This is a genomic window from Streptomyces bungoensis, assembly GCF_001514215.1.
GTDB classification, from domain to species: Bacteria; Actinomycetota; Actinomycetes; order Streptomycetales; family Streptomycetaceae; genus Streptomyces; species Streptomyces bungoensis.
On record NZ_KQ948870.1, the window covers coordinates 1 to 56,192 of the forward strand.

Genomic DNA, 56,192 nt, shown 5'->3' on the forward strand with positions numbered 1-56,192 from the left:
CGTATCCGTCGACCCCGCTGTGCGGGGTGTCGAGCCGGGGGCCGTAGTCGCTCGCCATGGCTCCGATGAACACGCCTGTCCTGCTGCCGCGCAGCGAACCGGGATCGATCCCGGCGTCCTCCAACGTCTGCCACCCGATCTCCAGCAGCAACCGCTGCTGCGGATCCATCGCCAGTGCCTCACGCGGCGACACCCCGAAGAACCCCGCGTCGAAGTCGGCGATGTCATCGAGGAAACCGCCGTGCCGCACGTATGTCCGGCCGGATGTCGAGGGGTCCGGGTCGAACAGGTTGTCCAGGTCCCAGCCACGATCGCGGGGCAGCCCGGAGACGGCATCCCGGCCCGACCGCACCAGCTCCCACAGCTCGTCCGGCGACGACGCGCCACCGGGAAACCGGCAGCCCATCCCGACGATGACGATGGGATCGTCGGCGCCGCCGTCGCCGGTTGGCCGGATACTCACCGTGTCACCCGTGTCACCCGCGTCGCCGTACCCGGTGAGTTCGGCGTGCAGGTACGCCGCGAGCCGGTCCGGGGTGGGGTGGTCGAACACCAGGGACGCGGGCAGGACCAGACCCAGCTCGCCCGACAGCCCGGCGCACAGCTCGACCGCGGTGAGTGAGGTCAGCCCGAGGTCCTTGAACGACGCCGACGACGTCATGTCGGCCGCGTCGTAGCCCAGGACGGCCGCGAGGTGCGTGCGCACCGTGTCGAGCACGCCCTCGCGGTCGCGGACGGGTGCCGGCTCCGCGGCGGGCGCGGTCTCGCGCGTTTCACCGATCCAGTGCCGGCTGCGCTGGAAGGCGTAGGTAGGCAGCGCGGTCCTGCGGCCGCCGTTCAACAGCGGCGTCCAGTCCACTGCCGCCCCCGTGGCATGCAGGGTGCCGAGCGCCTTCAGCAGCGTATGGACTTCCGGCTGTTCGTCGCGCAGCGTGGACACCGCCGCGGGTGCCTGCTCGGCGAGCGTTTCGCGGGCCATGCCGGCGAGTACGGGGTCGGGACCGAGTTCAAGGTATCGGGACACGCCCGCGTCGTGCAGGGTACGGATGCCGTCGGCGAAGCGGACGGTGCCACGGATCTGGCGTGCCCAGTAGTCCGGGTCGCTCAGCTCGTCCGTGGTGGCGGTGCGCCCGGTGAGATTGGAGACAACGGGGATCCGAGGGGCGTGGAAGGCCAGCCCGCGGATGGCGTCGGCGAACTCATCGAGGATTCCGTCGAGGTGGTGGGAGTGGAACGCGTGACTGACGTTCAGGTGCTTGGTCTTCACTCCCCTGGCGCGGAAGGATTCCGCCATCGCGAGCACGGGGTCGCGGTCACCGGAGATGACAACCGAAGCGGGCCCGTTGACGGCGGCGACACCCACTCCGGAGCCGGGCAGCAGCGACCGTACGTCGCGCTCGTCGGCGTTGACGGCCACCATCGCCCCATCGGACGGGGCCGCCTGCATCAACCGTCCGCGTGCCGCGACGAGCGTGCAGGCGTCGGACAGCGACAGCACCCCCGCGACGTGCGCGGCGGTGACCTCACCGATCGAATGCCCGATGACATGGTCCGGACGTACTCCGAACGACTCCACCAGCCGGTACAACGCGGTTTCCAGTGCGAACAGCGCTGCCTGCGTGTACCGGGTCCGGCCGAGCAGGTCCGCGTCGGCCCACACGGTCTCTCGAAGGCCTCGGCCCAGGTGCGGATCCAGTTCCGCGCACACGGCGTCGAAGGACTCGGCGAACACCGGGAACTTCGTGTACAACTCCCGACCCATGGCGACGCGTTGCGCGCCCTGCCCGGTGAACAGGAAGGCAGTGCCGCCCTCGCAGACCGAACCGGACACGACGTTCGGCGCCGGCTGGTTCGCTGCCAGCGCGGCCAGCCCCTCGCCCAGCTCGGTCGCGTCGGCGCCGATCACCACGGCGCGGTGGGTGAGCGCGGCACGGGTGGTCGCCAGCGAGAACCCGATGTCGAGGGGGTCCGGGCCGCCCTGTGCGGCGACATGCCCGGCCAGCGACTCGGCCTGGGCACGCAGGGCCCGCGCGGTGCCGCCGGACACCAGCCACGCAAGGGTGCCCACGCCCGCGGCACGGTTCTCCTCGCCCGGGGACGGATCAGGAGCCTGCGCGACCACGAGATGGCAGTTCGTCCCGCCCATCCCGAACGACGACACGCCGGCCACGCGCGGCCCGTCGCCGGGCCACTCACGCAGCCCGGCAGCGACTTCGATGCCCATCTCGGTGAGCGGGACGTCGTCCGCCGGCGCGGCGAAGTTCAGACTCGCCGGGACCTGACCACGCTGGACGGACAGCGCCGCTTTGATGAAACCGACGACCCCCGCCGCTCCTTCCGCATGCCCTACGTTGGTCTTCGCCGACCCCACCACCAGCGGCCGGTCTCGGTCGGCGAAGACCGCGGTCAGCGCCGCCGACTCCACGCGGTCCCCCACCGGTGTGCCGGTTCCGTGCAGCTCCACGTATCCGACCTCGGTGGGGTCCGTTCCCGCCGCGGCGAGGGCGGCCCGCAGCACGTCCTCCTGCCCCGCCCGGCTCGGCGTGGTGAGCTGCTCGCCGCCACCGTCGTTGTTCACCGCGCCGCCGCGGATCACGCACACCACGTCGTGGCCGTGCGCGAGAGCGTCAGCCAGTGGCATGAGCACCACCAGGCCGGCGCCCTCGGCGCGCACGTAGCCGTTGGCGCGGGCGTCGAACGTGTAGCAACGGCCGTCCGGCGACAACGCGCCGAACTCACTCGCGGTCGCCGTCGAGTCCGGCGAGAGGATCAGGTTGACCCCACCCGCCAGCGCCCACGCGGACTCGCCTCGCCGCACGCTCTCGTACGCCTGGTGCACGGCGACCAGGGCGGAGGACTGCGCCGAGTCCACGACCACACTCGGGCCGGACAGTCCCAGGAAGAAGGAGATCCGATTCGCGAGGACACCACGCTGGAGCGAGGACAGGGTGAAGCTGTCGATCGCGCCCACACCCCGGTCGCGCACCAGACCGGCGTAATCGTCACCCATCGCCCCGAGGAAGACTCCCGCCCGGTTGCCCCGCACTGCCAACGGGTCGACTCCCGCGTGTTCGAGCGCTTCCCAGGCCAGTTCCAGCATCAGTCGCTGCCGGGGGTCCATCGCTGCGGCTTCGCGTGGTGACACTCCGAAGAAGCCGGCGTCGAAGTCCGCGACGCCGTCGATCAGCCCGGCTCGGGCCACCCGTGCGCCGACGTGTACGGTGCGGTCGGCAGGAACCTCACCGACGGCCTCCCGGCCGGCCGCGAGCAGGTCCCAGTACGCCTCGGGGGAACTCGCGCCCGGAAGACGGCACGACAGACCGACCACCGCGACGACGTCCTGACCACTCGCTTTCACGAAATTCTCTGTCATGACAGCGGAATCTCACTCTGCTCTCGGAGGGTGGGCTCAACCGGTGCCGCCGCTCGCAAACCTCTCGTCCAGGGCAATGCGACGAAGGTTGCAGGGGACACGATCCGACACGGTCACCGGGGTGGGACCTTCGCCCCGCAGCATTGCCTGCCGGGCCAAGCGATCGGCAGAGTCTGGTTCGAGGCCCAACCCGACGATCACCGTGTGGAGGCAGTTCATCCGTGTTGCGATTCCAGGTACTCGGCCGCCTGACCGTCACCAACGATCTGGGCGACTGCACGCCGACAGCGCCGATGGCACGGCGGGTGCTGGCGCAGCTGCTCCTGCGCGCGAACAACATCGTCATGCTCGACGCGATCATCGATGATCTGTGGGGTGACAAGCCACCGAAGAGTGCCGTCCCCACGGCGCAGACGTACATCTACCAACTGCGGCGTCAATTCGCACCGTGGGTGCCGGAGGGTACGGTCGAGCAAGTGCTCGCCACCTGTGGCACCGGCTACATGCTCCGGGTGAACCCGGAGCAGCTCGACCTGGAAGCGTTTCTCCGGCTGGCTAAGCAGGGACGCACCGCGCTCGCCGCCGGCGATCCGGCCGCGGCGGCGCGGTTGCTGCGGCAGGCGCTCGACCTGTGGTCAGGACCGGCGCTCGCCGATGTGACGGCCGGCCCGTCGATCGAGGCGCACGTCGTCCACCTCACGGAGCAGCGGGCGCACACCGTCGAACTACGCATCCAGGCGGACGCGATGCTGGGACGGCACCGGGAACTTGTCGGAGAGCTGAAGGCGATGCTGGTGGCCGATCCGCTCAACGAGTGGTATCACGCGCAGCTGATCAAGGCGTTGGCCTCCAGCGGCAGGCGGAACGAATCGCTGATCGCCTACCAGCACCTGCGCAGAACGCTGTCCGCCGATCTGGGCCTCGAACCCTCTGTGATGCTGCAGGAACTGCATCGGGAGGTGCTGGCCGGGCGTGACTCCTGGTCGGATTGGGGGCTCTCGGAGGAGCCCCGCGCGGAGCGGGTCACTCGGTAGTCACCGCTCCGCGGAAGGGTCACCGTGACGGCTCGAGGATCGCTGCGAGGCCATCCTCGGTCGCACCGGTGCAGTGTCACCTGTTGTGGAGGAGCCTGCCGCCGTCGACGACGATGGTGTGCCCGGTGATCCAGGATGCCTCGTCGGACAGCAGGAAGGCCACGGCCGCACCCACATCGGCGGGTTCGCCGAGTCGCCTCAGCGGGATGGAGCCGATCACCTGGTCCTCCCTGCCCTCGACGTTCGCCCTGGTGAAGTCGGTCAGTACCGTGCCGGAGGCGACGCCGTTCACCCGGACCGTGGGCGCGAGCTCGTTCGCCATCTGCCGGGTGAAGTGGTTCAGTGCCGCCTTCGCCGTGCCGTAGGACGTACCGTCGGGGACGGCGAGTTCGCCGGCGATCGAGGAGATGTTGACGATGGCGCCACCGTGCTTGCCGAGCCAGCCGTGCCAGGCCGCCTGGACCCAGGTCAGCGCGGACATCAAGTTGATCTCGACCGTGCGCCGGTACGCCGCCAGGTCGACGTCGACCAACCGACGGGCGGTCCGCTCCGTACCGCCGACATTGTTGACCAGCAGATCGAGCGATCCGAACCGGTCGACGGCGGTCGCCACCGCGTTCCGCTGGTGCTCGAGGTCGGTGGCCTCACCGGCGACCGCGACGGCCCGTTCCTCGCCGAGTTCGGCGGCCGCCTTGCGCAGCTTGTCCTCGTCGCGTGAAGTGATCACGACGTTCGCACCCCGCTCGACCAGAGCGGTGGCGATGCCGAAGCCGATACCGGTCCGACCGCCGGTCACCAGCGCGGTCTTGCCGTTCAAGGTTGCCACAGTCTGCCTGCCTTCCCTTCGGGGTGATCTGCACGTGCGGTTCTTGCACCTTGTCGGCCAGCGGGCATTTCCCTGGAAATTTTCACCCACCGCGGGCGATGAGCCCGATGGAAACGGCCTTGTTGACCGCTTCCAGCCGGGAACGAGCGTCCAACTTCGTGAAGATGGTGCCCAAATGGCGCTTCACTGTGCCTTCGGCGATCGTCAACCGCCGCGAGATCTGCCGATTACTCATCGCCTTGCTCACTAGCGTCAGGATTTCCAGCTCGCGCCTGGTGAGCGTCTCCGGGCAGTTCGCCGTCGAAGCGATGTGCGTCAGCGCCTCGACGGATACATGGAGCACGATGCGGATGTCGTCTGCGCACACCGCGCGAATACTGGACACCAGATCGGTCCGGTTTGCCGACTTGTTCAGATAACCCCGGACACCGCAGTCGAGCAATTGGCGTACCAGCGCCGGGTCGTCACGCATACTGACCACCAGGATCCTGACGTTCGGCGATATGGAGCGGATGGCCTGCACTGTTTCGGTCACCGACTCTTCAGGAATGTTGCCGTCGAGCAACACGACGTCGGGATTTTCGGTCTTGCAGCGCAGGATGCCGGCCGCGCCGTTGGAGGCGTCGCCGACCACGACCATGTCCGGTTCCAAGTCGAGCGCCTCGCACACTACCTCGCGCACCAGCGCATGGTCGTCGATCAGCACTATCCGCAACTGGCCGGCACGGTCAGGCCGCATACCGCGCCCCCGAGTGGGGCGACGATTTCCAAAAGGGTGCAGGAATCCCTTGGGAGCGATGCACGGAAAACCTTGCAGGCTTCATCGCGGGGTCCACGTCGATGAGCCATGCCGTTTGCCATTCCAATGCCCGCTTTACACTATTGATCGCCAAATCGGTAATTTGTTTTTCCGCTAAGGCCTTTGCCGCAGCAGCTACCATAACTCCCCCAATATGTTCGCTGGCGCACGACATACCGTAGCCTGGGCCTCCACTTCCTAACAACAATGTTTCGAGCTGTTTTAATGTTTCTTGGTGAAGGAGATCAGGGCGGCGAGCCCGGGAGTAGTCCTACGAGCTGTCCCGCAGCATCGGTTCGCGGCTGCCCGACAGGCGGGGCCACCGTGCGGCGCCCGAGGGGGGCGGTTCAGCGCGACGCTGGGGGCGCACAGGCAGCCTGTCCCGGTTTGACGTGCTGCGCCCGCGAGAGCCAGTACGTGCGCGGAGGAAGTCGGGACGCGGACAGCAGCAGCCGCGTCGCCGCGGCCGCTGCGACCGCCAGGGTCGGCCGACCCCGCCGGGGACTGTCAGGTGCCGGCCTTCGACGCCACCTACACCCTTTAGCTTTCCTTTACTTCGGGACCCGGACGACGGTCGTGTACGTGTGATTGGTCACCATCTCGAATTCCGAGTCCAGGAGTTTTTCCCGGATTACCGAGAGGTCGGCGACGGTCAGGTCGGTCTGGCTCAGGAGGAAGGGCTCCAGCATGCTGCTGTGCAGCCGGGCGAGCCGCGCGGTCGGCGCCCCGCCCTCCCCCGGCGCCCGGAAGTCGCGCACTGTGATGTCCCGATAGCCGGCGGCGGACAGTACATCCGGCGTGCGCAACGCCCATTCGAAATCCATACCGGTTTCTCCGGCGAGTTCATGCACGCCGTCGTGGTATTGCTGGAAGATGCGCGCCGTGTATTCGTCGACCGGGGATTTGATGATTCCCTCGCTTACACAACCGCAATACCAGTCGGTCAGCACCAGCGCACCGCCCGGCCGGAGGTGTGCCGCCAGCTTTGCCGCGACCGCCTCCTTATCGGCCACGTGCATCAACACCAGCCGGGCGTGAATGAGGTCGAATTCCGGTTCAGGCCAAGGGTCTTCGGTGAGGTCGTGGCGGAGCGCCTCGATACGCGGATGGCTGGGTATGTGCTGTGGTTTGAGGTCGCTGGCCACCACATGCCCGGATGTTCCCACTCTTGCGGCCAGCCAGCGGGCGACGGAGCCGTCTCCGGCGCCCACGTCCCAGCAACGCCAACCATGGCCGACGCCCACCTCCTGGCCCAGGGTGCGGAACGTCTCCCGGTTGAGGATCTCGGAGAGCAGGCCGAGCTGCTCGGGTGCCTCCGGCGCGCCGTTGTCGAAGCGTTGCTGGTGCTCTGTGCTGTACATGGTCATCTCCTTGGTGAGCCGTGCACGCCACCGCGCTCGCGGCTAGATCGAGGCGGGCAGCAGCTCGTTGACCAGTTCGACGAACTGCTTCGGCGTCGCGTCCTTGCCCGTCCTGTCGTCCTCGGGCAGATTGATGCCGAGCTCTCGCTCGACCAGGAGCGTCACCTCCACCATCGCGACGGAGTCGTAGCCCATATCGGCGAACGTCATGTCGGCGATATCTCCGTCCAGGTCGAGTCCTTCGTCCTCACCGGCTGCCTCGCGTATGCACCGCACCAGGTCCGCCTGGGTGAAAGTCGCCATGGTTGCCCCTTCGTCTCGTGACGTCGAAACCAACATTGCCGGGATCCTTCGACACCCAATCGAGTTCCGATCGACGGAGGCCGCCGGTATTCGGGCGCGGGTCTGTCGGTATGTGTTCCCTGCGGCAACGCCTCGCCTAGGTCTCGAACGAACCTCCGCCGGACATGACGACCATGACCGGATACGGGAAACCCGAGGCAATCCGATCCGTGGGAGGAAGACAATGAGCGACGGTCTCTACATAGCCGCCGCGAGTTCGTGGCTGCCCGAGCGCCTGACACTCGACGCGGCGGAACGAGCCGGGCTCGCCGATCGGGCGCGGGTCTGGAACACCGGCATCGAGTCGGTGTGCGTCTCGGCGGACAAGTCGGCGCCGGAGATGGCGGTGCTGGCGGCACGGGACGCGCTCGGGCGCGCCGAGGCCGGGCCGGAGGACCTGCATCTGCTGCTGCACGCCTGCGCGTACCACCAGGGTCACGACATGTGGCCGGCGGCGTCGTACGTCCAGCGCTTCTGCGGGGGTGGCTCCTGCCCGGCCGTCGAGGTGCGGCAGATGTCCAACGGTGGCATGGCTGCCCTGGAACTCGCGGCGGGCTACCTGCGGGCGCACGACCGGCCGACCGCCCTGGTCACCACGGCGGACCGGTTCTGCCTGCCCGGCTTCGACCGGTGGCACAGCGACCCGAGCACCATCTGCGGCGACGGCGGCACCGCCGTGGTGGTGTCCACCCGCACCGGATTCGCCGAGCTGCGCGGACTGGCCACGGTGTCCGATTCTGGGCTGGAGCACGGCAGCCGGAGCGAGCGGTTCAGCGGTGCTCCGATGGCCGCGGAAGCGCCGATCGACCTGAACAGCGACACCCTGGTGCGAGAGCTCGGAGTGGAGGCCCTGCTCAACCGCATCGAAGCGGGTCAACGGGAGGCGTTCGACCGGGCTTGCGCCCAGGCGGACGTCAAACTCAGCGGCATCGACTGGTATGTGCTGCCGAACCTGGGCCGGACCCGGATGCGGGCGCAGTACTTCGACCCGTTCGGCATCGATCCGCAGCGCTCGACCTGGTCCTGGGGCCGGCGGGTCGGACATCTCGGCGCGGGCGACCAGTTCGCCGGGCTGGCCCATCTGGTCTCCGAGGGCGCCCTGGAGCCGGGGCAGACGTGTCTGCTGGCCGGCGTCGGTGCCGGCTTCACCTGGACGGCCGGCGTCCTGGAGATCATCGCCAAGCCGTGAACCAGACGGTGCCGAGCCGAGGCGTCCGCGTCACCACCGGGCGCCTCGTCCGGGCCGACGCCGTACGTGGCGGCCGCCGCGCCGTGCGTGGCAGCCGTCTTGGACGGCTGCCACCGGCGTCCCGTCACGCCGCCGTCAACACCATCGCGGAGTTGATGCCGTCGCTTCGGGCCAGCACCAGCGCGGTGGACACAGCCGCTTCCCTCGGCCGGCCGAGTACCAGGTCGAGTTGGTCGGACCGGACGGGGTCGGTCACATTGATCGTGGGCGGTATGACGCCGTGCCGCATGCTCAGCGACGCCGTGGCCACGTCGAGCGCCGGGCCACCGGAGTACAGCCGGCCGGTCATCGTCTTGGGCGCGGTCACCGGAACAGCCCGTGGACCGAACACGCCGGTGACGGCGGCGGCTTCAGCGCGGTCGAGTTCGCCGACCCCGGCCGCGTCCGCGAACACGACGTCGACCTCGGCCGGCGTCACACCGGCGTCCGACAGCGCGGACTCGATCGCCCGGCGCAGTCCGGGCTCCCGTGCCGAACCGGGCCGCGGGTCGAAGGTGGTGGCGTACCCGGCGATTTCGCTGTACGGCTGAGCACCTCGCTCGCGCGCGTGTCCGGCCTCCTCGACGAGCATCATGGCGCCGCCTTCTCCCGGCACGTAGCCGGACGCGGCGGTGTCGAACGGCAGGTAGGCCTGTGTCCGGTCGGTCACCGTGCTCATCCGGCCGGTGGTCAGCTCGATCACCCACCCGAGCGGACACATCGCGCTTTCCACCGCACCGCACATCACCACCGGCATGCCCTCGCCCACGTACCGGCGGGCCTGAGCGATGGCGTCCAGGCCGCTGGTGTTCCCGGTCAGGACGCCGCCGGGGCCATGCCACCCGTGCCGGATGGAGATCTGCCCCGTGTTCACCGCGTAGAACCAGGAGAACGAGAGGTAGGCGCTCACATGATCGCTGCCGCGGCTCCAGAGCTTCTCCAGCTCGCGCTGGCTGTACTCGAGCCCGCCGGCGGAGAGACCGGTGACGATACCGACCTGATCGTCGGGGAGGGCGGTCAGGTCGAGGGCGGAGTCCCGGACCGCGGAGTCCGTCGCGATCAGTACCAGCCGGGTGGTCTGGTCGGTCTGCGGCACCAGACGGCCGGAGATGTACGCGCGCACGTCGTAGTCGGGGACCTCGCCCGCCAGTTCGGCCGGGTACTGCGCCGGATCGAACCGGGTGACCCGGTCTATGCCGCCACGCCCGTGGAGGACGGCATCCCAGTACTCGTCGGCGTCGAACCCGTTCGGCGCGACCACCCCGAGACCGGTGATCACCGCGCGAGGGGGCGCCGGCGTCCTGCCGCTGTCAGTCCCCGCGACTGTCCTACTCATCGGATCCCCCTTTGGTCAGCACCATGGCGCTCTGGAAACCACCGAACCCGCTGCCGACCTTGAGCACCGTCCGCAGATCCGCGGGCCGCGCCGTCAGCGGTACGTAATCGAGGCCGAGCTCCGGGTCGGGCTCGTGCAGGTTGGCCGTCGGCGGAATCAGTCCGGCTTCGATGGCCAGCGCGCATGCCGCGATCTCGATCGAACCGATCGCGCCCAGCGAGTGGCCGATCATGGACTTGATCGAACTGACCGGCGTCCGGTAGGCGTGGTCGCCGAGACTGCGCTTGAACGCGTCGGTCTCGTGTCTGTCGTTCTGCTTCGTACCGGAGCCGTGCGCGTTCACATAGTCGACCTGTTCGGGCACGCGCCCGGCCATCCGCAGCGCCACCTCGATGGCCGTGGCCAGTTCGGGGCCCTCGGCCCTGAGTCCGGTCATGTGGTACGCGTTGGCACGCACGCCCCATCCCCCGATCTCGGCGTAGATGTGCGCGCCACGTTCCCTGGCGTGGTTCAGCTCCTCCAGTACCAGCATCGCACTGCCTTCGGCGAGTACGAAGCCGTTCCGGGTGAGGTCGAAGGGACGGGACGCGGTGTCCGGTTCGTCGTTACGGGGCGTCGTCGCCTTGATCGCGTCGAAGCAAGCGACGCAGATCGGTGAGATGGACGCGTCCGAGCCACCGGCCAGCATCATGTCGGCGGCGCCCTCGCGAATCAGCTGCGCCGCGTGGGACACCGACTCGATGCCCGCGGTGCATCCCGTGGAGACCAGGGACACGGGGCCTTCCGCCCCGGCAGTCCAGGCCACGTCCGCGGCGATCGATGTCGGGACGAGATAGTTGTACATGTGCGGCACCGCGTACTCGTGGTCGAGAAGCCACTTGCGGCCGCCGTCGGACAGTACGTTGTACTCCCGGTCGAGGCTCATCGTGCCGCCGATGGCGCTTCCGACGCTGACTCCGCATCGATGCGGGTCGGCCTCGGCCAGGTCGAGGCCGGCGTCCGCGACCGCCTCCCTGGTCGCGGCGACGGCGAGCTGCGCGCTCCGGTCCATGCGCCGGATCTCCTGGGCGGAGAAGCCCTCCGCCACCGGGTCGAAGTCGCACTCGCCCGCGATCCGGGAGCGGAACCCGGACGCGTCGAACAGTGAGATGGTGCGTATGGCCGAGGTGCCGGACGAGATCAGTTTCCAAAATTCCTTGGCGTTTCCGCCGCCCGGGGCACGTACGCCGACCCCCGTGATGGCGATCCGGCGGTTCATCGTGCCCTCACCGTTCGCGCACTGACTGCAGCATTCGGCATATGAGCCTCTTTCCCGATAACGATCCATGGCGAGTGAACGGAATGTGCGATGCCGGGGTCAGGCATCAAAGGTGACGGGCAGCGCTTCGAGTCCGCGGATGGTGAGACTCCGCTGCCATCGCAACTGCCCCGGCGGTACGGCCAGCGCGAGGCCCGGCAGCCGGCGCAGCAGCCCGTCGAACGCGATCCGGCCCTCCAGCCGGGCCAGCGGGGCGCCGAGGCAGAAGTGCGCACCACGACCGAAGGCCACATGCGCGTTGTCCCCGCGGGCGACGTCGAAGTCGTCCGGTGCCGGAAACCTCGCCCCGTCCCGGTTGGCCGATGCCAGTGACAGCAGCACCGGGTGGCCCTTCTCGATGTGCGTACCCGCTATCTCGATGGGTTCGAGCGGGAACCGCCACGTCGCCGTCTCGAACGACCCGTCGTACCGCAGCATCTCCTCCAGCGCCGAGTCCAGCAGTTCCGGTCGATCGCGCAGCAGGGCGAGTTCGTCGGGGTGGCGGAGCAGGGCCAGGGTGCCGTTCCCGATCAGATTGACCGTTGTCTCGAAGCCTCCGACCAACAGCAGGGACAGCATGGACAGCAACTCGGTCTCGTTCAGCCGGTCGTCGTCGTCCCGGGCCGCGATCAACGCGTCGACCAGTCCGTCGGCCGGCTCGCGCCGGCGCTTCGCGACCAGATCGGTCAGGTACTCGAGGAGGTCGCGCAGTCCGATCGGCCGCGCGTCACCGCGGTCGGCCTGGGCCGAGTCGGTGTTCGTCCACCGCCGGAAGTCCTTCGTCCACTGGCGGAACACGTCCTGGTCCGCCTTGGGTACTCCCAGCAGCTCACAAATCACCGTGATCGCCAACGGGAACGCGAACTCGCTGATCAGGTCGGCCCTCCCCCGCGGCACGAGCGTGTCGAGAAGCCCGTCCGTGATGTCCCGCACCTGGTCGCGCAGACCCTCGACACGGCGGGCGGTGAAGGCGGTCGAGACCAGCCGGCGCAGCCGCGTGTGTTCAGGCGGGTCGGTGGTCAGCAGGTGCGTCCCGAGCCCGGTCCGGTCCTCCAGCGGCCGCCCCTTGCCCGCCTCCTGCCAGTCGGGCGGTGCGTTGCGCGGGTCCTTGCTCATCCTGGGATCCGTCAGCAACTTGCGCACGTCCTCGTACCGGGTCACCAGCAGTCCGTAGAGGCCCTTGCCTTCCACGACCTTCCGGACCGGTTCTTCCGCACGCATCCACGCGTACTCGGAATAGGGATCAGCGCCGAAATCCATCCTCCGCCTCCTCTGCCTCGGTGTTCGGTTCGTGACCGGCCTCGCGTCCCTCTCGGACCTGATCCGTTCCGGCCCGGCCTTCACCATCGCGCTGGGAACGTCCGCGAACAGGGCGCGGTGAGCGCGCGCTTGCTCGAGGTCGGTGGTCAAGGGATCACTCTGCGCCGATGCTCGCGGGAGCGGTTCGAGGCGAGTTCGTGTGTGCTTCGACCCAAAGGAGTGGGGCGTGCGGAGGCGGCCCGGTCATCGCCCCGCGCCAGAGCAGCATGCGGTCGACACCGACCGCGCCGGTGTCGACCGCATGCCACGGGTTTGATCCGGGTCACGCCCCCTGTCGGCACAGGATCTGGTCGAGCACGTCCCGCAGGTGCGGTGTGCTGGTCGCCACGTCGTGTTGCGTGGTGACCGTACGCCAGCCGACGAACCCGTCGGGGCGGACGAGCACAGCGCCGTCCTCCTTGATGCCGGCGGCACCGGCCCACCCGTCGACCGCGTGTGCCGTGATGCCCAGGCTCCGTGCCGCGTCCAGCCAGTGGTCGGCCGCGGTCCCGGTGATCAGCGTGAAGCCGTCGACGAGGTCGACCGTGGAGCGTCCGTCCGGGAGCCACCGGTGCGGCAGGCGGCTGCCCGGTGCGCCGTCCAGTACGAGGTTCTCCATGTCGGAGAGCGGTTCCGGGTCGATCACCGCACGGGAGTCGTACCGGTAACCGATCACGGGGATCATGATGCCGGCCATGCCGACGGCCGCCCGGTCGGCGGCCCGGCTCGGATCATTGTCCCAGTGCAGGTCACGGTTGTGGGCGCGGAGCACGGTCTGTTCCATGGTGAACAGCGCCACAGGCCGGCGCTCGTCCTCGTAGGTGTCGAGCAGTGCGTCACCGCCCGCAGCCAGCTTCCACGCCAGGTTGTGGCCGTCGGCGATACCGCCGTTGAGTCCGAGACCGCCGACCGGCGGCACCACATGTGCCGCGTCACCGACGAGGAAGACGTTGCCCTGCCTGAAGCGGTCGGCCACCCGCGCCGTCGACGACCAGGGCAACAGGCTGATGATCTCCGGCTCGACGTCGGTGACGCCGGTGGCGTCCCTGATGTGCTGCTGGATCCGCTCGGTGGGGGTGTCCGGGTCGCCGTTCGGGATGTGGAAGACCCAGCGGCCGGTGTCGTCGACCTTCAGAAGGATCCCGGACGCCCGCTCGTTGCGCAGGAACGTCATGGACAACGGCGGGGTCGGCAGTTCCGCGCGGAACAGCACGTTGAGCATGTGCGAGGTGCTCAGTGGTCCCGGGCCGGTCTGGCCGATGCCGAGCAGTTCCCGCATCCTGCTGCGGACTCCGTCGGCGGCGATCACATAGTCACCCGTGACGGTCCTGCCGTCCGCCGTGGTGACGCTGCCGTCCGCCACCGCGACCACCTCGCTGTCGAAGTCCACCTGGCCGCCGAGTTCCCGCAGCCGCGCCAGCGCGGCCCGGTCGACCCGGTCCTGCGGGCAGCTTCCCAGCTTCGCCGGGCCGATCTCCGGTGGTTCGAACTTGGCCGTGACAGTGGTCAGGTCAGCCAGGCTCGTTCCCGTCATCAGGCCCCTGGCGAGATGGGCCGTCTCGATGTGGATGCCGGCCTCCCGCAGGATCTCCGCCGACCGATCGGTGATCCCGAAGGCGCGCGGATGGTCGTTGACCTGTGCCCGGCGCTCCAGCACATGGACCGAAACACCCTGACGGGCGAGGAAGACTGCGGTGCACAACCCAACCGTGCCGCCTCCGACGATCACAACTCGCATGTTTGTCCCTCCGAAAATGAAAACAGCTGTTTCCTCACGGGTACGTCGCACCCATCGAGGTTCTGAAGGTGCTCCCGACTCTGAAGGTGTCCCCGCGCTCACCCGCGCGCCCTCGGACAGGAGACGGCGCGTACGGATCTACAGTCCGGCGCGGGCGAAGCGGCGCGCCGACAGCGGCACGAAGATCAACAACAGCAGGCCGGCCCACAGCAGACTCGCGGCCACAGGGTGGGTCAGCGGCCATCCGGCGTCCGGCCCGGGAGCACCGGGGTTGCCGAACAGCTTGCGCGTGGCCGTCGCCATGGAACTGAGCGGGTTCCACTCGCAGATCGTCCGCAGCCAGACCGGCATCCGGTCGGTGGGCACGAGGGCGTTGGACACCATGGTGAGGGGCAGTGTCAGCGGTGTCAGGCCGGCCGCGGTCCGTGCCGAACGCACCACCAGTCCCAGGTATGCGCCGACCCATGCAAGCGTGTAGCGGAACAGCAGGAGCAGGCCGATGCCGAAGAGTGTCGGCAGGACGCCGTTGTGCGGCCGCCAGCCGACGGCGAGACCGCACACCATGAGGACCGCCAGTCCATAGGCCCCGAGGATCCCCTCCGCGCCGCTCTGGCCGAGCGGCACGGACACCCGATGGGTCGGCAGCGAACGCAGGCGCTCCATCACCCCGCGCGCTTGGTCCGTCGCCACCTCCACCATGGTCGTGGTCAGGGCGGTCCCGGTCGTCATCGCGAACAGGCCGGGCATCATGAACGCGCGGTAGTCGGAGGTGCCCGGTACACGGATCGCGGTGCCGAAGACGAAGCCGAACAGCACCACGAACGCGCTCGGCATCATCAGCATGGTGAGCAGAGTGCCGGGCTTGTGGCGCAGCCGGAACAGCCTTCGCTGGGTCAGCGTCCAGCCGTCGGCCAGGAGGTTCACCACACCGCCCCCGGCGTCTCGACCGGTTCAGCCGGTTTGATGTTCCTGCCGGTCAGAGTCAGGAAAACGTCATCCAGGCCGGGCTCGCGGATCCCGACGTTGCGTATCACCGCGCCGGACGCGTCCAGTTCGCTCACGATCAGCGGCAGGGTGGGCATCCGCTCCACCGCGGAGACGACGATGCGCGAACCGTCCGTCTCCGGGCACCGGCCGGTGAGCCTCTCCAGTCTCGCCATGGCACTCGGCAGATGGTCCATCGACTCCACCACGACGTCGACATGACGGCCGAGCTGGGCCTTGAGCTGGGCCGGGCTGCCTTCGGCGATCAGCTGGCCTTGGTCGATCACACCGACCGCCGAGGCAAGCCGCTCAACCTCCTCCAGATACTGGGTGGCGAGCAGGACCGTGGTGCCGTCGTCCACAAGTTGGCGGACGCTTTCCCAGATCTCGACACGGCTGTGGGCGTCGAGCCCCGTGGTCGGCTCGTCGAGTAACAGCACGGCGGGAGCCCGCAACAGACCGGCGATCAGGTGGATGCGGCGGCGCATGCCATGGGAGTAGGTGCCGACCAGCCGATTACCGGCGTGGGCGATACCGAACCGTTCCAGCAGCTCGTCGGCGCGCCGGCGGGCGCCGCGCGCGCCGAGTCGCGAGAGGCGGCCGAAGATCAGCAGGTTTTCACGGCCGGTCAGTTCGTCGTCGAGCGAGGCGTCCTGGCCGGCCAGGCCGATCACCTGCCGCACGTCCGCCGGATCGCGGGCCACATCGAATCCGGCGACGACGGCCCGCCCGCTGCTGGGCCGGGTCAGGGTGGCCAGGATCCGCATGATGGTGCTCTTGCCCGCGCCCTTCGGGCCGAGCAGGCCATAGACGGTGTGTGACGGCACCACCAGGTCCAAGCCGTCCAGCGCGACGACGTCCCCGAACTGTTTCCTCACATCTTCGGTGTACATGATCGCGTCTTCCATGCATCAACCCCTGACCGAGTACGGCGTACGCGGTTTGAACATAACCAACCGAGTACGCTGTACGCAAGTATCTGGCGAACGCGTAGGATGGCTGCCGTGTCGGACTCGAAACCAATCATCTGGATGCGACCGGAGAAGCCGGCGCGAGGCCCCGCGCCGACGCACAGTCGTGGGCAGATCGCCGCGGTGGCGATCGACATCGCCGACTCGGAAGGCATCGCAGCCGCGTCGGTGCGCGCCATCGCCAAGAGGCTCGGCACCGGTGCGATGACCCTCTACCGCTACCTGCCGACCAAGGAAGACCTGTACACGGTGATGATCGACGAGGCGACCGGCTTCGAGCCGCAGGAGCCGACCGGCGATCTACGCGCGGACCTGACGACCTTGGCACACCGTCGTCGGCGGATCTTCCTGCGGCACCCCTGGCTCGCCCCGCTTCTCGCCACCCGCCCGATCATGGGCCCCAACTTCATGCGCGGCATGGAACGCGATCTCGCCGTTCTCACCGGCTGCGGTCTGGGCATGGACGACACGGTCGCCGTACTCAACCTGCTCCACTCCTGGATCAGCGGTGCCGTGCAGGCCGAGTTGACCGAGCGGGCGACCGCGGACCAGTCCGGCGTCGATCGCCACGCCTGGCGGCTGCGGATGGAGCCGTACCTCACGTCCCTGCTGGCGACGGGCGAGTTCCCGCATCTGAGCCGGATGGTCCAGACGTCCGAGATCGGGGAGGCCGACGAGCGGTTCGAGAACGGCCTGGCGATCATCCTGGACGGAATCGAAGCCCGGTTCTCGACGGTCACCGAGAAGAACGGATCGCGCCGGCCGATCAGCGGCACCGGCGGTGGTCCGCCTTCGACGCGGCGCGCGATCGTTCAGCGGGGCGCGCGCAGTTCGACGACGGAGTAACGACCGGCCGGTGTGACCGAGGTGACGTGAAGGCCGACGGCTCCAGCCAGTTCGCCCAGTTGCTCAAGGGTGTGCTGCCGGCCTCCGAAGTAGCCGAGCATGCGCAGGTCGCCCTCCGTCTGGACGGCCTGGTCGTTGAAGTAGTCCACGACGAGCACGCGTCCCGTCGTCTGCGCCGCGTCGGCGCAGCGGCGCATGATGCGGGCTGCCGCCGCGTCGTCCCAGTTGTGCAGGATGCTCGACAGCAGGTAGCCGTCCGCTCCGGCGGGAAGAGCGTCGAAGAAACTGCCCGTCACGGCGTCGGCCCGGTGGTCGAGACCGGCCGCCGCGATGGCTTTCTCGGCACGGCGCACGGGGCCGGGCAGGTCGATGACCGTCCCCCGCGGCTCGGGATGGGACTGCAGAATGGCGATCAGCATGCTGCCGTCGCCGCCGCCGACATCGACGACATGACGGAGTGTTCCCCACGGATACGCCTCGGCCACAGCGGGGGCGTGCGCCGCCAGCCTGGCGCCCATCAAGGCGTCGAAGGACTCGGCGCGCCCCTCGTCGGCCGACAGGTCGTCCCAGAACGTCACGCCATACTGCTGCGGGAACGCGGCCTCACCGGTACGGACCGTGTGCAACAGGTGGACGAGGCTCAACTCGGCATGGCCCAGGGCACCTTCGATATCGAGGATGGCCCGCATTCCCTCGGGTTCACCCTCGCACAGGTGGCGCCCCATGGCCGTCAGGTCGTAGCCGGCGGGGCCGGTGCTCGACAGCACGCCTGCGGTCACCAAGTGGTCCAGCAGCCGCCCCAGCACATCCTGGTTGGCGTCCACGGCCTTGGCCAACGCCTCGGTCGTCTGGGTGCCCGCGGCGATGTGGTCGGCCAACCGCAACGTCGCCGCCACCCGCACGGCCATCGGGGTCAGCAGATCAGCGGCTGCCCACACTCCGCCGCCTCTGGCGGTCGTCTCCTTGGCCATTGCCCCTCCTGACTCGTCGGTTCTCTGTTCGTCGGAACTGGCCCGGACGGTGGCGGTGCCGGTACGGCAGCTCACGGTCCGGCCGGGCGGTTCGTCGCCCCTCGCGCCGTGGCGAGGGCGCGCGGAGGCCGGTGTGTGCCCGGTTCAGAAACCGGCGCGCTCCTCCGCGTACGTCTTGGCGAGGCGGAGGTTGCTCATGCTGTTGCCGCTCAGCAGACGCCGCAGGTACCGGCGCGCCTCACCGACCGTCGTCGCGCCGCCCAGCTGAGATAGCGCCGAGCTCTTGATCGTGCTGGTGTGCCGGGCTTCGGCGATGACGCCCTCCGGCACTTCGGTGAACCGCCAGTGGCCGGTGTGCGCGTCCAGCATCGTCGGCAGCGAGATCTGCTTATACACGATCAGCTTGGGCGGGAGGCAGATCCGCACCGAACGGACGGTGTGCGTGCTGCCGTCCGGGCCCTTGGTGTCCATGTCGAAGAACTGGACGTTCGGCACGTCCTCGGTCATGGCGAGCCCCACCACGTGCGGAATGCGCTCGGGCCACAGGTCCGCCCGGTAGAGGTATTCGTAGGCGTCATCGACGGAACCGGCGATGAAAAGCGGGTCGGTGAAGGACACCACGAGTTCGTCCAGATCGGCGCGGCGCTCCGCCGTGTCGCGGAGCGTGGCGAGGCAGTCCTGGCTGTCCTGGTCGATGCCGTCCAGCAACGGGCCGAGATCGGCGCCGGCCGGCGCGCCGACGTGGTGAACCAGTTCGGCCCGGGTCCGGTTCGGCGCCAGTTCGGTGATGACCCACTCGCCGCGCAGGTCGGTGGCGGGCGCTTCGGGCTCCATGTGCGCGAAGGTGATGCGGCGTCCCGGCCGGTCCGTGCGGCGCACGGTCTGCCAGGTGCGGACGGCGGCGTCGCCGGCCAGCGCCCAGTGCCTGACCAGTTCCCCCTTCTCGTTGGAGTGGACCACTTCCGCGTGCACCGCGGACCGGTGGAACTGCGGCCAACTCGCGATGTCCGCGACCGTGTCGAACACCGTCTCCACGTCGGCGTCGACGGTGATGCCGTGGTCAACTCGCCGCTGTGTACTCGACACAACAAGACACCTCACAAGCGTCGTAGCGTCCGGATCCGTCACGCCCGACCATGTCCGTCCTCGATCGATCTCGCTTCGAGGACCCTTCGAGTTCATCGTGCGCGGCCGGCGCCGGCCGTTGATCAGGCGTCGATCCGGCGTCGAAGGCGCGGGCCCAAGCTGGGCGCGCTCGAAAGGCACCCCGCCCATCGTGAGGAGACGCTTATGCCGAGCATCATCACTGTCGGCACGTTCGACAGTGGTAACGTCGCCGACGTCACCAAGATCCTTCGGGAGTTCGATGGCGAGGTCGCTTCCGAACTGCCGCAGCTGCGCCGCAGACAGGTCTTCAGCTACAGCGACCTTTACGTGCACATGCAGGACTGGGACGTCGCCGACCCGGACGAGGCGTACCGGATCATCACCACCGACCCCCGGTGCATTCGGCTGAACGAACGCCTGTCGCCCTATTTCAGCGATTATTCCGCGACGGAGGACTGGGACGGCCCGGTCGACCGGCCGACAGCCGAGCGTTTCTACCTGTGGCCGGCTGAACAACTGGATGACCTGGAGCACACGTACAGCGCGGTCATCGTCAACGTCCAGCGGCAGGAACACATCCCCGAGGTGTCACGGCTGTTCGCGGAGTCGGATGCGACCGATATTCCGCAGAAGATGGGCACGCTGCGCCGCCAGATCTATCTGTGGCGCGGTATCTACCTGCACATCCAGGACTTCGCCGTATCCAACAGCATGGAGGCGATCAGCGAGGTGTGGACGGAGGGCGACCCGCGCTTCCTCCAGCTCGTCGATGACCTCACGGAGCTCATTCCGCCATACGACCCGCAAGGCAATTCGTTGGCCACCCGTTTCTACCACTGGGCTGCAGAGGTGTCAGCATGACCAAACTCCCGACCCACCCCGTTCGCCGGCAGCTCCCCGGCGTGCTGCCGGCCGAGTACGAAACGCTGCGGGAACGCGGCATCGGCCAGGTGGAACTGCCCACGGGCGCACTCGTGTGGATGATCGTGAGGCCCGAGTACGCCCGCATCGCGCTCTCCGACCCACGGTTCAGCTCGGACAAGACGGACGACCGCTTTCCGAAGCTGACCCCCAATTCGCTGATGAAGCTGAAGTACTGCGCGCCGTTCATGATCAACCTGGACGGCCCGGAACACTTGGAGAAGAAGAAGTCGATCATCCAGGAATTCTCCCCGGCAGGGCTCGCCCGGCTGCTGCCGCGTCTGCGCGTCGCCGTGGAGGAGAAGATCGACGAAATGCTGGGGCAGCAGACCAAACCGGTCGACCTGGTGGAGGAGCTGGCGTTCCCCATCGCCTGGCGGTTGCAGGAGATGTTCCTCGGTATCCCTGCGACCGAGCTGCGGATCATGCGGGAGAACGTCTGGAAGCTGCTGCTGGGCACCTCCACCGAGGCGGAGGAGAGGGAAGCGGCCGACCGCCTGAACGGGCACGCGATAGAGGTCCTGAAGGAGAAGGCCAACCACCTCGGCGACGACATGATGAGTCGCCTCATCCTGCAGGAACGCGAGAAGCACGGCGAGATCGACTGGTACGAGATGGCCCCCCTGATGTTGTCGAACGCCCAGGGCATTCACAACTCGGTGTCCACGATGATCTCGCTGGGCGTGCTTACCCTGCTCAACCACCCGGAGGAGCGGTCTACGCTGCTCGCCCAGCCGGAGCGGATGACGATCGCGGTGGACGAGATGCTCCGGTACTTCTCGGTCAACGACGGCACCCCCATGCGGCTGGCCACGGAGGACGTGCTCATCGGCGACACGCTGATCAAGGCCGGTGACGGTGTGGCGGTGCCGACGCTGCCCGTCAACCGCGACCCGTCGGTGTGCCCGTATCCCCATCGGCTCGACCTCATGCGGGAGGAGCCCGCCCGGCACATGGCGTTCGGTCACGGACCGCACAAGTGCCCGGCGGACCGCCTGGTGCCGGGCCTGCTCGAGATCGTGTACACGACGCTCTTCGAGCGGGTCCCGACGCTCGCGCTCGCCGTGCCCGAGGCGGAACTGACGTACAAGTACCACTCGATCCAGGCGTTCGGCCCGGCCGAGATGCCGGTCACCTGGTAGGAGTCACGCCCGCCATGTGCCCACCCGGGATCGGCCGACTGCGAGAAGCGACAACCTCGGGTTGACATCCTCTCCGTTGACAACTTAAGGTTGACACATGACGCAGATCACTCCGCCGGTCAGGCTCGATGAGCTGATCACGGCCATCACCGAAAACCACACCGACGCCCTCGACCAGCTCGCCGGCGCCGTCCTGCTGGCCGACCACATCGGCGAGGTCGCCGACCATCTCATCGGTCACTTCGTCGACCAGGCCCGTCGTTCCGGCGCCTCCTGGACCGACATCGGCCGCAGCATGGGCGTCACCCGGCAGGCAGCTCAGAAGCGGTTCGTCGGAAAGGCCGACACCAAGCCGTCGAACGCCTTCGAGAAGTTCTCCCAGCCCGCCCGTAGCGCCATCATCGCTGGCATGAACGAGGCCAAGGTGGCCGGCAATGCCGAGATCGTCCCCGTGCATGTCTTCCTCGGCCTGCTCGGCACCGAGGGCAGCGCGGTCGACGCCCTGCGGGCGCAGGGCATCGACCTCGACCACGCACGGGGCACGGCGGTGGCCGCCCTGCCGCCGCGCAGCGACGCCGATCCGCTGCTGATTCCGTACGACGCCCGCGCGAAGAAGGCGCTGGAACTGGCGTCGCGAGTAGCCCTGCGGCTCGCCGACGACACCGTCAGCACCGGCCACGTGCTGCTGGGGCTGCTGGAGGAGGAGGACGGCGCCGGGTTCCTGTCCTCGCTGGGCGTCGACGCGGCGGCGGCCGAGCGTTTCGTGGCGGAGGCCGCCGACGAATCGTCCGTCGCCTCGTAGCGCAACCGAACGGGTACGCAACGGGAGCTCCGGGCGAGGTGGAACCTGTCGAAGGTGACACCCCGCCCGGAGGCTCCCGCGCCCCACACCTCCCCATCGACCGGACTCGGCCCGTGGCGCCCAGCCCCCCTGTTCACCGCCTACCCGGGTGCGAGGGCGGCCGGGCCTCCCATGGAGGACCGGATCCCGTCCCCCTTCCCGACCCCGTACCTGCGGAGTGGTGAGATGGCTTTCGACCGGACACGGATCTTCGGCCCTCGGCGCCTGCGGAGGGCACATCAACCCGAGACCACGGTGGAAGGCCCCGCACCGCGGGCATCCCTCATTGCGCCGCGCCGGCCGGCCACCGCTCGTACGGGAGCGTTGGTCTGATGACGGCCCCAGGTACCGGCGGCCGCGTCGCTCTGATCACCGGCGCTTCGGGAGCGCTCGGCACCGCCGTGGCACGGGTCCTCGACCATCGTGGCTACCGGCTGGCCTTGCACTACACCACAGGTGAGGACCGGGCCCGCAAGGTAGCGGCCGAGCTCAGCGGGCCGAGCGCCCTCGTGCGGGCGGACGTCGCCGACTGGGCTGCTACCCGGGACATGGTCGACCGGGTACGCGCTGAGCTGGGAAGCATCAGCGTCCTCGTCAACGCGGGTGCGATCCGCCGGGACGGCCTCATGGCCACCCAGTCCGTCGACGACTGGACCCGGACCATCGCCGTCAACCTGATCGGCACCTTCCATACCTGCCGGGCGGCGCTCCCGGACATGCTGCGGGGCCGCTGGGGACGCATCATCAACGTCGTCTCACCCGCCGGTCTCCACGGCAGCCGTGGCCAGACGGCGTACTCGGCGGCCAAGGCCGGTGTGCTGGGAATGACCCGGAGCCTGTCCCTGGAGTGCGGGCGGTTCAACGTGACGGTCAACGCGCTGTCACCCGGACTCATGGCCACCGCGCTCACCGAGGAGCTGCCCGCCGAGGTCAGCGCCACGCTCGTGGCCCGGACCGCGTTCGGCCGCATGGGCACGCCCGACGAGGTGGCCCGCGGCATCGAACTGCTGCTGGACGCCGACTACATGACCGGTCAGGTGCTGTCCATCGACGGGGGCATGTCGATCTCGTGACCACCGTGCAGGACGGCCGCCCCACGCGCCCCGCTGGCGGAGTTCCCCGGAGCCTTCCGCGCGCGAAGTCAGGTCACCGGAACGGGACCTGATCAAAGGATCGGCACTCAGGCCGCCGAGCAGGTCCGCCGTCGGGTGTGAAGCCACGCTCCGCCAGAACCAGCGGCGAACGAACGTCGAGGCATTTCCCCAACCGTCCCTCCCGCAATCGAGGCAGAGCGTTCGCGACCCGCGCCCCGCTGCGAAAGCGCAGGTGAGACACGTGGCGGGAACCTGCAGCATGCTCCACGCGATGGACCTGCGGAAACATGTCGGCACGACGCACCCGCAACCTTGGGAAGCAGAAAATCAGCAGGTCAGAGACCCCTTGCTGCGGGCTCCAGAATCGCCACGCACTCCACGTGCGACGTCATCGGGAACAGGTCGAACGCCCGCAGCGTCCGCACCCGGTACCCGCCGTCCCGGAAGTAGCCCAGGTCTCGGGCCAGCGCGGCGGGGTCGCAGGCGACGTAGGCGATGCGGCGGGCGCCGAGGGTGGACAGGTGCTGGACCGTGGAGCGGCCGGCGCCGGAGCGCGGCGGGTCGAGGACGATCAGGTCGACCTCGGTGATGCCCGTGCGCGGGAGGACCGACTCGACCTTGCCCTGTTCGATGCGGACCCGCGGGAAGCCCTCCAGGTTGTGCCGCGCGTCCTCCACGGCCCGCTTGCCGGACTCGATGCCGAGGACCGCGCCCTGGTCGCCGAGGCGGTCGGCCAGGGCTCCGGCGAACAGGCCCGCACCGCAGTAGAGGTCCAGGGCCGTCTCGCCCTTGCGCGGGAGCAGGCCCTGCATGACCGCCGTCACCAGGGTGTCCGCCGCCTTCGGGTGGACCTGCCAGAAACCGCCGGCTCCGACGCGGTAGGTGCGGCCGTCGGCGCGCTCGCGGACGAAGGGGCGGCCGTGGACGCGGTGGACGCCGCCGGACTTCTCGTCGACCCGGAGGACCGAGACCGGCTTGTCCAGTTCGACCAGGGGCAGGCGGCCGCCGGGGCGCGGGGTGAGGATCACCTGGCGGTCCTGCGAGCCCGTCGCCGCGATCGCCTCGACCGACTCCATGCCGGTCCAGTCGCGCTTCTCGATGCCCAGCTCGCTGACGCCCTCAGCGGCGATCATGCAGTGGTCGATGCGCTCGATCTCGTGCGAGCGGTGCCGGCGCAGGCCCGCGTGGCCCTCGGCGTCGACGGCGTACTGGACGCGGGTGCGCCACTGCGGGACCTGGCCGGCGGGCAGCTTGTCGCCCTCGGCCGGCATCACCGTGCCGTCCCAGCCGGCCTCCTCGGGGGTGAGCCCGGCGAGCCGCTCGAGCTGCTCGGCGATCACCTCGCCCTTCAGCCGCCGCTGGGCGCCCGGCTTGGCGTGCTGCCAGTCGCAGCCGCCGCAGCGGCCGGGCCCGGCGAACGGGCAGGGCGCCTCGACCCGGTCCTTGGAGGCCTCCAGGATCCGTACCGCGTCCGCGCGCAGGAAGCGGGCGCCCTCCTCCCCCTCGGTCACCCGGGCCACCACCCGCTCGCCCGGCAGCGTGTGCCGGACGAACAGCACCTGCCCCTCGTGGGTGCGGGCGATGCAGTGGCCGCCGTGGGCGACGGGGCCGATCTCGACCTCGTACTCCTCGCCCACCAGAGACTTCGTCGGTTCTGCCTGCATGGTGGGGTGACTCCAGATCGGGGAGGGGAAAGGGAAGGGGCCGGCAGGGCCGGGGACCCGGGACGCGAAGGAGGCCGTGGTCCGGTGGGCCTGACAACAGCCCACCAGTCTACGGCCTCCCCGGCAGCCCGCGGTCCTCAGTCCTTGGCGGCCGACGGCTCCTTCGGCCGTTCCACCGCCGGGCCGCGCCGGACGGCGCCCGGCGCGCTCCACTCCTGGCGCCTGCGGGCCCGGTTGCGCGCCGCCTCGGAGGAGGCCAACTGGTAGGGGACGGAGGTCACCATCACGCCGGCCGTGAAGAGCAGGCGGCCCTTCAGGCGCAGGGCGCTCTGGTTGTGCAGCAGGTGCTCGTACCAGTGGCCGACCACGTACTCGGGGATGATCACCGAGACCGCGTCGCGCGGCGACTCCTTGCGCAGGCTCTTGACGTACTCGATGATCGGCCGGGTGATCTCGCGGTACGGCGAGTCCAGCACCTTCAGCGGTACGTCGATGCCGCGCCGCTCCCACTCTTCGCGCAGCGCCTTCGTCTCCGCCGGGTCGACGTTGACGGTGAGCGCCTCGAGGGTGTCCGAGCGCATCAGCTTGGCGTAGGCCAGGGCGCGCAGGGTGGGGCGGTGGATCTTGGAGATCAGGACCACCGAGTGCACCCGGGACGGCCGGACGCTGTCGTCGCTCGGGCCCTCGGGGGCCGCGATCTCCTCGGCGACGCGGTCGTAGTGCTTACGGATCGCGGTCATCGTCGCGTAGAAGATGCACATGCCCATGAGGGCGACCCAGGCGCCGTGCGTGAACTTGGTGACCAGGACGACGACCAGCACCAGGCCGGTCAGGCAGGCGCCGAACGCGTTGATCGCGCGGGAGCGGATCATGTGGCGGCGCTTGGCCTGGTCCTTCTCGACGGCCAGGTGCCGGTTCCAGTGCCGGACCATGCCCGTCTGGCTGAGCGTGAAGGACACGAACACGCCGACGATGTACAGCTGGATCAGGCGCGTGGAGTCGGCGCCGTAGATGACCACCAGCAGCGTCGCCGTGCCCGCGAGCAGCACGATGCCGTTGGAGAAGGCCAGGCGGTCGCCGCGGGTGTGCAGCTGGCGCGGCAGGTAGCGGTCCTGGGCGAGGATCGAGCCGAGCAGCGGGAAGCCGTTGTACGCGGTGTTCGCCGCCAGGAACAGCACCAGCGCGGTGGCCGCCGCCAGCAGGACGAACAGGAAGCTGCCCTTGCCGAACACCGCCTCGGCGACCTGCGAGATGACCGGGTTCTGGACGTATCCGGAGCCGATCGGATTGCCGTTCTTCAGCAGATCCGTGGCCGGGTTCTCGGCCATGCGGACGTTGGTCGTCGCGGCCAGGGCGATGATGCCGCAGAACATGGTCACGGCCAGCAGGCCCATCATCGAGAGCGTGGTCGCCGCGTTCTTCGACTTGGGCTTGCGGAAGGCCGGCACGCCGTTGGAGATCGCCTCCACGCCGGTGAGCGCGGCACAGCCGGAGGAGAAGGCGCGCAGCAGCAGGAAGATCAGGGCGAAGCCCGCGAGTCCCTGGTGCTCGGCCTTGATCTGGTAGTCGGCGGTGGGGGCCCGCATGGTGTCGCCGAGGACCAGGCCGCGGAAGGCGCCCCAGGCGATCATGACGAAGACGCCGCCGACGAACACGTACGTCGGGATCGCGAAGAGCTTGCCCGACTCCTTCACGCCGCGCAGGTTCATCAGCGTCAGCAGCACGATCACGACGACCGCGCACAGCACCTTGTGCTGGACCACGAAGGGGATCGCGGAGCCCAGGTTCTCGATGCCGGAGGCGATGGACACGGCCACGGTCATGACGTAGTCCACGAGCAGGGCGCTGGCGACCGTCAGGCCGGCCTTCGCGCCCAGGTTCGTCGTCGCCACCTCGTAGTCGCCGCCGCCGCTCGGGTAGGCGTGCACGTTCTGCCGGTAGGAGGCGACGACGGTGAACATCAGCACGACGACCGCGAGCGCGATCCAGGGGCTGAAGTGGTACGCCGACACGCCCGCGATGGACAGGACCAGCAGGACCTCCCCCGGCGCGTAGGCGACGGAGGACAGCGGGTCGGAGGCGAAGACGGGCAGTGCGATGCGCTTCGGCAGGAGAGTTTCGCCCAGCCGGTCACTGCGCAGAGCCCGCCCGATCAGAATCCGTTTGGGCACGTCGGTCAGTTTGGACACGACAGAGGATCGTATGCCTTCGAACACGCAGCCGCCCACCCGGCACCCTGTTTATTCCCGCGATCTGCCTCACGAGTGAAAACAGGGGCGCACGTGACTGCGGATTCCGTGGTCCGCGCGCTCTCCGTGCCTAGATGGCAAACCCGTGTCCGTCACCGCACTTCGGAGGTCCCATGCCCGCGACCGCAGAGCTGATCGGGGCCGCGGTCGCCCTGGTCGGCCTCGGAATCCTGACCCTGTGCAGCGTGCGCAGCATCACGCGCCGCGAGGCCCCGCCGCTGGCCGCCGACGGCGAGCGGCGCGGCTGAGCCGGGAATCCGCTGCACGGGGCTGCCCACCCCGAACCGCTCGTGTGTAGCTTTGTGCGTCGGTCTGAGACCCTGATGCTGAGCAGTAACTTTGGGACACCGGAAGGACGGTCGTGCACATCGTCATCATGGGCTGCGGAAGAGTGGGTTCCGCACTCGCCCAGACCCTGGAGCAACAGGGCCACACGGTCGCCGTGATCGACCAGGACCCCACCGCCTTCCGCCGGCTGGGCCCGGGCTTCGGGGGCCGCCGGGTGACCGGGGTCGGCTTCGACCAGGACACCCTGCGCGAGGCGGGCATCGAGGAGGCCGGCGCCTTCGCCGCCGTCTCCAGCGGGGACAACTCCAACATCATCGCCGCGCGCGTCGCCCGCGAGATGTTCGGCGTGGAGAACGTGGCCGCCCGTATCTACGACCCCCGCCGCGCGGAGGTCTACCAGCGCCTGGGCATCCCCACCGTGGCGACGGTCCGCTGGACCGCCGACCAGATGCTGCGCCGTCTGCTGCCCTCGGGTGCCGAGCCGCTGTGGCGCGACCCCACCGGCGGCGTCCAGCTCGCCGAGGTGCACGCCTCCCCCAGGTGGGTCGGGCACAAGATCAGCAGGATGCAGGAGGAGACGGGCGTCCGGGTGGCGTTCCTGACCCGCCTGGGCGAGGCCGTCCTGCCCACCTCGCAGACGGTGCTGCAGGAGGGCGACCTCGTGCACGTGATGATGCGGACGGACGACATGGAGAAGGTCGAGGCGGCCTTCGCCGAGGGCCCGGAAGAGGAGGGCGGGCACTGATGAGGGTCGCCATTGCCGGAGCCGGCGCCGTCGGCCGCTCGATCGCGGGCGAGCTGCTGGAGAACGGCCACGAGGTCCTGCTCATCGACAAGGCCCCGACCGCCATCTCGGTGGAGCGGGTGCCCCAGGCGGAGTGGCTGCTGGCCGACGCCTGCGAGATCACCTCCCTGGACGAGGCGGCGCTCCAGCGCTGCAACGTGGTGATCGCCGCGACCGGCGACGACAAGGTCAACCTGGTCGTCTCGCTGCTCGCCAAGACGGAGTACGGCGTTCCGCGGGTCGTCGCCCGGGTGAACAACCCGAAGAACGAGTGGCTGTTCAACGAGGCGTGGGGCGTGGACGTCGCCGTGTCGACGCCCCGCCTGATGTCAGCGCTGGTCGAGGAGGCGGTGAGCGTCGGCGACCTGGTCCGCCTGCTCCGCTTCAGCCACGGCGACGCCAACCTCGTGGAGCTGACCCTGCCCGAGGAGTCGGCGCTGGCCGGCACCCAGGTCGGCGAGGTGCGGTGGCCGGAGGACACCTCCCTGGTCACGATCATCCGCGGCACCCGCGTGCTGACGCCGTCCAAGGAGGACTCCCTGGAGCCGGGCGACGAGCTCCTCTTCGTGGCCGCGCAGGCCCGCGAGGAGCAGCTGGAGGAGCTGCTGTCGGTGCGGCGGGACGAGGCCTGAGCCTTTTCCGGCCCACGACGGCGAAGGGCGCCCCTGCTGCCAGGGGCGCCCTTCGCCGTCGTACCGCCGGGAAACCGCCGGGGCCTACGCCTGCCGGCGGTGCCGGCCGCCCGCCGGGTCGCCGCTCTCCGCGGCCAGGGCGGCCTCGCGCTCCTTCTCGGCCCGCTCCGCTGCCTCCATCTCGGCGAAGACGTCGATCGGCGCGGGCGCCTTGGCGAGGAAGACCCAGGTGAGCCACACCGCCAGCAGGAAGGGCGGGATCTTCAGGGCCACGAGGACCCAGCCGAGCTGCGTGGTGTCGGCCCACCAGTAGAGCGGGAAGAGGATCGCGCACTTGGCGAGCAGGATCAGGCCCCAGGCCCAACTGGCCTTGGTGTACGCCTTCTTGCGGCCGGGGTTGCGGGTGCGCCAGGAGAGGTTCTCCTTGAAGACCGGCCCGAGCATCAGGCCCATCAGGGGCACGCCGGCCAGGGCCGTGACGAGGTAGGCCACCGCCAGGCCCAGCGTGTAGAGCATGCCGGGCAGGTAGAAGTTCTTGGCGTTGCCGGTGAACATCGCGAACAGGACGCCGAACGCCACGCCGAAGACGCCGCTCAAGGCGTGCTTGACGGTGTCCCTGCGCGCGAGCCGGACCACCACCAGGACCAGCGACACGACCAGGGCGGCGATCGCCGACACGTGCAGGTTCTTGTCGACCGTGAAGATCGCGACGAAGAGCAGGCCCGGCAGGACCGTCTCGACCATGCCGCGGACGCCGCCGAACGCCTCGAACAGCGCGGCCTCGGTCACCGCCCGCGCGTCGTCGGTCCGCACCTGTCCGGCGTCTTCGGTCGGCTTGTCGAGGGACGTCACCGGCTACTCCCGTCCGAGGGGTCGCAGTTCGTATTTCGGGTTGAACAGCACCCGGCGGCCCCGGCTCATCGAGATCCGGCCCGATGCGATCAGCTTGCGCCCCGGTTCTATGCCGACGATGGAGCGCCTGCCGAGCCACACCACGTCCAGCGCGGCGGTGCCGTCGAACAGTTCGGCCTCCAGGGCCGGGACTCCGGCGCGTGGCCGCAGGGTGACCGTGCGCAAGGTACCAGTTACGGTGACGATCTGCCGGTCCCGGCAGTCACCGATCCGGGTGCAGCCGGCCGTCTCGGCGTCCTCGCGCAGTTCCTCGGACTCCAGGTCCTCCTGCGACGTGGAGAGCCGGTCGAGCATGCGCCGGAACCGGCCGGCCGGCTTTTCGGAACGAGGAACAGCACTCATATCTGAAGCGTACCGGGGCCCGCCGACAGCACCGTAAGCCAGCTCACTCCCGCTCGAACCGGTATCCCATCCCCGGCTCGGTGATGAAGTGCCTCGGGTGCGCCGGGTCGGTCTCCAGCTTGCGCCGGAGCTGGGCCATGTAGACCCGCAGGTAGTTCGTCTCCGTCCCGTACGACGGCCCCCACACCTCCTGCAGCAGCTGCCGCTGGCCGACCAGGCGTCCGGTGTTGCGGACCAGGACCTCCAGCAGGTGCCACTCGGTCGGGGTGAGCCGGACGTCCCTGCCGCCCCGGTTGACCTTCTTCGCGGCCAGGTCGACGGTGAACGCCTCGGTCTCGACGGTCGTCACGTCGTCCTCGCCCGGCCCGGCCGGCTCGGCCCGGCGCACGGCGGCCCGCAGCCGGGCCAGCAGCTCGTCCATGCCGAACGGCTTGGTCACGTAGTCGTCGGCGCCCGCGTCGAGCGCCTGCACCTTCTCGTCGGAGGAGTGCCGGGCGGACAGCACCAGGATGGGCACCCGGGTCCAGCCGCGCAGGCCCCGGATCACGTCGACGCCGTCCATGTCCGGCAGACCCAGGTCGAGGACGACGACGTCGGGGTGGCGGGACGCGGCCAGTTCCAGGGCGGTCCTGCCGTCGGGGGCGGAGTCGACCTCGTAGTGGCGGGCCTTGAGGTTGATCACGAGAGCGCGCACGATCTGCGGCTCGTCGTCGACCACGAGCACCCGGGTCGTCATAGGGGCTGCCTTTCCGGTTCGGCGGTGTCCCGCGGGCCGTGCGGGGAGTCGGGAGGCGATCCTGCCGCGCGCAGGCTCAGCACCATGGTGAGCCCGCCGCCCGGCGTGTCCTCGGCGTCGAGAGTGCCGCCCATGGCCTCGGCGAAACCGCGCGCCACCGCGAGCCCGAGCCCGACCCCGGCACCGCGCGGAGCGTCCCCGTACCGCTGGAAGGGCGCGAAGATGCGGTCCTTCGCCTCGTCGGGCACCCCGGGCCCCCGGTCGACCACGCGGATCTCGACGCGGTCCACCAGGGCGCTGGCCGAGACCAGGACGCGCTGCCCGCGGGGGCTGTACTTGACCGCGTTCTCGACCAGGTTGGCCACGGAGCGCTCCAGCAGCCCCGGGTCCACGGCGACCATGGGCAGGGTCTCGGGCACGTCCAGTTCCACGCTGTCCTCGGGGACGCCGCCGAGCGCGACGGGGACGACCTCGTCCACGTCGATCTCCCGGATGAGCGGGGTGACCGTGCCGGTCTGCAGGCGGGACATGTCGAGCAGGTTGCCGACCAGGTGGTCCAGCCGGTCGGCGCCCTCCTCGATGCCCTCCAGCAGCTCCGCCCGGTCCTCCTCGGACCAGGCCACGTCGTCGGAGCGCAGGGAGGAGACGGCGGCCTTGATGCCGGCGAGCGGGGTGCGCAGGTCGTGGCTGACGGCGGCCAGCAGGGCGGTGCGGATGCGGTTGCCCTCGGCGAGCGCGCGGGCCCGGTCCGCCTGCTCCTGCAGGCGCCCGCGGTCCAGCACGACGGCGGCCTGCGCGGCGAAGGCGGCGAGAACCCGGCGGTCCTCGGCGGGCAGCACCCGGCCGGTCAGCGCGAGGGCCATGTGGTCGCCGACCGGCATGTCGACGTCGGCGTCCTCGGGCCGCCGCAGCGGCGGCCCGAACCCGGCGCGGCCGGCGCAGGTCCAGGGGTCGACGTCGCCCGCCCGCTCCAGCAGGGCCGCCGACTCCATGGCGAAGGTCTCCCGGACCCGCTCCAGCAGCTCCTGCAGGCCCGTCTCGCCGCGCAGCACGTTGCCGGCGAGGAAGGACAGGATCTCCGACTCGGCGCGCAGCCGGGCCGCCTGGTGGGTGCGCCGGGCGGCGAGGTCCACCACCGAGGCGACCGCCATGCCGACGCCGAAGAAGATCGCGATGGCGACGATGTTGCGGGGGTCGGCGATGGTCAGCCGGTGCAGCGGCGGCGTGTAGAAGTAGTTCAGCAGCAGGGAGCCGAAGGCGGCCGACGCCAGGGCGGGCAGCAGACCGCCGAGCAGGGCCGCCGCGACCGTGACGGCCAGGAACAGCAGCATGTCGTTGGCGAGGCCGAGGTCGCCGGTGTTGAGCAGCACCGCGAGGACCGCGGGTCCGGCCAGGCCCACCAGCCAGCCCCACAGGATCCGGGTCCGGCCGAGGCGCGCACCCCGGGCGACGGGCAGTCCGCGGCCCTTGGCGGCCTCCTCGTGGGTGACGATGTGGACGTCGAGGTCGGGGCCGGACTCGCGGGCGACCGTGGCGCCGACGCCGGGCCCGAAGACGTACTGCCAGGCCTTGCGGCGCGAGGAGCCGAGCACGACCTGGGTGGCGTTGACGCCGCGCGCGAACGCGAGCAGGGCGGCCGGTATGTCGTCGCCGACCACGTGGTGGAAGGTGCCGCCGAGGTCCTCCACGAGGGTGCGCTGTACGGCCAGTTCCTTCGGGGAGGCCGAGGTCAGGCCGTCACTGCGGGCTATGTACACGGCGAGCACCTCGCCGCCGGCGCCCTTCTCGGCGAGCCGGGCCGCACGGCGGATGAGGGTGCGCCCCTCGGGGCCGCCGGTGAGGCCGACCACGATCCGCTCGCGCGAGCCCCAGATCCGGGAGACCCGGTGCTCGCTGCGGTACGCGGTCAGGTGCTCGTCGACCCGGTCGGCCACCCACAGCAGGGCCAGCTCGCGCAGGGCGGTGAGGTTGCCGGGGCGGAAGTAGTTGGACAGGGCCGCGTCGACCTCGTCCGGCTGGTAGATGTTGCCGTGGGCCATGCGGCGGCGCAGCGCCTGCGGGGACATGTCGACCAGCTCGATCTGGTCGGCGCGGCGCACGACCTCGTCCGGCACGGTCTCGCGCTGCCGAACGCCGGTGATGGACTCCACGACGTCGCCGAGGGACTCCAGGTGCTGGATGTTGACGGTGGACACGACGTCGATCCCGGCGGCGAGCAGCTCCTCGACGTCCTGCCAGCGCTTGGCGTTGCGGGAGCCGGGGACATTGGTGTGGGCGAGTTCGTCCACGAGGGCGACGGCGGGGGCCCGGCGCAGCACGGCGTCGACGTCCATCTCGGCGTGGGTGGTCCCCCGGTGCTCCAGCCGTCTGGGCGGGATCTGCTCCAGGCCGTTCAGCAGGACCTCGGTGCGGGGCCGGTCGTAGTGCTCGACGACGGCCACGACGCAGTCGGTGCCCCGCTCGGTGCGGCGGTGCGCCTCGGACAGCATGGCGTAGGTCTTGCCGACGCCCGGCGCCGCGCCGAGGTAGATCCGAAGCTTGCCGCGTGCCATGGCCCCATTGTCTTCCCGTGACCCCCGTTCGAGCAGCGTCGACCCTACGGCCCGCGATGCGGACAAAGCGGACGGGAGGCCGGTCGGCGGAGGTCTTTGACGCAACCCTGACGGATCGGACCGGATCCAGGGGCCGGGTCGGTCCGGGTCAGTGCCCGGCGATCTCGCCGTCGCGCAGCTCGAGCACCCGGTCGGCGAGGTCGAGGAGGGTCGTGTCGTGGGTGGCGACCAGGGCGGTCGCCCGCTCGCTGCGGACCACGGCCCGCAGCAGCTCCATGACGGCGTGGCCGGTCTCGGCGTCGAGCTGGCCGGTGGGCTCGTCGGCGACGATCAGGGCGGGGCGGTTGGCGAGGGCCCGGGCGATGGCGACCCGCTGCTGCTGGCCGCCGGACAGCTCGCCGGGCCGCTGGGCCGCGTGGTCGGCGAGGCCGACGAGGGAGAGCAGCAGGTCGACGCGCTCCTCGCGTTCGCGCGGCTCGGCCCGGCGCAGCCGCAGCGGGACGCCGACGTTCTCGGCGGCGGTGAGGATCGGGATGAGCCCGAAGGACTGGAACACGAACCCGATCCGGTCCCGGCGCAGCTCCAGCAGCCCGTTCTCGCCGAGCCCGGCCAGGTCCCGCCCGTCGACCTCGACCCGGCCCCGGTCGGGGGTGTCGAGTCCGCCGACGATGTTCAGCAGGGTGGTCTTGCCGGAGCCCGAGCGCCCCTTGAGGGCGACCAGCTCACCGCGCGGCACCCCGAAGGAGACCCCGCGCAGGGCGTGGACGGCGGCGGCCCCGCGCCCGTACGACTTGTGGACGTCCTCGACCCTGACCATGGTCCCGGTGATCACGCCGCTCACTGCGCCTCCCCCGTCGGCTGGCGCCAGTATCCCCGCGGCCGCCCGCCCCGGACAACGGCCCGGTCCCGAACAGGGGCCGGGGGCGCCGCGAAACGGACCGCGCGCCCGTGCCCGACATGCGGCCGCACGGCGCGGGCACGGCCTCTGCGCACCAGCCTCCCGACGCACCGCAGGCGCCAAGCCCGACGAAAGGCCGGACGGCATACCGCATGCCCCGGCCACTGCACCCCGCGTACATGCCGCGAGGCGAGCACACCCCGCCCGGAGAACCGTCCGACGCACCGCAGCCGTCACCCCGGACACGGCCGGGGCAACGCCCGACCGCACGACCGCCACCGGCATCCCGCCACCACCGCGCGGCGCACCCCGCCCGGACACGCCGACCCCGCTGCAATCGGGACCGTTTCCCGAGCGGACCTCGCGACCGTCTGTGCCGCCGCACGGCCACGGGCGCGGTCCGACGCCGCGGGGCCCGGACCCTGGACCGGCTCCCGCAGGGGAACGCGGCGGGCCGCATCTCAGTGAGATGCGGCCCGTGTGTCTGCGGCTGAACCGGCGGAGCGCTCAGCGGACCTCGGTGATCTCCGGGCCGCGCTGCAGCTGGCCCATGCCGCCGGAGAAGCGCGAGCCCTCCTCCTGGGCGATGCCCTCGGGGACCATCTGGGCGTCGTTGGGCAGCTGCAGGACGATCGGGTCACGGGGCGCCATCGGGCCCTCGCCGCGGACCACGACCGTGTCCCGGAAGATCTGCTCCAGCAGGCCGGCCGCCTGCGGCTGCACCGCGCCCTGGCCGGAGATGACTCCGCGCAGGAACCAGCGCGGGCCGTCCACGCCGACGAACCGGACGACCTGGAAGCCGCCGGTGCCGTCGGGCAGCTGCACCGGCACCTGGGCGCGCAGCTCCCAGCCCAGCGGACCCTCGACCTCGTCGACGATGCCGCCCTGCTGGGTGATGCCGGAGGCGATCTCCTCGCGCACCTCTCCCCAGATGCCCTCGCGCTTGGGCGCGGCGAACGCCTGGAGCTGGATGGCGCTGTCGCGCAGCACCACGGTTGCCGCCACGATCGCGTCGCCGGCGACCTCCACCCGCAGCTCCATGCCGTCCACGCCGGGCACGAACAGACCGCCGAGGTCGACCCGGCCCTCGCCCGGGTCGCGCACCTCGCCGCTGTCCCACGGCCCGTCGGGCCGGGGCCCGGGCTCCAGCCGGACGCGCTCGCGCCCGGCCTCCACTTCCTCGTCCGCCTCGGTGTCGACGCTGTCGACGACCTGCTCGGCCTCGCCGGCCGCGTCCTCGGCGGCACCCTTCTTGTTGCGACGTCCGAACACGTCACTGTCCTTCCCGGTCGGATACGACCGAAGCGTATCGATTCCCACCCGTCAGCCCGCCCAGGGCGGCCTGACCGCTTGTGCCGCTCTCGTCGCCCACCGCGGCATGGCCACCGGTGGACCCGAAGCCCCCTCCGGCCCGCGCCGAGCCGGGAAGTTCCGCCACCTCCTGGAAGCGGACCCTCTCGACCTGCTGGACGACCAGTTGGGCAATCCGGTCGAAGCGCTCGAACCGCACGCTCTCGCGCGGGTCGAGATTCACCACGATCACCTTGATCTCCCCACGGTACCCGGCATCAACCGTCCCCGGGGCATTCACCAGGGCGACACCGCAGCGTGCGGCGAGCCCCGACCGGGGATGCACGAAGGCCGCGTACCCCTCCGGCAGCGCGATCGACACCCCCGTGGGGAGCACGGCCCGCTCGCCGGGCCGCAGTTCGCACGTCTCGGTGGTGCGCAGATCCGCGCCGGCGTCCCCCGGGTGCTCGTACGCCGGAAGCGGTACGTCCGGGTCGACGCGCCGGATCGACACGTTCAGGGGACCGCGGCCGGGGGCGGTCACGGGTTCACCTCGAAGGCGCGGGCCCGGCGGATCTGGTCCGGGTCGCTCATGGCGGCCTGGATCTCCTCCTCGCGGCCGTGGTCGATGAAGTGGTCGACCTTCACCTCGACGAAGAGGGCGTCGGCGCGGACCGCGACGGGTCCGTCGGGGCCGCCGATCCGCCCGGTGGCGGTGGAGTAGATCTTCCGTCCGGCCACGGCGGTGACCTCGGCCTGCAGGTGCAGCGTGGTGCCCACCGGCACCGGCCGCACGAAGTCGGTCTCCAGCCGGCCGGTGACCGCGATGGTCCGCAGCAGCCAGTTCAGCGAACCGAGGGTCTCGTCGAGCGCGGTCGCCAGCACTCCCCCGTGCGCGAGGCCGGGGGCGCCCTGGTGGGCGGGCTGGACGGTGAACTCGGCGGTCAGCGAGACGCCCTCGCCGGCGCGGGCCTCCAGGTGCAGCCCGTGCGGCTGCTCGTGACCACATCCGAAACAGCGTTCGTAGTGGGCGCCGAGCGGCTCGCCGGGTGCGGGAGCGTCGGGGTGCCGTACCGGTGTCACGGCGTCGGCGGGCGGCTGAAGAGCTGGGGAACTACCACTCACGACCGCAGACCTTACCCGGCCGCCCCGGCTCCGGCGTGCTCCGGATACCGTGCCAAGCTTGGCTCCATGCAGCTCTCCGCCGCCCCCTACGAAGAACGCCTCACCACCCCTCGCTCGTGGTGGCTGATCAGCTTCCTCGTGGGTGTCTCCTTCGCCCTGATACTGCTCCCCTTCGGCACCCTGCCGATGCTCGGCGGCCTGGTCGGCGGTACCGCCGCGGCCGCGGTGGTGGCCAGCGCCTACGGCTCGCAGCGCATCCGGATCGTGGGTGACTCGCTGATCGCGGGCGAGGCGAAGATCCCGGTGTCGGCGCTCGGCCCGTCCGAGGTCCTGGACCCGGAGGAGGCGCGCGCCTGGCGGACGTACAAGGCCGACACCCGGGCGTTCCTGCTGCTGCGCGCCTACATTCCGACGGCGCTGCGGGTGGAGGTCACGGACCCGGAGGACCCGACGCCGTACCTGTACCTGTCGACCCGGGAGCCGGAGAAGCTGGCGGCGGCCATCGAGGCGGCGCGGGCGGCGCAGGCCTGACCGGCGTCAGTCGCCCCGCTCCCGGCGGCCGCCCGGCTCCCCGGGGAGTTCCCCGGGCAGGGCTTCGGAGATGTCGCCCAGCCGGAAGGGTTCCGCCGGCTTCTCCAGTGGCGGCAGCTCGGGCAGCCGGTCCCAGGGCACCCGGATCCTGCGGAGGTCGGCCCTGACCCGCGCGGCGAGCCTTCTGGTGTCCCTGCGGTTCAGCGCCGCGCCGACCGCGGCGCCCACCATGAACGGCATGAGGCTGGGCAGATCGCGGACCATGCGCTTCATGATCTGCTGACGCAGCCGGCGTTTCATGCCGCCCCCGAGGGCCGCGTCGATGCTGGAGGGCTTGAGCAGGTCGATGCCGCGCTCCCCCGACCAGGAGGACAGGTACACGGCGCTGCGGGTCTTGAGGCTCCCCGGCGGCCGTACGCCGTACACCTCGTAGAGCTCGGCGATGAGTTTGAGTTCGATCGCGGCGACGCCGGTGATCTCCGCGGCCAGTTCGGTCGGCATGGCCGGAGGTACGGGCAGCATGGCCGCGGCCCCGATGCCGGCCCCGACGGTCGAGGTCCCGGCCGCCGCGCCCGCCACGAGTGTGTCGGCGAGCTCTTCGGGTCCGAGGCCGGGGAACTGCCTGCGCAGCGTCGCGAGGTCGCGTACGGGGATACGCGGGGCGATCTCGATGATCCGGTCAGCGAGGTACCCCAGCCCCGCCCGGGCGCGGCTGCCGCCCCTGCGGGCCCCTTCCCGGGCCAGCTCGCGGATGACAGCGGCCCGTCGCCGGGCGGCGGGCGCGAACTCCTGCGCCGGCCGGCCGGACGGGCCGGACGCGGCTTCGAGCGGGGCCCCCGCACCGGGTGAGCCCCGCTCGTCGTCACGCGCGCCGTGCGGGCCGTCGTACGGCCCCTTGTCCGCTCCCGGAAGGTGGAAGCGGCGCTTCCGAGGAGGGGTCGAGCCAGTCACGGCCGACCCGTCCTCAGTCGCAGTCGCGGCAGATCGGCTGGCCGTTCTTCTCCCTGGCCAGCTGGCTGCGGTGGTGCACCAGGAAGCAGCTCATGCATGTGAACTCGTCCTGCTGCTTGGGCAGCACACGGACGGCCAGCTCCTCGTTCGAGAGGTCGGCGCCCGGGAGCTCCAGGCCCTCGGCCGCCTCGAACTCGTCGACGTCCACCGAGGAGGTGGTCTTGTCGTTCCGGCGAGCCTTCAGCTCTTCAAGGCTGTCCGAGTCGACGTCGTCGTCGGTCTTGCGTGGAGTGTCGTAATCGGTTGCCATGTCGCTCTCCCCCTCTGGGTGTCTGCGGTGTCTCCAGCGCACGTAACGCGTGAGAGGCCGGACTTGTGCCCGACCTGAGGCGGAGATTTTGCCTCACATCAAGGTCTGTTACTCAATCGACACCCAACCCGACCCCTCAAGAGTGATCGGCTTGGATGGCGGTGAGGACCGTACACGGTTCGAATGTCGCGCCTCAAAGGCGCCTCACCGTGTACTTCCCGTGATCAAGAGCCCTGAAAACAAGCATTTTCCCGGCTTTAGGGCCCCTGTCATGATCACTGAGAGTACATGGCCGGAAATCCGTCCATGTGATCGATCACACAGAGCGAACACCTGGGGACGGCCAGAAAATTCCGCCCAAAGCGAACGTGCTCCGCGTGTGTCGGCCCTCGGTCACACAGGCAGGGTGACACGCATCACCAGACCACCGCCCTCGCGAGGCCGGGCCACGATGTGCCCGCCGTGCGCGCGGGCCACGGACCGCACGATCGACAGGCCCAGGCCCACACCCTTGTCACTGCCCGTGCGCTCCGTGCGCAGACGTCTGAAGGGCTCGAAAAGATTGTCGATCTCGTAGGCGGGCACCACCGGCCCGGTGTTCGTGACGGTGAGCACCGCCTGCCCGTGCTGCACCTCGGTGGACACCTCCACCCACCCGTCCTCGGGCACGTTGTAGCGCACGGCGTTCTGGACGAGGTTCAGCGCGATCCGCTCCAGCAGGACGCCGTTGCCCTGCACCACGGCGGGCTTGCGCTCGCCGCGGATCTCCACGCCCTTGGCCTCGGCCTCGGCGTGCACCTGGTCGATGGCCTGGCCGGCCACCTCGGCCAGGTCGACCGGCTTGCGCTCGACGATCTGGTTGTCGCTGCGCGCGAGCAGCAGCAGGCCCTCCACGAGCTGCTCGCTGCGCTCGTTGGTGGCCAGCAGGGTCTTGCCCAGCTGCTGCAGCTCCACGGGCGCCTGCGGATCCGACAGGTGCACTTCGAGCAGCGTCCTGTTGATCGCCAGCGGTGTGCGCAGCTCGTGGGAGGCGTTGCCGACGAAGCGCTGCTGGGCGGTGAAGGCGCGCTGGAGGCGCTCCAGCATGTCGTCGAAGGTGTCCGCGAGCTCCTTGAGCTCGTCGTCCGGTCCGTCCAGCTCGATCCGCCGGGACAGGTCCGAGCCGGCCACCTGGCGGGCGGTCCGGGTGATCCGGCCGAGCGGGGACAGCACGCGGCCCGCCATCGCGTAGCCGAACGCGAACGCGATCACGGCGAGACCCAGCAGGGCCAGCAGCGAGCGGCTGAGCAGGTTGTCCAGGGCCGCGTGGCGCTGGGAGTCCACGCACCGGCTGATCGCGTCGTTGAAGTCCTGCAGCGGCACGCTGTTGGTGTCGCTCATGGCGTTGATGGCGGGGCAGTTGTCGCTGGAGATCTTCAGCTCCTGGAAGCTGACGATCTTGAACAGCGGCTGGTTGCCCGAACTGATCGCCTGGGCGGCCAGCAGGTAGATGATCGACAGCAGCAGGATGCCGGCGATCAGGAACATGCCGCCGTACAGCAGCGTGAGCCGTATCCGGATGGTGGGGCGCAGCCACAGGACGGGCGCCTGGGGCCGGCGGGGGTCCCAGGTGGGCTTCGGGGGCGCCTGGGGCGGCGTGGGGGTCGTGGCCACGGCGGATCAGATCCGGTAGCCGGAGCCGGGCACGGTGACGATCACGGGCGGCTCGCCGAGCTTGCGGCGCAGCGTCATGACCGTCACCCGGACCACGTTGGTGAACGGGTCGGTGTTCTCGTCCCAGGCCTTCTCCAGCAGCTGCTCCGCCGAGACGACCGCGCCCTCGCTGCGCATCAGCACCTCCAGCACGGCGAACTCCTTGGGCGCGAGCTGGACCTCCTTGCCGTCGCGGAAGACCTCGCGGCGGTTGGGGTCGAGCTTGATGCCGGCGCGCTCCAGGACCGGCGGCAGGGGCACGCTCGTACGGCGCCCGAGGGCACGGACACGCGCGATGAGCTCACTGAACGCGAACGGCTTGGGCAGGTAGTCGTCGGCGCCGATCTCCAGGCCCTCGACGCGGTCGCTGACGTCACCGGAGGCGGTGAGCATGAGCACGCGGGTGGGCATGCCCAGCTCGACGATCTTGCGGCAGACGTCGTCGCCGTGCACCAGCGGAAGGTCCCGGTCGAGGACGACCACGTCGTAGTCGTTGACGCCGATGCGCTCCAGGGCGGCCGCACCGTCGTACACGACGTCGACGGCCATGGCCTCCCGGCGCAGTCCGGTGGCCACCGCATCGGCGAGCAGCTGCTCGTCCTCGACGACGAGTACGCGCACGTCGCTTGTCCTTCCTGTGTCCACCCGCGTAGCGCGCCGTGGGCGCGCGCGGGCAGGGGTGTCCGTGGAATGTGACTCCATCCTGCCCTTTTCGGCCGTAAGTCGGCTGTAAGGCGGTCTTCCGGCCGCAGGGAGCGGGCTCCCGGGGCGGCGGCACAAGATTTTCTCCGGAGGTGAGGTTTCCGCGTCGAAGCGGAAGGGGAGGACGGCTTGTACACCCCGCGATCACGCTCTGCACGTGCCGCAGCACCATGCGGTACTTCGCTGTCCGCTTCCGCAGAGCGGTGTGGGTGTCCGGCACCGTCGCCGCCCGGCCGGGCAGCGCTGGGCACCTGCGAGAGACGTGATCGCCCCTCCCGAACGGCACACCCCCGTGCCACCGACCCACCCGACCCAGGACGAGGGGGCGCAGCATGGACGCTTTCACCGCAGGACTTCTGCAGCGCATAAGGGCGACCGAGTCCGATCTGACGCGGGCTCGTGACGAGGGCGACGACTTCCTCGTCGAGGTGGAGCAGGCCGAGCTCGACGACCTGCGCCGCCTCGCCGCCGAACACGGTGTGGAAGTCGGCGCGTCACGCGTCTGACCGGCCCGGCGGCCACAGGAGGGACCCCGGCGAATCCAGCGCCGGGGTCCCTTCGCGTGTACGGGCGGGTCCTCGTGGCGCCGGCCCGGTGCCCGTGCGGGCCCTGCCCGGCCGGCCGAGGCCGTCGTGGCCCGTCCGCACGGCGTCGTCTCGGCCAGCGGCGAAGGGTCCGGCGGCGGTCCCCTCAGTCGTGCCAGGCGCCGAAGTCCTCCAGCAGGTGCTGGAGGGGCTCGAAGACGCCCGGGGTGCCGGCGACCGTCAGGTCCCGCGAGGGGCGCTCTCCGGGGCGGCCACCGGTCAGGGCGCCCGCCTCCCGCGCGATCAGGTCACCGGCGGCGACGTCCCACGCGTGCAGGCCCCGCTCGTAGTACCCGTCCAGCCGGCCGCAGGCCACGTCGCACAGGTCGACCGCCGCCGACCCGCTGCGCCGGATGTCCCGCAGCAGCGGGATGAGCCGGCCGGCCACCTCCGCCTGGTGGGCGCGCACCCCGGCGACGTAGTTGAAGCCGGTGGAGACCAGCGCCTGGTCCAGCGACGGCGCGGGACGGCAGGACAGCGCCCGCTCGCCCTCCCACGCGCCCGTGGCCCACGCGCCGCCGCCGCGCACCGCGTGGTAGGTCTCGCCGCGCATCGGCGCCGCGACCACACCGGCGACGACCTCGCCGTCCTGCTCGGCCGCGACGGACACCGCCCAGGTCGGCAGCCCGTAGAGGTAGTTGACCGTGCCGTCGAGCGGGTCGATCACCCAGCGGACGCCGCTCGTGCCCGCCACGGACGCGCCCTCCTCGCCGAGGAAGCCGTCGTCGGGCCGCTGCCCGGAGATCAGGTCGGTGATCAGCTTCTCCGCCGCGATGTCCATCTCGGTGACGACGTCGATGGGGCTGGACTTGGTCCTCGCCACCGCGAGGTCGGCCGGACGGCCGTCCCGCAGCAGCTCTCCGGCACGGCGGGCGGCCTCCCGGGCCAGTTCGAGCAGGTCCCGGTGCAGGGCGTCGGTCACGTGGCTCCTCACGCGTAGGGGCTGTCGGCGCCCGCGGCGGCCGGCCGGGGCGCACGGGCCGGGCAGCAGCCGGCCGGGCAGACGTCGTGGCTCGCGCCCAGGGCGCCCAGGGCGCAGGGGGTGACCCGCTGCCCGCGCTCCCCGGCGGCCCGCTCCAGGATCAGCTCGCGGATCGCCGCGGCGAACCGCGGGTCGGCGCCCACGGTGGCCGAGCGGCGCACCGGCAGGCCCAGCTCCCCGGCCTTGGCCGTGGCCTCGGTGTCGAGGTCGTAGAGGACCTCCATGTGGTCGGAGACGAATCCGATCGGGGCCATGACGACCGCCGGGACGCCGGCCGCGTGCCGCTCCTCGAGGTGGTCGCAGATGTCCGGCTCCAGCCAGGGGATGTGCGGGGCGCCGGAGCGGGACTGGTAGACGAGCCGCCACGGGTGGTCGACGCCGGTGCGCTCGCGGACCGCGTCGGCGATCAGCTGGGCCACGTCCAGGTGCTGCTCGACGTAGGCGCCGCCCTCCCCGTGGGCCTCGACGGGGCCGGAGGTGTCGGCGGCGGCGGTGGGGATGGAGTGGGTGGTGAAGGCGATGTGGGCCCCGTCGCGGACGTCCTCGGGGAGGTCGGCGAGGGACCGCAGCACACCGTCGACCATGGGCTCGACGAAGCCGGGGTGGTTGAAGTAGTGCCGCAGCTTGTCGACCCGCGGCAGCTCCAGGCCCTCCGCCTCCAGCGCGGCGAGCGCGTCGGCGAGGTTCTCGCGGTACTGGCGGCAGCCCGAGTAGGAGGCGTAGGCGCTGGTGGCGAGGACCAGGATGCGGCGGCGGCCGTCGGCGACCATCTCGCGCAGGGTGTCCGTCAGGTAAGGGGCCCAGTTGCGGTTGCCCCAGTACACCGGCAGGTCCAGGCCGTGGCCGGCGAAGTCCTCGCGCAGGGCGTCCAGCAGGGCGCGGTTCTGGGCGTTGATGGGGCTGACCCCGCCGAACAGGAAGTAGTGCTGACCGACTTCCTTCAGGCGTTCCCTGGGGATGCCGCGCCCGCGCGTGACGTTCTCCAGGAACGGGACCACGTCGTCCGGGCCTTCGGGACCGCCGAAGGAGAGCAGGAGCAGGGCGTCGTAGGGGGTGGCATCGAGCGCGTCTGGCATGACTCGATCCTGCCATCCGGCGCCGACAGCCGGGCAACGGTGGGGTGAAGAGTCGGCTTCCGGATGATTCAGGCAGGTTTATCCCCGGGGCCCTTGGGTCGCGTTCCCCCGGAAACCCCGGTGCGCGGGGGTGACCCGCTCCGTAAGCTGTATCAGCCGCATTGACGCCTTACCCGCCCGCAGCCCACCCGCACCGGAGACCTCGTGCCCAGCCCCTACCGCGCCCTGTTCGCCGCACCCGGCACCAGGGGCTTCTCCGCCGCGGGCTTCCTCGGCCGGATGCCGCTGTCGATGATGGGCATCGGCGTGGTCACGATGGTCTCCCAGCTCACCGGGCGCTACGGCCTCGCGGGCGCGCTGTCGGCCACCATGGCGCTGTCGGCCGCCGCGATCGGGCCGCGGATCTCCCGCCTGGTGGACCAGTACGGGCAGCGCCGGGTGCTGCGGCCGGCGACCCTGGCCGCCCTCACCGCGACCGCCGGACTGCTGCTCACCGCGCACCTCCGGGGGCCGGACTGGGTGCTGTTCGTCTGCGCGGCCGGGATCGGCTCGGTGCCCAGCCTCGGCGCGATGGTCCGGGCCCGCTGGGCGGCCCTGTACCGGGGCACTCCGCGGCTGCACACCGCCTACTCGTTCGAATCGGTGGTCGACGAAGTGTGCTTCATCATCGGGCCGATCATCTCCATCGGCCTGTCCACGGCCTGGTTCCCCGAGGCGGGGCCGCTGCTGGCCGCCTGCTTCCTGGCCGCCGGCGTCCTGTGGCTGACCGCCCAGCGCGCCACGGAGCCGGAACCGCATCCGCGCGGGCGCCGCGGCGACGGGACGGCACTGCGCTCGGCCGGGCTGCGGGTGCTGGTGGCGACCTTCGTGGCGACCGGCGCGATCTTCGGCGCGGTGGACGTGGTCACCGTCGCCTTCGCCGACGAACGCGGCCACAAGAGCGCCGCGAGCGTGGTGCTCGCCCTGTACGCGGCCGGCTCGTGCGCGGCGGGCGTGGTCTTCGGGCTGCTGCGGGTCACCGGGGCGCCGGAACGTCGCTGGCTCCTGGGCGTGGCGGCCATGGCCGTGAGTATGATCCCCCTCCTACTGGTCGGAAACCTGCCGCTTCTGGCCGTGACGCTGTTCGTTGCGGGACTGTCCATCGCGCCGACGATGGTCACCACGATGTCCCTCGTCGAAGAGCACGTACCACGCGCGCGGCTCACCGAGGGCATGACCTGGGTGAGCACCGGTCTCGCGGTCGGGGTCGCGTTCGGTTCGTCGGTGGCCGGCTGGGTGATCGACGCGGCCGGGGCGCGCGCCGGGTACGGGGTGCCGGTCGCGTCCGGGGCCGTCGCGATCGCGGCCGGTTTCCTCGGGTACCGCCGGCTCCGCAGGCCGGCCGCGGGTCGGGGAGGCACCGTTGGGCACCACAGCGAGCGCGAAGAACGGCACCTGGCGTAACTGGGGCGGCAACGTCTCCGCCCGCCCCGCCCGGCAGGTCGCCCCTGCCTCGGTGGAGGAGCTGGCCGCCGCGGTGCGCCGGGCCGCCGAGGACGGCCTGAAGGTGAAGGCGGTCGGCACGGGGCACTCCTTCACCTCCATAGCGGCCACGGACGGTGTGCTGATCCGCCCTCACCTGTTGACGGGCATCCGCGGCGTCGACCGGGACGCCATGACCGTCACGGTGGAGGCCGGCACCCCGCTCAAGAGACTCAACGCGGCCCTGGCGCGCGAGGGCCTGTCGCTCACCAACATGGGCGACATCATGGAGCAGACCGTCTCCGGGGCGACCAGCACGGGCACGCACGGCACGGGCCGGGAGTCGGCCTCCATCGCCGCCCAGATCAAGGGACTGGAACTGGTCACGGCCGACGGCTCGGTGCTCACCTGCTCCGAGAAGGAGAACCCGGAGGTCTTCGCGGCGGCGCGGATCGGCCTCGGCGCGCTCGGCGTCGTCACCACGATCACCTTCGCCGTGGAGCCGCTGTTCCTGCTGACCGCGCGCGAGGAGCCGATGCCCTTCGACCGGGTCCTGGCCGAGTTCGACCAACTCTGGGCGGAGAACGAGCACTTCGAGTTCTACTGGTTCCCGCACACCGGCAACACCAACACCAAGCGCAACAACCGCAGCGCGGGACCGGAGCAGCCGGTGGGGCGGTTGGCCGGCTGGTTCGAGGACGAGTTCCTCTCCAACGGGGTGTTCCAGGTGGCCCAGTGGGTCGGACGCGCGGCGCCCGCGACGATCCCCTCGATCGCCCGGATCTCCAGCAGGGCGCTGTCCGCGCGGACGTACACGGACATCCCCTACAAGGTCTACACCTCGCCGCGCCGCGTGCGCTTTGTGGAGATGGAGTACGCCGTCCCGCGCGCGGCCCTGGCCGACACGCTGCGCGAGCTCAAGGCCATGGTCGACCGCTCCGGACTGCGCGTCAGCTTCCCGGTGGAGGTGCGCACCGCGCCGGCCGACGACATCACCCTGTCCACCGCCTCCGGCCGGGACAGCGCGTACATCGCCGTCCACATGTACCGGGGCACGCCCCACCACGCCTACTTCACCGCCGCCGAGCGCATCTTCACGGCCCACGAGGGACGGCCGCACTGGGGCAAGCTGCACACCCGGGACGCGGAGTACTTCGCCGGGGTGTACCCGCGCTTCGGCGAGTTCACCGCGCTGCGCGACCGCCTCGACCCGGAACGGCTGTTCCAGAACGACTACTTGCGGAGGGTTCTGGGGGCGTAGCGCCTGCGGCCGCCGGCGGCGACACGCCGCGAACCCATTCGTTCCGTTTCCGGGGATTACGTGAAGTGCGCCACTTCCATGATCGCGGAGCGCGTTCGCGGGCGGCCAAGTCGTACCCCGTGCCAGAAGTTGGGCGGCGCGCCCATCCACGCACATGGTCCAAATGGAGTACTGTTGCGAGCCCTGGGTACGGTCTCCCACCAGGGTGTCCGGAACCTTGCAGGACCGCCGGGAGGGGGCTGGTTGCGCAGGGTGACGAAGGTCGTCACGGAGAGTTGCGAACAGGTAACCGTGCCATAACGGCGTTCCAGGGCCCGCGCCCGACACGCCGGGCAACTCGGCAAGGTTGTGGCAGGCTGCACCCGGGCAGGCCACACTCGACTAGCGGAAGCAGCGACGCACGTGACGTCGGCAGGCACCACCCGGGAGGTCCCCATGCCCGAACTGCGTGTCGTGGCCGTCTCGAATGACGGCACACGGCTGGTGCTGAAGGCTGCCGACTCGACGGAGTACACCCTTCCGATCGACGAGCGGCTGCGCGCCGCCGTGCGCGGCGACCGGCCCCGTCTCGGCCAGATCGAGATCGAGGTCGAGAGCCATCTCCGCCCCCGTGACATCCAGGCGCGGATACGTGCCGGTGCCACCGCCGAAGAGGTCGCCCAGATGGCCGGCATCCCGGTCGACCGGGTACGGCGCTTCGAGGGGCCGGTGCTGGCCGAGCGCGCCTTCATGGCCGAGCGGGCCCGCAAGACCCCGGTCCGCCGCCCCGGCGAGAACTCCGGCCCGCTGCTCGGCGAGGCCGTCCAGGAGCGGCTGCTGCTGCGCGGCGCCGAGAAGGACACCGTGCAGTGGGACTCCTGGCGCCGCGACGACGGCACCTGGGAGGTCATGCTCGTCTACCGGGTCGCGGGCGAACCGCACTCGGCGAGCTGGACGTACGACCCGCCCCGGCGGCTCGTCCAGGCCGTGGACGACGAGGCGCGCTCGCTGATCGGCGAGTCCGACGACCTCGCCGTGCCGGAGCCGAGCTTCCCGTTCGTGCCGCGCATCGCCCGCCTCCCGCGCGAGCGTTCGATGGACCGCGCGCTGGAGCGCAGCGACCGGGAGCGGCCGAGCCTGCCGGCGCAAGCGTCGGAGCCCGCCGAGGAGAGCACGGGTGAACGCGACTCGCTGACCAGCCTGCTGGAGGCGGTGCCGAGCTTCCGGGGCGACCTGGTGGTCCCGGAGCGGTCCCCGGACACCGCGGAGGAGCCCGCCGACGACCCCGAGGCGGAGGAGCCGCCGGCGCCCGCCGCCTCGGCCGGCTCGGCCTACGCGGACGTCCTCATGCCCCGCTCGGTGGGCAGCCACCGCGACCGGCTGATCGGCGCGACCGACCGTCAGGCCGAGGCCGACGGCGTCCGTCCCGGCCGCCGCGCGGCCGTGCCGAGCTGGGACGAGATCGTGTTCGGGACCCGGCGCAAGAAGCAGGAGTAGGAGCGGCGGCAAACGGGCCGTACGCCCGTCTGAGGCGGGGGCACACGCGTGCCCCCGCCGCCGCGGCCTACTGCGGGTCCGGCCCCACCACGACCGGCCGGGACGGGTCCGACGACCACTCCGACCACGAACCCACGTACAGGGCGGCCGGAATGCCCGCCACCGCCAGGGCGAGCACCTCGTGCGCCCCGGACACGCCCGAACCGCAGTAGACGCCGACCTCGTCTCCCTCGGACACCCCCAGGGCCTTGAAGCGGTCCCTCAGCTCCTCCGCGGGCAGGAACCGGCCGTCCGGACCCACGTTCTCCGTCGTCGGCGCCGACACCGCGCCCGGGATGTGCCCGCCGACCCGGTCGATCGGCTCCACCTCGCCGCGGTAACGCTCCCCCGCGCGCGCGTCCAGCAGCACGCCCGACCGGGCCAGGGCGGCGGCCGCGTCGGCGTCGAGCAGCCCGGCCGCGCCGGGCGCCGGTGCGAAGTCGCCCTCGGCCGGCGCCGGGACGTCGGTCGTCAACGGGCCCTGCCAGGCCGGCAACCCGCCGTCGAGGACCCGCACGTCCGGGTGACCCGTCCAGCGCAGCAGCCACCACGCGCGCGCGGCGGCCCAGCCGTGCCCGCCGTCGTAGACGACGACCGGGCGGCCCGCCGACACGCCCGCGCGGCGCATGGCAGCGCCGAACTCCGCGAGGCCGGGCAGCGGATGGCGGCCGTGCTCCCCGGGGGCCGAGGCCAGCTCCCGGTCCAGGTCGACGAAGACCGCGCCGGGGAGGTGCCCGGCCGCGTACTCGGCCCGGCCGTCGAAGGCAGGGGCGCCCGCCGCCTTCGCCACGCTCAGCTGCCAGCGCACGTCCAGCACGACGGGCGGGTGGTCGCCGGCCAGCTCGGCGGCGAGTTCGGATGCGGTGATGATGGCTGTCATGGCGTCCATCCTTACGCCAGGGGTGGCCGCGGAGTCCAGGTCCGGCTACTCTGCTCGGCCGGACGGGCTCGATCACCGGACGTAGGGGATCGAGCACACCCTGTACAGCCGACGGACACCCGCCGGCCATCGCCAGGAAGCGGCGAACGACGGCGGACCGGGCATCCTCGGCAGGACACCGCCGCGCGGCGGCGCGGCCCCGCGCGCAGGAACCGGCCAGGATGCGGGTACCGCCACGAGCGCACACGCTGCCGGCGGCACACCCCTTCCGGGGAGCGGAATCGACACGGCCACACGAGGGCCGGGGAGAGAGTGATCGATGACCGAGGCACGGGAGTCGGCCGGTCCACACGCGCGGACCGCGCCCGGCACACCCTGCTGGGTGAGCCTGATGGCACACGGGCTGACCGCGACCGAGGAGTTCTACGAGGCGCTGTTCGGCTGGGAGTTCCGGCCCGGCCCGCAGCAGCTCGGCCCCTACGTACGGGCGCTGCTCGACGGGCAGGAGGTGGCGGGCATGGGCCAGTTGCCGCCGGAGAACCGGCTGCCGATCGCCTGGACGCCCTACTTCGCCTCGGACGACGTGGACCGGACGGCCGAGCAGGTCCGGCTGTGCGGCGGCACGGTGGCGGTGGGCCCGCTGGACGCGGCCGACGCCGGGCGGCTGGCCATCGCCTCCGACCCGTCCGGGGCGGTGTTCGGCATCTGGCAGGGGGCGCCCCACCTCATCACCGCGCTCAGCGGCGTCCCGGGCACCCCGGCCTGGATCGAACTGCTCACCTTCGAGACCGAGAGCGTCGCCAAGTTCTACGAGACCGTGTTCGGTTACGCCGAGGAGCCGGTCGTCTCCGCCGACTTCGACTACGTCACCCTGCGGCTCGGAGGCCGCCCGGTGGCCGGACTGCACGGCGTGGGACACGCCCTGCCCCGGGACCGTGGGTCGCACTGGCTGACGTACTTCCAGGTCGCCGACGCCGACGAGACCCTGCGTCAGGTCACCGGCCTGGGCGGCCAGGTGCTCAAGACGGCCCACGACAGCCCGCACGGGCGCGTGGCGACGGTGGCGGACCCGGAGGGGGCGGTGTTCTCGGTCATCGAGAATCCCCGGTGAGCCGGCCGCCGGGACCTCACGCGGGCGACACCGGCAGCACGTCCGGCGACAGGGCCGCCGCGCGCGCCGACGCGGCGGTCATGCGGCGGCGGTGGTGGCGGCGGCACAGGACCTCGTAGCCGACCTCGCCCGCGGAGTGGTTGACGTCGCCGACGACCACCTGGGCGCCCTCGACCACCATCACGCCGCCTATCGTCCGGGCGTTGTGCGTGGCGCGGGCGCCGCACCAGCACAGCGCCTCCACCTGCAGCACCTCGATGCGGTCGGCCAGCTCCACCAGCCGCTGGGAGCCGGGGAAGAGCTTGGAGCGGAAGTCGGTGGTGATGCCGAAGGCGTAGACGTCCACGTCGAGGTCGTCCACCACGCGCGCGAGCTGGTCGATCTGCTCCGGGGCGAGGAACTGCGCCTCGTCGGCGATCACGTAGTCCGCGCGGCCGCCCTGGGAGAGGTGCTCGACGATGGAGGCGTACAGGTCCTGGCCGTCCTCGACCTCCACCGCGTCGGTGACCAGGCCCAGCCGGGAGGACAGCTTGCCCTCGCCCGCGCGGTCGTCCCGGGTGAAGATCATCCCGACGAGGCCGCGCGCGGAGCGGTTGTGCTCTATCTGCAGAGCCAGCGTGGACTTCCCGCAGTCCATCGTTCCGGAGAAGAACACCAGCTCGGGCATGAGGGGATGAGCACCTTTCGGGGCGGGGCAGGAGGAGGCAGGGGGTCAGGAGCGTACTTCGAGCAGCGGGACGAGCTGCTCGGCCGGGGTCATCGAGCCGTGGTTGCCGACCAGCGCGGACTCCTTGGGCTCCCGCTCGGAGGCGGTGATCAGGACGTCGTCGTGCGCGGCCGCGATCACGTCGCCGAGGCGCAGGTAGACGCGCTCGTCCACGTGCGGCCCGAACCAGCCAGCCGCGATCGCCTCGTCCCGCGAGGCCACCCAGAACTGCTCGCCGAGCACCTCGCGCCAGCAGGTCAGGACGTCGTTCTCGGCGCCCGGGACCGCGTAGACGTGCCGGGCGCGGCCCTCCCCGCCGAGCAGGGCCACGCCGGCGCGCAGCTCCCAGTCCGCGTCGAAGTCGATGCGGTGCTCGTCGTCGAACGGGATGTCGACCATGCCGTGGTCGGCGGTGACGTACAGCGCGGCACGCGGCGGCAGTTGCTCGGCGAGGCGCTGGACGAGCCGGTCGACGTACATGAGCTGGCCGCGCCAGGTGTCGGAGGCGATGCCGTAGCGGTGCCCGGCGCCGTCCAGCTCGGCGTAGTACGTGTACACCAGGGAGCGGTCCCCGCCGGCGAGTTGCTCGGCCGCCAGGTCCATGCGCTCCTCGCCGGTCAGCCGCCCGTGGAAGGTGCCACCGCTGAGCGCGACCTTGGTGAGCGGGGTCTGCGCGAAGGTGGGCGAGGACACCTGCGCGGCGTGCACGCCGGCCGCGTGGGCCAGCTGGAAGACGGTGGGGTACGGCTGCCAGGGGCCCGGCTCGGTGTACGGCTGCCAGCGGAGCTGGTTCATCAGCCGGCCGGTGTCCGGGTTGCGCACGGTGTAGCCGGGCAGGCCGTGGGCGCCCGGGGGCAGGCCGGTGCCGACGGAGGCCAGGGAGGTGGCGGTGGTCGCCGGGTAGCCGGCGGTGAGCGGGCGTCCGGTGCCGCCGCGGGAGCTGCCCAGCAGCGAGGTCAGGAAGGGGGCTTCGTCGGGGTGGGCGCGCAGCTGCTCCCAGCCGAGGCCGTCGACCAGGAAGACGCAGACCCGGTCGGCCGGGGCCAGTTCCGTGATGGCGGCGGTCGTGCCGGGGACGCCGAGGCCGGCGGCCAGGGTGGGCAGCAGGTCGGCGAGCGAGCCGGTGCCGTACTCGGGCAGCGGCGCGCTGGCGAGGGCGAGCGGTTCCGGGTGGCCCCAGGAGGTGGTCTGCGCCATCAGCGCGTGAGGTCCGCGGTCGCCTCGGAGATGGCCTGCGCGAAGGCGAGCGCCTGGCGCACCGTCTCCGGGCCGTCCCCGGCCTCGCTGACGCGCAGGCTGAGGTCGTCCGCCGTGGAGCTGCCCGTGTAGCCGTGATCGGCCTCGCAGTTCGGGTCGCCGCAGGCGGCGGGCTCCAGGTCGATGCGGCTGACCGCGCCCCAGCCGATGGTCAGCACGACCTCGCGGGGCAGCGTGCCCGGCACGTACTGCTCCGGGTTCGCGACCACCCGGCTGACCACCACGGACGAGATCCGGCCGAGCTTGACGGACTCCGTGGACGTCGTGGCGTACGGCGTCGGGGACGTGCCGTCGGCGGCCTGCTCGTCGGTGTGGCTGACGATGAAGCGGTTGCCGGTGAGGACCAGGACGGTGACGTGCCGGCGCACCTCGTTCTGGTCGAACGTCGTCTCCTGGTGGACCAGGTACGACCGGATGGGCTCGCCGCCCACAGCGGCCTCCACCGCCTCGGCCACGAGGGCCGGGTAGTAGCCGCTGCGCTCGATCGCCGTGCGCAGCCCCTGGGTCGTCGTACTGGTCTTGGCCATGGCGTCCATCCTAATCCGTGGGCAAGGGCGGTCCGGGCCAGTCGCGGGCACCCGGGGCGGCCTCCGCGCCCGGGCGCGGGTGCCCCGGCACGGGCTCCCGCCGGATCTCCGGTCGCTCGGCGGCGACCGGGCAGGACACGGGTTCCGGCCCGCCGGCGTCCGCCTCGAAGGCGACGACGAGCGCCGGTGGCTCGCCGAGGGCGCGCGCGTGACGCGCGGTCTCCTCGTCACTTACCCCGAGTGCGGGCCCGGCGATCTCCATCCCGTCCCCCCGTCCGCTCAGTACGCCGGCATCGTGCGCGGGCCGAGGTCGTCGCGGGCGGGTGGGGGCGCGAGGCGGACGGTGGCGCCGAGGACGCTGATGCCCTTGGGGGCGACGACGACCGGCTCCAGGGTGACGGCGACGACCTCGGGGTGGTCGTCCACGAGCCGGGAGACCCGCAGCAGCAGCTCCTCCAGCGCGGGGGTGTCGACGGGCGTGGAGCCGCGCCAGCCGAACAGCAGCGGCGCCGTCCGGATGGACCGCACCAGCGAGGTCGCGTCCCGGTCGGTGACCGGGACCAGCCGGTGCGCCATGTCCCCGAGCAGCTGGGACGCGGCCCCGGCGAGGCCGAAGGACAGCACGGCCCCGGCCGCCGGGTCGATCACCGCCCGCACGACCGTGTCGACCCCGCGCGGCGCCATGCCCTGCACCACCGGCCGCAGCTCCTCCGGCGGGCCGAACAGCCCGGTCAACTCGGCGTAGGCGCGGCGCAGTTGCTCCTCGTCGGCGAGGTCCAGCCGTACGCCGCCCAGGTCGGCGCGGTGCCGCAGGTGCGGGGCGGTGGCCTTCAGGGCGACCGGGTAGCCGAGGGCGCGTGCGGCCTCGGCGGCGGCGTCCGGGGTGGGCGCGGGGAGCGCCCGCCGCACCTGGATGCCGTACTTGCCGAGCAGCTCGCAGGTCTGCGCGTCGGAGGTGGTGAGGCCCTCCCCGCGCGCGAGCAGCTCCCCGATGAGCCGCGCGGCGCCCTTCTCGTCGACGTCGTCGAACTCCGGCACCCGGCCCGGGTCGGCGGCCTCCCGCCGCCACTGCGCGTACCGCACGGCTTCGGCGAGGGCGCGGACGGCCCGCTCGGCGGCGGGGTAGGCGGGGATGAGGGAGGTGCCCTCCGGTGGGGCCGGCCGCGCGGTGGGCGGCGGCTCCTCCTGGAGGACGCGGTCGACGCCGCCCTCGCCGCCCGGTGCCCTCCCGCCGGCCTGCGGCGCCGTGCTGGCCGCGGCCGACAGGGCCTGCGCGAGCCCCCCGAGCTCCACGTGCACGACGAGCACCGGCTTCCCGGGCATCGCGGCCGCCGCCGACCGCAGCGCCTGAGCCAGCTCCTCGTCCCCCGGCGACTCCTCCCCGATCGCGGGGATCGCCGTGACGACGACGGCGTCGTTCGTCTCGTCGGCCAGGGCCCGCACCAGCGCCCGGTGGAAGTCCTCCGCCGTGGCCCCGGTCGTCAGGTCCAGCGGACGCGAGGGCCGCAGTCCCTCGGCGAGGCAGCGGTCGTAGGTCAGCACCCCCAGCGACTCGGAGTTGCCGAGGATCGCCACGCGGGCACCCGCCGGCAGCGGCTGGCGGGCGAGCAGCAGGCCCGCGTCGACCAGTTCGGTGATCGTGTCGACCCGGATCACCCCGGCCTGCCGGAGCAGCGCGGACACCGTCGCGTGGGGCAGCCGCGTCGCCCGGACCGCGTGCCCCTGGGGGGCCGATCCGGCGCCCTGCACCACGACCAGCGGCTTGGCCGCGGCCGTGCGGCGCGCCAGGCGGGTGAACTTGCGGGGGTTGCCGATGGACTCCAGGTACATGAGGACGACGTCGGTGTCGGGGTCGTCGTACCAGTACTGCAGGACGTCGTTGCCGGAGACGTCGGCGCGGTTGCCGGAGGAGACGAAGGTGGACACGCCCGTGACTCCGGTGACGCCTCCGCCGCGCCGGTGCAGCCGGGACAGCAGGGCGATGCCGATGGCGCCGGACTGGGCGAACAGCCCGATGCGGCCGGGGCGGGGCATCTCCGGGGCCAGGGAGGCGTTCAGCCGGACGCCGGGCGCGGTGTTGATGACGCCGAAGGCGTTGGGGCCGACGATGCGCATGCCGTACGCGCGTGCCTGCCGGACGAGGGCCCGCTGCCGCTCGCGCCCCTCGGGCCCGCTCTCGGCGTACCCGGCGGAGAGCACGACGAGCCCCTGGACCCCGTGCTCCCCGCACTCGGCGACCACCGCGGGCACGTGCTCGGCCGGTACGGCGACGACGGCGAGGTCGACCGGGCCCTCGATGTCGCGCACCGAGCGGTACGCCGGCACCCCGTCGACCTCCGTCAGGTCCTCGGGGAAGGCCCGGTTCACGGCGTGCAGCCGGCCCGGGTAGCCGGCGTCCCGGATGTTGCCGAGGACGCTGCGGCCGACCCCGCCGCTCGCCCGGCCGACGCCGACGACCGCGACGGATCCCGGGGCCAGCAGCCGCCGTACCGAGCGGGCCTCGGCGCGCTGCTCCCGCGCGCGCTGGACGGCGAGCGAGCGGTCGGTGGGCTCGAGGTCGAACTCCAGGCGTACGACGCCGTCCTCGAAGCTGCGCTTCTGGGTGTACCCGGCGTCCGTGAACACCTTGATCATCTTGGAGTTGGCGGGCAGCACCTCGGCGGCGAAGCGGCGGATGCCCCGCTCGCGCGCGACGGCCGCGATGTGCTCCAGCAGGGCGGAGGCGACGCCGCGGCCCTGGTGGGCGTCCTGGACGAGGAAGGCGACCTCGGCCTCGTCGGCCGGACCGGAGGCGGGCATGCCGTCGGCGCCGATGCGGTCGTAGCGCACGGTGGCGATGAACTCGCCGCCGATCGTGGCCGCGAGGCCCACCCGGTCCACGAAGTCGTGGTGCGTGAAGCGGTGGACGTCCTTGGCGGAGAGCCGGGGGTACGGCGCGAAGAAGCGGTAGTACTTCGACTCGTCCGAGACCTGCTCGTAGAAGCTGACCAGACGGTCGGCGTCATCCACGGTGATGGGCCGGATGCGCGCGGTACCGCCGTCGCGCAGCACCACGTCCGCCTCCCAGTGGGCGGGGTACTCGTGCCGGTCCTGCCGGTCCGCCGGGCTCTGCATGGGGCCCAGGGTACGGCTAGCTTCTGACAACGGGGCAGGGCAGTCTTGGGGACGACGCCGGGCCGAGGCCGCGGGCCGGCGACACACCGGAGCGGGACGAAGGACCGCTCCGGGCACACCCCACGATGTGGGAAACTGGTCTAGACAACCCTGAAACCGAAGGGCAGCAACACATGGCTGAGCGCCGCGTCAACGTCGGCTGGGCCGAGGGCCTCCATGCCCGCCCCGCCTCCATCTTCGTCCGAGCCGCCACGGCCGCAGGCGTCCCGGTGACGATCGCCAAGGCCGGGGGCAACCCCGTCAACGCGGCCTCCATGCTGGCTGTCCTGGGCCTGGGCGCCCAGGGCGGTGAGGAGATCGTCCTCGCCTCCGACGCCGAGGGCGCGGACGCGGCCCTGGACCGGCTGGCCAAGCTGGTCGCCGAGGGTCTTGAGGAACTGCCCGAGACGGTCTGAGCGCCGGTCGGGAGCCGAGGAGCCGCGTCGCCCTTTTCGGGGCGGCGCGGCTCCGCCGTTTCGGACGGTAATTACAGGCGTCCGGAATTCCGGGC

At 71.2% G+C, this 56,192-nt stretch carries 52 protein-coding genes; 17 read left to right on the forward strand and 35 right to left on the reverse strand.

Going from position 1 to position 56,192, the window contains the following annotated elements; translation table 11 throughout:
* Window positions 1–3,373, reverse strand: a 3,373-nt coding sequence (locus tag AQJ66_RS29740) for a type I polyketide synthase (RefSeq protein WP_159052668.1), incomplete at its 3' end; no start/stop codon positions are given.
* A 221-nt stretch (window positions 3,374–3,594) separates the two neighbouring features.
* On the opposite strand from AQJ66_RS29740, the gene AQJ66_RS29750 reads away from it, so the two are divergent.
* Window positions 3,595–4,407, forward strand: a complete 813-nt coding sequence (locus tag AQJ66_RS29750; protein ID WP_061928190.1) for an AfsR/SARP family transcriptional regulator — start codon at window positions 3,595–3,597, stop codon at window positions 4,405–4,407.
* A gap of 76 nt (window positions 4,408–4,483) precedes the next feature.
* Here AQJ66_RS29750 and AQJ66_RS29755 read toward each other — a convergent pair whose 3' ends face one another.
* The 4 genes from AQJ66_RS29755 to AQJ66_RS29770 all read right to left on the reverse strand — a co-directional run bounded on the left by AQJ66_RS29755 (window position 4,484) and on the right by AQJ66_RS29770 (window position 7,696).
* Complete coding sequence (locus AQJ66_RS29755; protein ID WP_061928191.1) at window positions 4,484–5,233, reverse strand: SDR family oxidoreductase; 750 nt, start codon at window positions 5,231–5,233, stop codon at window positions 4,484–4,486.
* Window positions 5,234–5,315: 82 nt separating this feature from the next.
* Complete coding sequence (locus tag AQJ66_RS29760) at window positions 5,316–5,939, reverse strand: response regulator (protein WP_244162982.1); 624 nt, start codon at window positions 5,937–5,939, stop codon at window positions 5,316–5,318.
* Between the two features lie 644 nt (window positions 5,940–6,583).
* Window positions 6,584–7,393 (reverse strand): class I SAM-dependent methyltransferase, encoded by an 810-nt coding sequence (locus AQJ66_RS29765; protein ID WP_061928341.1) that lies wholly within the window; start codon window positions 7,391–7,393, stop codon window positions 6,584–6,586.
* A gap of 42 nt (window positions 7,394–7,435) precedes the next feature.
* Window positions 7,436–7,696, reverse strand: coding sequence for an acyl carrier protein (locus AQJ66_RS29770; RefSeq protein ID WP_061928193.1), 261 nt, complete (start codon window positions 7,694–7,696; stop codon window positions 7,436–7,438).
* A gap of 223 nt (window positions 7,697–7,919) precedes the next feature.
* Between AQJ66_RS29770 and AQJ66_RS29775 the strand changes: the two genes are divergently transcribed.
* Complete coding sequence (locus tag AQJ66_RS29775; RefSeq protein ID WP_061928194.1) at window positions 7,920–8,924, forward strand: ketoacyl-ACP synthase III family protein; 1,005 nt, start codon at window positions 7,920–7,922, stop codon at window positions 8,922–8,924.
* Window positions 8,925–9,048: 124 nt separating this feature from the next.
* Here the strand turns inward: AQJ66_RS29775 and AQJ66_RS29780 are convergent, their stop codons facing one another.
* The 6 genes from AQJ66_RS29780 to AQJ66_RS29805 all read right to left on the reverse strand — a co-directional run bounded on the left by AQJ66_RS29780 (window position 9,049) and on the right by AQJ66_RS29805 (window position 16,525).
* Window positions 9,049–10,299: a ketosynthase chain-length factor gene (locus AQJ66_RS29780; RefSeq protein ID WP_061928195.1), complete on the reverse strand. Its 1,251-nt coding sequence runs from the start codon at window positions 10,297–10,299 to the stop codon at window positions 9,049–9,051.
* Window positions 10,292–11,557: a beta-ketoacyl-[acyl-carrier-protein] synthase family protein gene (locus AQJ66_RS29785; protein ID WP_061928196.1), complete on the reverse strand. Its 1,266-nt coding sequence runs from the start codon at window positions 11,555–11,557 to the stop codon at window positions 10,292–10,294. Before AQJ66_RS29785 ends, AQJ66_RS29780 begins: the two co-directional genes overlap by 8 nt.
* Window positions 11,558–11,656: 99 nt before the next feature.
* Window positions 11,657–12,856 carry a cytochrome P450 family protein gene (locus AQJ66_RS29790; protein WP_061928197.1) on the reverse strand — a complete coding sequence of 400 codons (1,200 nt, stop codon included), beginning with the start codon at window positions 12,854–12,856 and terminating at the stop codon, window positions 11,657–11,659.
* A gap of 322 nt (window positions 12,857–13,178) precedes the next feature.
* The gene (locus AQJ66_RS29795; protein ID WP_159052669.1) at window positions 13,179–14,684 is read right to left on the reverse strand and encodes an FAD-dependent oxidoreductase; all 1,506 of its coding nucleotides are present in this window, start codon (window positions 14,682–14,684) and stop codon (window positions 13,179–13,181) included.
* An 87-nt stretch (window positions 14,685–14,771) separates the two neighbouring features.
* Window positions 14,772–15,557 (reverse strand): ABC transporter permease, encoded by a 786-nt coding sequence (locus AQJ66_RS29800; protein ID WP_061928343.1) that lies wholly within the window; start codon window positions 15,555–15,557, stop codon window positions 14,772–14,774.
* Window positions 15,554–16,525 (reverse strand): ATP-binding cassette domain-containing protein, encoded by a 972-nt coding sequence (locus tag AQJ66_RS29805; protein ID WP_061928199.1) that lies wholly within the window; start codon window positions 16,523–16,525, stop codon window positions 15,554–15,556. Before AQJ66_RS29805 ends, AQJ66_RS29800 begins: the two co-directional genes overlap by 4 nt.
* Window positions 16,526–16,612: 87 nt before the next feature.
* Here AQJ66_RS29805 and AQJ66_RS29810 point away from each other — a divergent pair, with 87 nt between their 5' ends.
* Entirely contained in the window at window positions 16,613–17,434 is an 822-nt protein-coding gene (locus AQJ66_RS29810) for a TetR/AcrR family transcriptional regulator (protein ID WP_244162983.1), read from the forward strand.
* Here the strand turns inward: AQJ66_RS29810 and AQJ66_RS29815 are convergent.
* Both AQJ66_RS29815 and AQJ66_RS29820 read right to left on the reverse strand, forming a co-directional pair.
* On the reverse strand, window positions 17,401–18,405 hold the full coding sequence (locus AQJ66_RS29815; RefSeq protein ID WP_061928201.1) for a methyltransferase: 1,005 nt from the start codon (window positions 18,403–18,405) through the stop codon (window positions 17,401–17,403). The two genes, AQJ66_RS29810 and AQJ66_RS29815, sit on opposite strands and share 34 nt — an antisense overlap.
* 144 nt (window positions 18,406–18,549) lie before the next feature.
* A complete protein-coding gene (locus tag AQJ66_RS29820; RefSeq protein ID WP_061928202.1) occupies window positions 18,550–19,491 on the reverse strand; it encodes an aromatase/cyclase in 942 nt (313 codons plus the stop codon).
* A 204-nt stretch (window positions 19,492–19,695) separates the two neighbouring features.
* Between AQJ66_RS29820 and AQJ66_RS29825 the strand changes: the two genes are divergently transcribed.
* The 4 genes from AQJ66_RS29825 (at window position 19,696) to AQJ66_RS29840 (ending at window position 23,489) form a co-directional block, all read left to right on the forward strand.
* Window positions 19,696–20,373, forward strand: a complete 678-nt coding sequence (locus AQJ66_RS29825; protein WP_061928203.1) for a TcmI family type II polyketide cyclase — start codon at window positions 19,696–19,698, stop codon at window positions 20,371–20,373.
* Window positions 20,370–21,575, forward strand: coding sequence for a cytochrome P450 (locus AQJ66_RS29830; protein ID WP_061928204.1), 1,206 nt, complete (start codon window positions 20,370–20,372; stop codon window positions 21,573–21,575). Before AQJ66_RS29825 ends, AQJ66_RS29830 begins: the two co-directional genes overlap by 4 nt.
* Before the next feature lie 97 nt (window positions 21,576–21,672).
* Window positions 21,673–22,377, forward strand: a complete 705-nt coding sequence (locus AQJ66_RS29835) for a Clp protease N-terminal domain-containing protein (protein WP_061928205.1) — start codon at window positions 21,673–21,675, stop codon at window positions 22,375–22,377.
* 371 nt (window positions 22,378–22,748) lie between these two features.
* Window positions 22,749–23,489 (forward strand): 3-oxoacyl-ACP reductase family protein, encoded by a 741-nt coding sequence (locus tag AQJ66_RS29840; protein ID WP_061928206.1) that lies wholly within the window; start codon window positions 22,749–22,751, stop codon window positions 23,487–23,489.
* A gap of 356 nt (window positions 23,490–23,845) precedes the next feature.
* Here AQJ66_RS29840 and AQJ66_RS29845 read toward each other — a convergent pair whose 3' ends face one another.
* On the reverse strand, window positions 23,846–25,174 hold the full coding sequence (locus AQJ66_RS29845; protein ID WP_061928207.1) for a class I SAM-dependent RNA methyltransferase: 1,329 nt from the start codon (window positions 25,172–25,174) through the stop codon (window positions 23,846–23,848).
* A 137-nt stretch (window positions 25,175–25,311) separates the two neighbouring features.
* The gene (locus AQJ66_RS29850; protein WP_061928345.1) at window positions 25,312–27,363 is read right to left on the reverse strand and encodes an APC family permease; all 2,052 of its coding nucleotides are present in this window, start codon (window positions 27,361–27,363) and stop codon (window positions 25,312–25,314) included.
* A 173-nt stretch (window positions 27,364–27,536) separates the two neighbouring features.
* Between AQJ66_RS29850 and AQJ66_RS40720 the strand changes: the two genes are divergently transcribed.
* The 3 genes from AQJ66_RS40720 (at window position 27,537) to AQJ66_RS29860 (ending at window position 29,127) form a co-directional block, all read left to right on the forward strand.
* Window positions 27,537–27,671: a hypothetical protein gene (locus AQJ66_RS40720; RefSeq protein ID WP_279617345.1), complete on the forward strand. Its 135-nt coding sequence runs from the start codon at window positions 27,537–27,539 to the stop codon at window positions 27,669–27,671.
* 113 nt (window positions 27,672–27,784) lie between these two features.
* A complete protein-coding gene (locus AQJ66_RS29855) occupies window positions 27,785–28,456 on the forward strand; it encodes a potassium channel family protein (RefSeq protein WP_061928208.1) in 672 nt (223 codons plus the stop codon).
* Entirely contained in the window at window positions 28,456–29,127 is a 672-nt protein-coding gene (locus tag AQJ66_RS29860; protein ID WP_061928209.1) for a potassium channel family protein, read from the forward strand. The genes AQJ66_RS29855 and AQJ66_RS29860 overlap by 1 nt, the downstream gene beginning before the upstream one ends.
* 84 nt (window positions 29,128–29,211) lie before the next feature.
* Here AQJ66_RS29860 and AQJ66_RS29865 read toward each other — a convergent pair whose 3' ends face one another.
* From AQJ66_RS29865 to AQJ66_RS29900, 8 genes are all read right to left on the reverse strand, one after another.
* A complete protein-coding gene (locus tag AQJ66_RS29865) occupies window positions 29,212–29,979 on the reverse strand; it encodes a DUF3159 domain-containing protein (RefSeq protein WP_061928210.1) in 768 nt (255 codons plus the stop codon).
* Window positions 29,980–29,982: 3 nt separating this feature from the next.
* Window positions 29,983–30,381 (reverse strand): OB-fold nucleic acid binding domain-containing protein, encoded by a 399-nt coding sequence (locus AQJ66_RS29870; protein ID WP_079060515.1) that lies wholly within the window; start codon window positions 30,379–30,381, stop codon window positions 29,983–29,985.
* A gap of 43 nt (window positions 30,382–30,424) precedes the next feature.
* On the reverse strand, window positions 30,425–31,117 hold the full coding sequence (locus AQJ66_RS29875) for a response regulator (protein WP_061928212.1): 693 nt from the start codon (window positions 31,115–31,117) through the stop codon (window positions 30,425–30,427).
* The gene (locus AQJ66_RS29880) at window positions 31,114–33,669 is read right to left on the reverse strand and encodes a sensor histidine kinase (RefSeq protein ID WP_061928213.1); all 2,556 of its coding nucleotides are present in this window, start codon (window positions 33,667–33,669) and stop codon (window positions 31,114–31,116) included. The genes AQJ66_RS29875 and AQJ66_RS29880 overlap by 4 nt, the downstream gene beginning before the upstream one ends.
* Before the next feature lie 148 nt (window positions 33,670–33,817).
* Window positions 33,818–34,510 (reverse strand): ABC transporter ATP-binding protein, encoded by a 693-nt coding sequence (locus tag AQJ66_RS29885; RefSeq protein WP_061928214.1) that lies wholly within the window; start codon window positions 34,508–34,510, stop codon window positions 33,818–33,820.
* Window positions 34,511–35,074: 564 nt separating this feature from the next.
* Window positions 35,075–35,839 carry a DUF3710 domain-containing protein gene (locus AQJ66_RS29890; protein ID WP_061928215.1) on the reverse strand — a complete coding sequence of 255 codons (765 nt, stop codon included), beginning with the start codon at window positions 35,837–35,839 and terminating at the stop codon, window positions 35,075–35,077.
* A gap of 1 nt (window position 35,840) precedes the next feature.
* Window positions 35,841–36,401: a dUTP diphosphatase gene (gene dut, locus AQJ66_RS29895; RefSeq protein WP_061928216.1), complete on the reverse strand. Its 561-nt coding sequence runs from the start codon at window positions 36,399–36,401 to the stop codon at window positions 35,841–35,843.
* Entirely contained in the window at window positions 36,398–36,982 is a 585-nt protein-coding gene (locus AQJ66_RS29900; protein ID WP_061928217.1) for a PaaI family thioesterase, read from the reverse strand. The genes dut and AQJ66_RS29900 overlap by 4 nt, the downstream gene beginning before the upstream one ends.
* A 66-nt stretch (window positions 36,983–37,048) precedes the next feature.
* Here AQJ66_RS29900 and AQJ66_RS29905 point away from each other — a divergent pair, with 66 nt between their 5' ends.
* Window positions 37,049–37,513, forward strand: coding sequence for a DUF3093 domain-containing protein (locus AQJ66_RS29905; protein WP_061928218.1), 465 nt, complete (start codon window positions 37,049–37,051; stop codon window positions 37,511–37,513).
* Between the two features lie 6 nt (window positions 37,514–37,519).
* On the opposite strand, the gene AQJ66_RS29910 is transcribed toward AQJ66_RS29905, so the two are convergent.
* From AQJ66_RS29910 to AQJ66_RS29925, 4 genes are all read right to left on the reverse strand, one after another.
* Window positions 37,520–38,464, reverse strand: coding sequence for a hypothetical protein (locus AQJ66_RS29910; protein ID WP_061928219.1), 945 nt, complete (start codon window positions 38,462–38,464; stop codon window positions 37,520–37,522).
* A 13-nt stretch (window positions 38,465–38,477) separates the two neighbouring features.
* Window positions 38,478–38,774: a DUF4193 domain-containing protein gene (locus tag AQJ66_RS29915; protein ID WP_053655247.1), complete on the reverse strand. Its 297-nt coding sequence runs from the start codon at window positions 38,772–38,774 to the stop codon at window positions 38,478–38,480.
* 393 nt (window positions 38,775–39,167) lie between these two features.
* Entirely contained in the window at window positions 39,168–40,427 is a 1,260-nt protein-coding gene (locus AQJ66_RS29920) for a sensor histidine kinase (RefSeq protein ID WP_061928220.1), read from the reverse strand.
* A gap of 6 nt (window positions 40,428–40,433) precedes the next feature.
* Window positions 40,434–41,087 (reverse strand): response regulator transcription factor, encoded by a 654-nt coding sequence (locus tag AQJ66_RS29925; protein WP_003993508.1) that lies wholly within the window; start codon window positions 41,085–41,087, stop codon window positions 40,434–40,436.
* Window positions 41,088–41,500: 413 nt separating this feature from the next.
* On the opposite strand from AQJ66_RS29925, the gene AQJ66_RS39545 reads away from it, so the two are divergent.
* Window positions 41,501–41,674, forward strand: coding sequence for a hypothetical protein (locus tag AQJ66_RS39545; protein WP_167359198.1), 174 nt, complete (start codon window positions 41,501–41,503; stop codon window positions 41,672–41,674).
* Window positions 41,675–41,858: 184 nt separating this feature from the next.
* On the opposite strand, the gene AQJ66_RS29930 is transcribed toward AQJ66_RS39545, so the two are convergent.
* Together AQJ66_RS29930 and AQJ66_RS29935 are read right to left on the reverse strand one after the other, a co-directional pair.
* Entirely contained in the window at window positions 41,859–42,674 is an 816-nt protein-coding gene (locus AQJ66_RS29930) for an inositol monophosphatase family protein (RefSeq protein ID WP_061928221.1), read from the reverse strand.
* Window positions 42,675–42,682: 8 nt separating this feature from the next.
* On the reverse strand, window positions 42,683–43,810 hold the full coding sequence (locus AQJ66_RS29935) for a ferrochelatase (protein WP_061928222.1): 1,128 nt from the start codon (window positions 43,808–43,810) through the stop codon (window positions 42,683–42,685).
* A 204-nt stretch (window positions 43,811–44,014) separates the two neighbouring features.
* Here AQJ66_RS29935 and AQJ66_RS29940 point away from each other — a divergent pair, with 204 nt between their 5' ends.
* The 3 genes from AQJ66_RS29940 to sepH all read left to right on the forward strand — a co-directional run bounded on the left by AQJ66_RS29940 (window position 44,015) and on the right by sepH (window position 48,008).
* The gene (locus AQJ66_RS29940; protein WP_061928223.1) at window positions 44,015–45,253 is read left to right on the forward strand and encodes an MFS transporter; all 1,239 of its coding nucleotides are present in this window, start codon (window positions 44,015–44,017) and stop codon (window positions 45,251–45,253) included.
* Complete coding sequence (locus AQJ66_RS29945; protein ID WP_061928224.1) at window positions 45,213–46,532, forward strand: D-arabinono-1,4-lactone oxidase; 1,320 nt, start codon at window positions 45,213–45,215, stop codon at window positions 46,530–46,532. The genes AQJ66_RS29940 and AQJ66_RS29945 overlap by 41 nt, the downstream gene beginning before the upstream one ends.
* A gap of 435 nt (window positions 46,533–46,967) precedes the next feature.
* Window positions 46,968–48,008, forward strand: a complete 1,041-nt coding sequence (gene sepH, locus AQJ66_RS29950; RefSeq protein WP_061928225.1) for a septation protein SepH — start codon at window positions 46,968–46,970, stop codon at window positions 48,006–48,008.
* Between the two features lie 67 nt (window positions 48,009–48,075).
* On the opposite strand, the gene AQJ66_RS29955 is transcribed toward sepH, so the two are convergent.
* On the reverse strand, window positions 48,076–48,927 hold the full coding sequence (locus AQJ66_RS29955; protein WP_061928226.1) for a sulfurtransferase: 852 nt from the start codon (window positions 48,925–48,927) through the stop codon (window positions 48,076–48,078).
* Between the two features lie 319 nt (window positions 48,928–49,246).
* On the opposite strand from AQJ66_RS29955, the gene AQJ66_RS29960 reads away from it, so the two are divergent.
* Window positions 49,247–50,038, forward strand: a complete 792-nt coding sequence (locus tag AQJ66_RS29960; RefSeq protein ID WP_061928227.1) for a VOC family protein — start codon at window positions 49,247–49,249, stop codon at window positions 50,036–50,038.
* A gap of 16 nt (window positions 50,039–50,054) precedes the next feature.
* Here the strand turns inward: AQJ66_RS29960 and AQJ66_RS29965 are convergent, their stop codons facing one another.
* From AQJ66_RS29965 to AQJ66_RS29985, 5 genes are read right to left on the reverse strand one after another with little or no spacing between them, the layout of a single operon-like run.
* Window positions 50,055–50,705 (reverse strand): thymidine kinase, encoded by a 651-nt coding sequence (locus tag AQJ66_RS29965; protein WP_061928228.1) that lies wholly within the window; start codon window positions 50,703–50,705, stop codon window positions 50,055–50,057.
* 45 nt (window positions 50,706–50,750) lie between these two features.
* Window positions 50,751–51,941 carry an alkaline phosphatase family protein gene (locus AQJ66_RS29970; RefSeq protein WP_061928229.1) on the reverse strand — a complete coding sequence of 397 codons (1,191 nt, stop codon included), beginning with the start codon at window positions 51,939–51,941 and terminating at the stop codon, window positions 50,751–50,753.
* Window positions 51,941–52,537 carry a DUF5998 family protein gene (locus AQJ66_RS29975; protein ID WP_061928230.1) on the reverse strand — a complete coding sequence of 199 codons (597 nt, stop codon included), beginning with the start codon at window positions 52,535–52,537 and terminating at the stop codon, window positions 51,941–51,943. Before AQJ66_RS29975 ends, AQJ66_RS29970 begins: the two co-directional genes overlap by 1 nt.
* 1 nt (window position 52,538) lies before the next feature.
* A complete protein-coding gene (locus AQJ66_RS29980) occupies window positions 52,539–52,790 on the reverse strand; it encodes a hypothetical protein (protein ID WP_061928231.1) in 252 nt (83 codons plus the stop codon).
* A gap of 17 nt (window positions 52,791–52,807) precedes the next feature.
* The gene (locus AQJ66_RS29985; protein ID WP_208611485.1) at window positions 52,808–55,642 is read right to left on the reverse strand and encodes a bifunctional acetate--CoA ligase family protein/GNAT family N-acetyltransferase; all 2,835 of its coding nucleotides are present in this window, start codon (window positions 55,640–55,642) and stop codon (window positions 52,808–52,810) included.
* 173 nt (window positions 55,643–55,815) lie between these two features.
* Here AQJ66_RS29985 and AQJ66_RS29990 point away from each other — a divergent pair, with 173 nt between their 5' ends.
* Complete coding sequence (locus AQJ66_RS29990; RefSeq protein WP_030563197.1) at window positions 55,816–56,097, forward strand: HPr family phosphocarrier protein; 282 nt, start codon at window positions 55,816–55,818, stop codon at window positions 56,095–56,097.
* The last annotated feature ends 95 nt before the right edge of the window (window positions 56,098–56,192 follow it).

Excerpts from the sequence above, each read along its gene's own strand:
- AQJ66_RS29905 (WP_061928218.1), top strand. The coding sequence starts at position 37,049 with ATGCAGCTCTCCGCCGCCCCCTACGAAGAACGCCTCACCACCCCTCGC.
- sepH (WP_061928225.1), top strand. The coding sequence starts at position 46,968 with ATGCCCGAACTGCGTGTCGTGGCCGTCTCGAATGACGGCACACGGCTG.
- AQJ66_RS29845 (WP_061928207.1), bottom strand. The coding sequence starts at position 25,174 with ATGCAGGCAGAACCGACGAAGTCTCTGGTGGGCGAGGAGTACGAGGTC.
- AQJ66_RS29835 (WP_061928205.1), top strand. The coding sequence starts at position 21,673 with ATGACGCAGATCACTCCGCCGGTCAGGCTCGATGAGCTGATCACGGCC.
- AQJ66_RS29805 (WP_061928199.1), bottom strand. The coding sequence starts at position 16,525 with ATGGAAGACGCGATCATGTACACCGAAGATGTGAGGAAACAGTTCGGG.
- AQJ66_RS29975 (WP_061928230.1), bottom strand. The coding sequence starts at position 52,537 with ATGGACGCCATGGCCAAGACCAGTACGACGACCCAGGGGCTGCGCACG.
- AQJ66_RS29870 (WP_079060515.1), bottom strand. The coding sequence starts at position 30,381 with ATGAGTGCTGTTCCTCGTTCCGAAAAGCCGGCCGGCCGGTTCCGGCGC.
- AQJ66_RS29935 (WP_061928222.1), bottom strand. The coding sequence starts at position 43,810 with ATGCCAGACGCGCTCGATGCCACCCCCTACGACGCCCTGCTCCTGCTC.
- AQJ66_RS29980 (WP_061928231.1), bottom strand. The coding sequence starts at position 52,790 with ATGGAGATCGCCGGGCCCGCACTCGGGGTAAGTGACGAGGAGACCGCG.
- AQJ66_RS29960 (WP_061928227.1), top strand. The coding sequence starts at position 49,247 with ATGACCGAGGCACGGGAGTCGGCCGGTCCACACGCGCGGACCGCGCCC.
- AQJ66_RS29875 (WP_061928212.1), bottom strand. The coding sequence starts at position 31,117 with ATGACGACCCGGGTGCTCGTGGTCGACGACGAGCCGCAGATCGTGCGC.
- AQJ66_RS29825 (WP_061928203.1), top strand. The coding sequence starts at position 19,696 with ATGCCGAGCATCATCACTGTCGGCACGTTCGACAGTGGTAACGTCGCC.
- AQJ66_RS29955 (WP_061928226.1), bottom strand. The coding sequence starts at position 48,927 with ATGACAGCCATCATCACCGCATCCGAACTCGCCGCCGAGCTGGCCGGC.
- AQJ66_RS29985 (WP_208611485.1), bottom strand. The coding sequence starts at position 55,642 with ATGCAGAGCCCGGCGGACCGGCAGGACCGGCACGAGTACCCCGCCCAC.
- AQJ66_RS29915 (WP_053655247.1), bottom strand. The coding sequence starts at position 38,774 with ATGGCAACCGATTACGACACTCCACGCAAGACCGACGACGACGTCGAC.
- AQJ66_RS29770 (WP_061928193.1), bottom strand. The coding sequence starts at position 7,696 with ATGGCGACTTTCACCCAGGCGGACCTGGTGCGGTGCATACGCGAGGCA.
- AQJ66_RS29765 (WP_061928341.1), bottom strand. The coding sequence starts at position 7,393 with ATGTACAGCACAGAGCACCAGCAACGCTTCGACAACGGCGCGCCGGAG.
- AQJ66_RS29790 (WP_061928197.1), bottom strand. The coding sequence starts at position 12,856 with ATGGATTTCGGCGCTGATCCCTATTCCGAGTACGCGTGGATGCGTGCG.
- AQJ66_RS29965 (WP_061928228.1), bottom strand. The coding sequence starts at position 50,705 with ATGCCCGAGCTGGTGTTCTTCTCCGGAACGATGGACTGCGGGAAGTCC.
- AQJ66_RS29785 (WP_061928196.1), bottom strand. The coding sequence starts at position 11,557 with ATGAACCGCCGGATCGCCATCACGGGGGTCGGCGTACGTGCCCCGGGC.
- AQJ66_RS29780 (WP_061928195.1), bottom strand. The coding sequence starts at position 10,299 with ATGAGTAGGACAGTCGCGGGGACTGACAGCGGCAGGACGCCGGCGCCC.
- AQJ66_RS29840 (WP_061928206.1), top strand. The coding sequence starts at position 22,749 with ATGACGGCCCCAGGTACCGGCGGCCGCGTCGCTCTGATCACCGGCGCT.
- AQJ66_RS29970 (WP_061928229.1), bottom strand. The coding sequence starts at position 51,941 with ATGGCGCAGACCACCTCCTGGGGCCACCCGGAACCGCTCGCCCTCGCC.
- AQJ66_RS29990 (WP_030563197.1), top strand. The coding sequence starts at position 55,816 with ATGGCTGAGCGCCGCGTCAACGTCGGCTGGGCCGAGGGCCTCCATGCC.
- AQJ66_RS29815 (WP_061928201.1), bottom strand. The coding sequence starts at position 18,405 with ATGGCCAAGGAGACGACCGCCAGAGGCGGCGGAGTGTGGGCAGCCGCT.
- AQJ66_RS29860 (WP_061928209.1), top strand. The coding sequence starts at position 28,456 with ATGAGGGTCGCCATTGCCGGAGCCGGCGCCGTCGGCCGCTCGATCGCG.
- AQJ66_RS39545 (WP_167359198.1), top strand. The coding sequence starts at position 41,501 with ATGGACGCTTTCACCGCAGGACTTCTGCAGCGCATAAGGGCGACCGAG.
- AQJ66_RS29810 (WP_244162983.1), top strand. The coding sequence starts at position 16,613 with ATGGCTGCCGTGTCGGACTCGAAACCAATCATCTGGATGCGACCGGAG.
- AQJ66_RS29830 (WP_061928204.1), top strand. The coding sequence starts at position 20,370 with ATGACCAAACTCCCGACCCACCCCGTTCGCCGGCAGCTCCCCGGCGTG.
- AQJ66_RS40720 (WP_279617345.1), top strand. The coding sequence starts at position 27,537 with ATGCCCGCGACCGCAGAGCTGATCGGGGCCGCGGTCGCCCTGGTCGGC.
- AQJ66_RS29775 (WP_061928194.1), top strand. The coding sequence starts at position 7,920 with ATGAGCGACGGTCTCTACATAGCCGCCGCGAGTTCGTGGCTGCCCGAG.
- AQJ66_RS29880 (WP_061928213.1), bottom strand. The coding sequence starts at position 33,669 with ATGGCACGCGGCAAGCTTCGGATCTACCTCGGCGCGGCGCCGGGCGTC.